Annotated in this window: 51 protein-coding genes (1 of these 51 running past the window's edge); 2 read left to right on the plus strand and 49 right to left on the minus strand. The window is 38.6% G+C overall.

Going from position 1 to position 57671, the window contains the following annotated elements; genetic code table 11:
• Nucleotides 1–466 precede the first annotated feature (466 nt).
• A complete protein-coding gene (locus CWC18_RS01185) occupies nucleotides 467–1144 on the plus strand; it encodes a hypothetical protein (RefSeq protein WP_138674534.1) in 678 nt (225 codons plus the stop codon).
• 557 nt (nucleotides 1145–1701) lie between these two features.
• Here the strand turns inward: CWC18_RS01185 and CWC18_RS01190 are convergent.
• A complete protein-coding gene (locus CWC18_RS01190) occupies nucleotides 1702–3294 on the minus strand; it encodes a hypothetical protein (RefSeq protein ID WP_138674535.1) in 1593 nt (530 codons plus the stop codon).
• Between the two features lie 489 nt (nucleotides 3295–3783).
• On the opposite strand from CWC18_RS01190, the gene CWC18_RS01195 reads away from it, so the two are divergent.
• Nucleotides 3784–5898, plus strand: coding sequence for a YjbH domain-containing protein (locus tag CWC18_RS01195; protein WP_249930058.1), 2115 nt, complete (start codon nucleotides 3784–3786; stop codon nucleotides 5896–5898).
• 174 nt (nucleotides 5899–6072) lie between these two features.
• Here the strand turns inward: CWC18_RS01195 and wecA are convergent, their stop codons facing one another.
• The 48 genes from wecA to CWC18_RS01435 form a co-directional block, all read right to left on the minus strand.
• Nucleotides 6073–7152 (minus strand): UDP-N-acetylglucosamine--undecaprenyl-phosphate N-acetylglucosaminephosphotransferase, encoded by a 1080-nt coding sequence (wecA, locus tag CWC18_RS01200; RefSeq protein WP_138674536.1) that lies wholly within the window; start codon nucleotides 7150–7152, stop codon nucleotides 6073–6075.
• Nucleotides 7153–7340: 188 nt separating this feature from the next.
• Nucleotides 7341–8345, minus strand: coding sequence for an NAD-dependent epimerase (locus CWC18_RS01205; protein ID WP_138674537.1), 1005 nt, complete (start codon nucleotides 8343–8345; stop codon nucleotides 7341–7343).
• Nucleotides 8346–8355: 10 nt separating this feature from the next.
• A complete protein-coding gene (locus CWC18_RS01210) occupies nucleotides 8356–9522 on the minus strand; it encodes a nucleotide sugar dehydrogenase (RefSeq protein WP_138674538.1) in 1167 nt (388 codons plus the stop codon).
• 68 nt (nucleotides 9523–9590) lie between these two features.
• Nucleotides 9591–10169: a DapH/DapD/GlmU-related protein gene (locus tag CWC18_RS21685; RefSeq protein WP_138674539.1), complete on the minus strand. Its 579-nt coding sequence runs from the start codon at nucleotides 10167–10169 to the stop codon at nucleotides 9591–9593.
• Nucleotides 10156–11322 carry a glycosyltransferase family 4 protein gene (locus CWC18_RS01220; protein WP_138674540.1) on the minus strand — a complete coding sequence of 389 codons (1167 nt, stop codon included), beginning with the start codon at nucleotides 11320–11322 and terminating at the stop codon, nucleotides 10156–10158. Before CWC18_RS01220 ends, CWC18_RS21685 begins: the two co-directional genes overlap by 14 nt.
• Entirely contained in the window at nucleotides 11322–12113 is a 792-nt protein-coding gene (locus CWC18_RS01225; RefSeq protein ID WP_138674541.1) for a glycosyltransferase family 2 protein, read from the minus strand. Before CWC18_RS01225 ends, CWC18_RS01220 begins: the two co-directional genes overlap by 1 nt.
• 14 nt (nucleotides 12114–12127) lie before the next feature.
• On the minus strand, nucleotides 12128–13273 hold the full coding sequence (locus CWC18_RS01230) for an oligosaccharide repeat unit polymerase (RefSeq protein WP_138674542.1): 1146 nt from the start codon (nucleotides 13271–13273) through the stop codon (nucleotides 12128–12130).
• A gap of 77 nt (nucleotides 13274–13350) precedes the next feature.
• Nucleotides 13351–14280, minus strand: coding sequence for a glycosyltransferase family 2 protein (locus tag CWC18_RS01235; RefSeq protein WP_138674543.1), 930 nt, complete (start codon nucleotides 14278–14280; stop codon nucleotides 13351–13353).
• A gap of 2 nt (nucleotides 14281–14282) precedes the next feature.
• On the minus strand, nucleotides 14283–14753 hold the full coding sequence (locus tag CWC18_RS01240; RefSeq protein WP_138674544.1) for a serine O-acetyltransferase: 471 nt from the start codon (nucleotides 14751–14753) through the stop codon (nucleotides 14283–14285).
• Nucleotides 14750–16021, minus strand: a complete 1272-nt coding sequence (locus tag CWC18_RS01245) for a polysaccharide biosynthesis C-terminal domain-containing protein (RefSeq protein WP_138674545.1) — start codon at nucleotides 16019–16021, stop codon at nucleotides 14750–14752. The genes CWC18_RS01240 and CWC18_RS01245 overlap by 4 nt, the downstream gene beginning before the upstream one ends.
• Nucleotides 16018–16950 carry a UDP-N-acetylmuramate dehydrogenase gene (gene murB / locus CWC18_RS01250; RefSeq protein ID WP_138674546.1) on the minus strand — a complete coding sequence of 311 codons (933 nt, stop codon included), beginning with the start codon at nucleotides 16948–16950 and terminating at the stop codon, nucleotides 16018–16020. The genes CWC18_RS01245 and murB overlap by 4 nt, the downstream gene beginning before the upstream one ends.
• A gap of 3 nt (nucleotides 16951–16953) precedes the next feature.
• Nucleotides 16954–18237 carry a UDP-N-acetylglucosamine 1-carboxyvinyltransferase gene (locus CWC18_RS01255; protein ID WP_249930060.1) on the minus strand — a complete coding sequence of 428 codons (1284 nt, stop codon included), beginning with the start codon at nucleotides 18235–18237 and terminating at the stop codon, nucleotides 16954–16956.
• Nucleotides 18212–18748, minus strand: coding sequence for a dTDP-4-dehydrorhamnose 3,5-epimerase (rfbC, locus tag CWC18_RS01260; RefSeq protein ID WP_138674547.1), 537 nt, complete (start codon nucleotides 18746–18748; stop codon nucleotides 18212–18214). Before rfbC ends, CWC18_RS01255 begins: the two co-directional genes overlap by 26 nt.
• A gap of 4 nt (nucleotides 18749–18752) precedes the next feature.
• Nucleotides 18753–19634, minus strand: coding sequence for a dTDP-4-dehydrorhamnose reductase (rfbD, locus tag CWC18_RS01265; RefSeq protein WP_138674548.1), 882 nt, complete (start codon nucleotides 19632–19634; stop codon nucleotides 18753–18755).
• Complete coding sequence (gene rfbA / locus CWC18_RS01270; protein ID WP_138674549.1) at nucleotides 19634–20527, minus strand: glucose-1-phosphate thymidylyltransferase RfbA; 894 nt, start codon at nucleotides 20525–20527, stop codon at nucleotides 19634–19636. Before rfbA (CWC18_RS01270) ends, rfbD begins: the two co-directional genes overlap by 1 nt.
• Nucleotides 20527–21624: a dTDP-glucose 4,6-dehydratase gene (gene rfbB, locus CWC18_RS01275; RefSeq protein ID WP_138674550.1), complete on the minus strand. Its 1098-nt coding sequence runs from the start codon at nucleotides 21622–21624 to the stop codon at nucleotides 20527–20529. The genes rfbA (CWC18_RS01270) and rfbB (CWC18_RS01275) overlap by 1 nt, the downstream gene beginning before the upstream one ends.
• Nucleotides 21625–22304: 680 nt before the next feature.
• Nucleotides 22305–22820: a transcription/translation regulatory transformer protein RfaH gene (gene rfaH, locus CWC18_RS01280; RefSeq protein WP_138674551.1), complete on the minus strand. Its 516-nt coding sequence runs from the start codon at nucleotides 22818–22820 to the stop codon at nucleotides 22305–22307.
• A 112-nt stretch (nucleotides 22821–22932) separates the two neighbouring features.
• Complete coding sequence (locus CWC18_RS01285) at nucleotides 22933–25182, minus strand: polysaccharide biosynthesis tyrosine autokinase (RefSeq protein ID WP_138674552.1); 2250 nt, start codon at nucleotides 25180–25182, stop codon at nucleotides 22933–22935.
• A gap of 17 nt (nucleotides 25183–25199) precedes the next feature.
• A complete protein-coding gene (locus tag CWC18_RS01290; protein WP_138674553.1) occupies nucleotides 25200–25634 on the minus strand; it encodes a low molecular weight protein-tyrosine-phosphatase in 435 nt (144 codons plus the stop codon).
• Nucleotides 25635–25643: 9 nt separating this feature from the next.
• Complete coding sequence (locus tag CWC18_RS01295; protein WP_138674554.1) at nucleotides 25644–26768, minus strand: polysaccharide export protein; 1125 nt, start codon at nucleotides 26766–26768, stop codon at nucleotides 25644–25646.
• 1195 nt (nucleotides 26769–27963) lie between these two features.
• Entirely contained in the window at nucleotides 27964–29586 is a 1623-nt protein-coding gene (locus CWC18_RS01300; protein ID WP_138674555.1) for a phosphomannomutase, read from the minus strand.
• 5 nt (nucleotides 29587–29591) lie between these two features.
• Nucleotides 29592–31010 carry a mannose-1-phosphate guanylyltransferase/mannose-6-phosphate isomerase gene (locus tag CWC18_RS01305; RefSeq protein ID WP_138674556.1) on the minus strand — a complete coding sequence of 473 codons (1419 nt, stop codon included), beginning with the start codon at nucleotides 31008–31010 and terminating at the stop codon, nucleotides 29592–29594.
• Nucleotides 31011–31061: 51 nt separating this feature from the next.
• Nucleotides 31062–32228, minus strand: a complete 1167-nt coding sequence (locus tag CWC18_RS01310; protein WP_138674598.1) for a nucleotide sugar dehydrogenase — start codon at nucleotides 32226–32228, stop codon at nucleotides 31062–31064.
• Between the two features lie 2 nt (nucleotides 32229–32230).
• On the minus strand, nucleotides 32231–33361 hold the full coding sequence (gene wecB / locus CWC18_RS01315) for a non-hydrolyzing UDP-N-acetylglucosamine 2-epimerase (RefSeq protein ID WP_138674557.1): 1131 nt from the start codon (nucleotides 33359–33361) through the stop codon (nucleotides 32231–32233).
• A 15-nt stretch (nucleotides 33362–33376) separates the two neighbouring features.
• Nucleotides 33377–34615: a UDP-N-acetyl-D-mannosamine dehydrogenase gene (gene wecC / locus CWC18_RS01320; RefSeq protein ID WP_138674558.1), complete on the minus strand. Its 1239-nt coding sequence runs from the start codon at nucleotides 34613–34615 to the stop codon at nucleotides 33377–33379.
• A gap of 82 nt (nucleotides 34616–34697) precedes the next feature.
• Nucleotides 34698–35420 carry a WecB/TagA/CpsF family glycosyltransferase gene (locus CWC18_RS01325; protein WP_212747710.1) on the minus strand — a complete coding sequence of 241 codons (723 nt, stop codon included), beginning with the start codon at nucleotides 35418–35420 and terminating at the stop codon, nucleotides 34698–34700.
• A 12-nt stretch (nucleotides 35421–35432) separates the two neighbouring features.
• A complete protein-coding gene (locus CWC18_RS01330; protein ID WP_138674559.1) occupies nucleotides 35433–36461 on the minus strand; it encodes a glycosyltransferase family 4 protein in 1029 nt (342 codons plus the stop codon).
• Nucleotides 36458–37969, minus strand: coding sequence for a hypothetical protein (locus CWC18_RS01335; protein ID WP_138674560.1), 1512 nt, complete (start codon nucleotides 37967–37969; stop codon nucleotides 36458–36460). The genes CWC18_RS01330 and CWC18_RS01335 overlap by 4 nt, the downstream gene beginning before the upstream one ends.
• Before the next feature lie 4 nt (nucleotides 37970–37973).
• Nucleotides 37974–38915: a glycosyltransferase family 2 protein gene (locus CWC18_RS01340; RefSeq protein ID WP_138674561.1), complete on the minus strand. Its 942-nt coding sequence runs from the start codon at nucleotides 38913–38915 to the stop codon at nucleotides 37974–37976.
• A 9-nt stretch (nucleotides 38916–38924) separates the two neighbouring features.
• Nucleotides 38925–40214, minus strand: coding sequence for an EpsG family protein (locus CWC18_RS01345; RefSeq protein ID WP_138674562.1), 1290 nt, complete (start codon nucleotides 40212–40214; stop codon nucleotides 38925–38927).
• Between the two features lie 2 nt (nucleotides 40215–40216).
• Nucleotides 40217–41173, minus strand: coding sequence for a Wzz/FepE/Etk N-terminal domain-containing protein (locus tag CWC18_RS01350; protein ID WP_138674563.1), 957 nt, complete (start codon nucleotides 41171–41173; stop codon nucleotides 40217–40219).
• On the minus strand, nucleotides 41173–42045 hold the full coding sequence (gene rfbA, locus CWC18_RS01355) for a glucose-1-phosphate thymidylyltransferase RfbA (RefSeq protein WP_138674564.1): 873 nt from the start codon (nucleotides 42043–42045) through the stop codon (nucleotides 41173–41175). The genes CWC18_RS01350 and rfbA (CWC18_RS01355) overlap by 1 nt, the downstream gene beginning before the upstream one ends.
• Nucleotide 42046: 1 nt before the next feature.
• A complete protein-coding gene (gene rfbB / locus CWC18_RS01360; protein WP_138674565.1) occupies nucleotides 42047–43102 on the minus strand; it encodes a dTDP-glucose 4,6-dehydratase in 1056 nt (351 codons plus the stop codon).
• A gap of 58 nt (nucleotides 43103–43160) precedes the next feature.
• Nucleotides 43161–44897, minus strand: coding sequence for an asparagine synthase-related protein (locus CWC18_RS01365; protein ID WP_138674566.1), 1737 nt, complete (start codon nucleotides 44895–44897; stop codon nucleotides 43161–43163).
• Between the two features lie 2 nt (nucleotides 44898–44899).
• A complete protein-coding gene (locus tag CWC18_RS01370; protein ID WP_138674567.1) occupies nucleotides 44900–46315 on the minus strand; it encodes an MOP flippase family protein in 1416 nt (471 codons plus the stop codon).
• 3 nt (nucleotides 46316–46318) lie between these two features.
• Nucleotides 46319–47359: a TDP-N-acetylfucosamine:lipid II N-acetylfucosaminyltransferase gene (locus tag CWC18_RS01375; RefSeq protein WP_138674568.1), complete on the minus strand. Its 1041-nt coding sequence runs from the start codon at nucleotides 47357–47359 to the stop codon at nucleotides 46319–46321.
• On the minus strand, nucleotides 47356–47928 hold the full coding sequence (locus CWC18_RS01380; RefSeq protein WP_138674569.1) for an acyltransferase: 573 nt from the start codon (nucleotides 47926–47928) through the stop codon (nucleotides 47356–47358). The genes CWC18_RS01375 and CWC18_RS01380 overlap by 4 nt, the downstream gene beginning before the upstream one ends.
• 2 nt (nucleotides 47929–47930) lie before the next feature.
• Nucleotides 47931–49025, minus strand: coding sequence for a DegT/DnrJ/EryC1/StrS family aminotransferase (locus CWC18_RS01385; RefSeq protein ID WP_138674570.1), 1095 nt, complete (start codon nucleotides 49023–49025; stop codon nucleotides 47931–47933).
• A 139-nt stretch (nucleotides 49026–49164) separates the two neighbouring features.
• The gene (locus CWC18_RS01390; RefSeq protein WP_138674571.1) at nucleotides 49165–50499 is read right to left on the minus strand and encodes a hypothetical protein; all 1335 of its coding nucleotides are present in this window, start codon (nucleotides 50497–50499) and stop codon (nucleotides 49165–49167) included.
• A 297-nt stretch (nucleotides 50500–50796) separates the two neighbouring features.
• Nucleotides 50797–52839, minus strand: a complete 2043-nt coding sequence (locus CWC18_RS01395) for a type II secretion system protein GspD (protein WP_138674572.1) — start codon at nucleotides 52837–52839, stop codon at nucleotides 50797–50799.
• Entirely contained in the window at nucleotides 52836–53366 is a 531-nt protein-coding gene (locus CWC18_RS01400) for a hypothetical protein (protein WP_138674573.1), read from the minus strand. Before CWC18_RS01400 ends, CWC18_RS01395 begins: the two co-directional genes overlap by 4 nt.
• Nucleotides 53359–53925: a hypothetical protein gene (locus CWC18_RS01405; RefSeq protein WP_138674574.1), complete on the minus strand. Its 567-nt coding sequence runs from the start codon at nucleotides 53923–53925 to the stop codon at nucleotides 53359–53361. Before CWC18_RS01405 ends, CWC18_RS01400 begins: the two co-directional genes overlap by 8 nt.
• Nucleotides 53918–55027, minus strand: a complete 1110-nt coding sequence (locus tag CWC18_RS01410) for a hypothetical protein (protein WP_138674575.1) — start codon at nucleotides 55025–55027, stop codon at nucleotides 53918–53920. Before CWC18_RS01410 ends, CWC18_RS01405 begins: the two co-directional genes overlap by 8 nt.
• On the minus strand, nucleotides 55020–55889 hold the full coding sequence (locus CWC18_RS01415) for a type II secretion system protein GspK (protein WP_138674576.1): 870 nt from the start codon (nucleotides 55887–55889) through the stop codon (nucleotides 55020–55022). The genes CWC18_RS01410 and CWC18_RS01415 overlap by 8 nt, the downstream gene beginning before the upstream one ends.
• The gene (locus CWC18_RS01420; protein ID WP_138674577.1) at nucleotides 55889–56560 is read right to left on the minus strand and encodes a prepilin-type N-terminal cleavage/methylation domain-containing protein; all 672 of its coding nucleotides are present in this window, start codon (nucleotides 56558–56560) and stop codon (nucleotides 55889–55891) included. The genes CWC18_RS01415 and CWC18_RS01420 overlap by 1 nt, the downstream gene beginning before the upstream one ends.
• Nucleotides 56553–56969 carry a prepilin-type N-terminal cleavage/methylation domain-containing protein gene (locus CWC18_RS01425; RefSeq protein WP_138674578.1) on the minus strand — a complete coding sequence of 139 codons (417 nt, stop codon included), beginning with the start codon at nucleotides 56967–56969 and terminating at the stop codon, nucleotides 56553–56555. Before CWC18_RS01425 ends, CWC18_RS01420 begins: the two co-directional genes overlap by 8 nt.
• Nucleotides 56959–57372, minus strand: coding sequence for a type II secretion system protein (locus CWC18_RS01430; RefSeq protein ID WP_138674579.1), 414 nt, complete (start codon nucleotides 57370–57372; stop codon nucleotides 56959–56961). Before CWC18_RS01430 ends, CWC18_RS01425 begins: the two co-directional genes overlap by 11 nt.
• Nucleotides 57356–57671, minus strand: the 3' end of a protein-coding gene (locus tag CWC18_RS01435; protein ID WP_138674580.1) for a type II secretion system F family protein. 884 nt of this gene lie beyond the right edge of the window; 316 of the gene's 1200 nt are visible here — the last part of the coding sequence; the start codon falls outside the window, past its right edge; its stop codon occupies nucleotides 57356–57358. The genes CWC18_RS01430 and CWC18_RS01435 overlap by 17 nt, the downstream gene beginning before the upstream one ends.

Raw genomic sequence — 57671 nt, forward strand, 5'->3', positions numbered from 1 at the left:
GCGAACGTTTACCGCTCGCTTAAACCCCCAATAAAAAAAGCGCGGCATAAAGCCCCGCCAACGTCCGAATTAAAACCACCGTAGGCGAACGTTTATCGCTCGCTTTAAACCCTCAATAAAAAGCGCGGCATAAAGCCCCGCCAACGTCCGAATTAAAACCAAACCATCGTAGGCGAACGTTCATCGTTCGCTAAACCCCCAATAAAAAGCGCGGCGTAAAGCCCCGCCAACGTCCGAAATAAAACCAACCCATCGTAGGCGAGCGTTTACCGCTCGCTCAAACCCTCAATTCAAAAAAGCGCGGCATAAAGCCCCGCCAATGTCCAAATAAAACCACCCCACCGTAGGCGAACGTTTACCGCTCGCAAAAACGACCTTTTAACCCCATAAACACAACATCTCTTTTCCACACTCCAAATACAATATAAACTAGGCACTTAAGTATAAAGTAGGTATTTAGTTCACCATGAAGTCGCATTTAGGTCGTCGAGCATTTTCAGCCATGGAGCTGCACACTTTGTTTAATGGCTATATTTATGGCGATGAACGGCAAAAGCGTGAACAACCGAAACATTGGCATTTTTGGCTCCCCCTCATTGCTTACTACACAGGTGCTTATAGCGATGAAATTGGCAGCCTCAACCTCACAGACATAATAAAAAAAGACGGAGTGCACTGCTTTAGCTTTACAACACACGGAAAAATACGTCACCGACTTATTCCGATTCATACCGCATTATGGCAAGCTGGTTTAGAAGGCTATATTGAACACGTAAAAAAAGCACAACATTCACGTTTACTTTATGACTTACCGAGTAAGTCAGGGCGTTATAGCGAAAAAGTGAGAATATGGTTTTCTGGTGAAGGTGAACGTTTAGGGTATTTACAAAAGTGTGATTTACCTTCTATTGACCAGCAAGGTCACAAAACAGCCATCAGTAGCTTACGTTTAAACTTTGAACAACAAATTCGCATTGCTGCATTACAACGCGCCAACAAAGCGGCATTTTACTATTTGTTAGGATTAAAAGATGAGACAACTGCCGATCCTCTTCCGTTGAGTGCATTAAAGCAAGTGATAGCACCACTGCGCGTGATCAATAACAATGTACACTGGGTGAGGTTTTTGGATAGGCATAATTAATATCTATGCCTAGTTCGCCTTCAAAGCGCGGCGTAAAGCCCAGTCAACGTCCGAATTAAAACTAACCCACCGTAGGCGAGCGTTTATCGTTCGCTAAAACCCTCAAAAAAAAGCGCGGCATAAAGCCCCGCCAACGTCCGAATTAAAACCACTCCACCGTAGGCGAACGTTTATCGTTCGCTTAAACCCTAAATTCAAAAAAGCGCGGCATAAAGCCCCGCCAACGTCCGAATTAAAACCACTCCACCGTAGGCGAACGTTTACCGTTCGCTTAAACCCTAAATTCAAAAAAGCGCGGCATAAAGCCCCGCCAACGTCCAAATAAAACTACCCTACCGTAGACGAACGTTTATCGTTCGCTTTAAACCTCAAAAGCGCGGCATAAAGCTCCGCCAACGTCCGAATTAAAACCAACCCCCGTAGGCGAACGTTTATCGTTCGCTTATTCATATTAATCTATTTATTCGTCTATAACTTTATATCTATCAATTTTCGATCGCGCACAAAAAAGCCGCTTTACAGCGGCTTTTTTTGTAACCAATATCTAACTAATTAGATTAGTTACCACCAGTTAAGTCACCACAATCAGCTCTTAAGTCAATTTGCTGTGCAGTACCATCAGCTAATATTTCTGTAGTACCAATAGTTGTATCACCGGCTAACGGAGTACGTGCATCAACTGTAATTTGATATGTTCTCTGTGAAATAAGATCTGCCAGTGCAAATGAACCGCCACCAGAACTTGCTGCAACAGATTTTGCCTTACCTTCCAAGCCATAAGTAACAACTGCATTACTCATGTCAACTGTTTGGCCATCACCACATGCTGCTATTACAGTAAAACCTTCGCTAACTAGCTCTACAGGGTTTACCAGTGTTGCTGTAACAGCACCACATACAGCTACTTCACCGTCTGAGCTAAACCACTCATTACCATTAGCATCAACAATTGACACTGACGCTGTAGCATCTGCTGAGATACCAGAACGTTTTGCATTATCTGCTGAGATTAATGTCGTTGACGTTGAACCTGCAGCTATGAAGCTGTTTGCAGATGCATCACTTGACGCAAACTGAACATATAGTCCACCAGCCGGAACTGCATCACCAGACAAGTTTACTGAAATGTCTGAAGTACATGCTTCAATTTCAACCGTAGATGAAAAGAACGTTAAATGGTTTGTTTGAAATGTACCAGTGAAGGTATTTGATTCAGCATCCAAGTCACCGATTGTCACTACATTCTCTTCGTCAGACCAAACACCTGTGTCTTCATTATGCGACTTCAACTTAAGTGTATCACCCGTTTTAATTGCAACGCCATTTATCATGGTAGTAGCAGGAACCGCCATCGTTACAGTGATCTCACTGTCACCAAAGCTTTTTACTTTATTCCCGTTAGCATCAGCCATAAGAATATTTGCCACACCGGCAGATTTAGCCGTGCTTGCAGCGTCCGCAGCATTTAAGCCAGCCGGAACAATTGCCGCGGCCGCGCTTGATGAACTATCAGCACCACTTACGCTTAATGCCAGCTCACCTGAAATTGCATTTCCAGCGGCATCTAATAACTGAGTGCCCGCAGGAATATTTGCACCAGCGCCTGACTTACCAGTTGACGCAGCTTCTACAGCCGTAGACGTAGCACCGCCAACAGCACCAACAGTTTCTGCGACCGTCGTAACACCCTCGCCATTCGCCGACACTAATGCTAACTGCGCAGCGACAGATGAAACACCTTCAGCAGCCGTTAAATCAATTATAAAGCTTTTACCAATGTAACCGTCAGCAGTTACACTCACTGTCACTTCAGTAATCTCAGAGTCTGCTTTTTTAGTAAATACAACGTTACCATCAGCGGCGTCTACAACCTTTAATTCGTTACCATTAGCATCTACAATATTATTTGCTTCTTCACCATTTTCTAAAAATGACAACTTAGCATTTAAAACGTTAGTTGTTACTGAATCAACAACGTTTGCATTAATAACTAAACCCAATTCAACAGGTGCATCAGGCGCAACAACAACCGGATCAGTTGGTTCTACAGGTGGTACAGTTACATTATTGTCGTCGTCACTGAAACAACCTGTCAAGGTTAGCGCAGAAGCAACAGATAGAGCGAGAAGTGATTTTTTATTAGCAAGCATGGTTAGTCCTTGTGTTCCTTTCAAAATTAACAACTACTTTTAAGTGCGCTGTTAACAATACATTAAATTCAACCATCACTATATGCATAGCAACAGTTAATGGCAATTTAGACATTAAAATTTAATAAAGTTAAACAGGGACTTCTTTCACTCCCTGAACTTCTGCTAATTTAAGTTTACCTAAAGTTCATACAAACCAAGGCCTAGCTTTAACTTTTAGCGTTACAAATGTAGCATATGCAGCGCAAACATCCAACAGAATAATACCTATGTACGACACGAGATCATATTAAATGGTACTAATATGATAAACACTTGCTATTAATCATAAATTTTGTTGCTACTTTACTATTAAACTCATATTTTTCTCATCTCAACAGTAATCCGTTGGTATTTTTTATTAACCTCGATACAATCGTATTTTAACGCATTTAAACTCTCTATTGTGAGTTGTTGCGACACAAAATAACACTACAACACGGTTGACTCATGCGCAAAAAAACCAACACTTTAATGTGGTCTTGCTTGATGGCAAGCACCCCACTTATGGCTGCAACAAAAGATAATCAGTCTTTTTACGGCTATACAGGGCTAATTAACATCCCAAATGCTTATGTGGCCGACTTCGGCAGCTTACACACACAATATAATAATCAACTTGAATATAGAACTGATGTTGTTGATGGGCATAACTTCACAATTAACACCGGTGTGTTTGAAGGATTAGAAGTCGGTGGTAAAATTGCCAGTGATAGCATGCACAACAACATGTTTCATGATCGAGAAAAAGGTATTTATGAAATTCGCGACCTTTCTTTCAATGCTAAATATCAGTTGCCGTTTATTCCTAACGATTGGTTTTCATTGGCAGTGGGCGCACAAGACATAGGCGGCGCTGCTAACAACTATAAAGCCTATTATGCAGTTGCAACCAAACGCTTAGGGGACTTTGATTTAACGCTTGGTGCAGGCACGACAGATAACCTAACAAACCGACTAGATGGCGCATTCGCGGGTGTACAATGGCATGCAACAAACTGGTTAAGTATAACTGCTGAACACGATGGTGAAGCAACCAGCTCAGGCCTCAAACTACATGTACCAAGCAAGTGGTTAAGCAATCAACTAGCCATTAGCTTAGCTGCAAACTATTACGACCATAAACAAAGTGAAGACGATGTCTATTTTGGTATTAACTTTAAATACCAATTAAATAAACCTGAACATAAAAGCTTTAGGCCAGTAAAGCCGGCACCACAGCTTTCACTTCAATCAACGACCCACATAGTACCAAACACTGCTAATTCAAACAGTTCTGGGCCAAAAGCACCCCAACTAAAAAACAAGCCGACTTTACTGAAATCAAAGCAAGTAAAGCACGCTGCGACGGATTCAGAACTAGAGCAAACAGCCATGGCCTTTAAAGCCGCGCTGCTTGACGATGGATTTGAAAACATTCATGTTGGTTATAGTCTTACCAGTGTACACGTTATTATTGAAAACCATGTATTTAACCAAAATGAATTAGACGCAATAGGGTTAATACTTGGTCGCTTACAAGCACACTTCAATCACCCGGGTATGAACTTCAACTTAGTACTACAAAAGCTAGAAATACCGCAAATACAAATATCTGGCCAGTTAGATGATTACAGAGGCTTTATACAATCAGGCAGTGCGCCTAACTTAGCCATCACCAACCGAGTGAACATACGGCATGGCGGCCTAACTTGGGTTAATTTTGGCTCGACGAATAGCCCTTATTACACACCCCGCTTAACATTAAGCCCTGATATAGTAAAAGGTGTAGCGACTGAACTTGGTGTACTTGACTATTCACTTGCATTAAAAGCGCAGTTAGAGGTGCCAATTTGGCAAGGTGGCTCTATTAACGTTACCGGTACGCAAGGTATTGCCACGTCAGATGACTTTAAAGACAACAAACCTTTTACAAGGTTTCGGCATAAAGATGGCCTTACCAGCTTAACCTACAAACAAAATTGGCAGTTACCGTTTAACATTAATAACCAAACACAAATTGGTTATTACTACGACTTTACCGATTACTTAGGCTTTAAACATCAAAGTATGTGGATGAGCGAAAGCGGCCGCCATCAAGTCAGTGCGAAGCTTGGCTACTTTGATTACCAAGATTTTGATGGTGACAAAACCATTTACAACACCAGCTACCAATACAACTTATCAGAATACGATATCAGCCTATCAGCAAGCGTTGGTAAGTTTTTCAATAAAGACAGCGGCTATAAGCTCACGAGTAAGTTTTGGTTTGGCGACACATCACTCGATGTTTATTACCTCGACACCAAAGGCCGATTTGTCGGTATTGGCTTAACTGTGCCATTAACCCCTCGTAAAGACTATGCAACCCCATACGGTGTAATAAAAGGTAAAAACAATTGGAGAGAGCGTATACAAACCCGTGTAGGTGAATCACATAACAACGTCGCATTTGGGTTGGGTAAATTGCCGTTTGACGACACCTCAATTGAAACCGAGCTGTTTAATCAAAGCCGCTTGTCTGAAAGCTATATTCAGCATCACCTGCCTAGGTTACGCGAGGCTTATAAAACCTACGCTAAGTAACCTCTAAACCACCACGCCAAATAAAAAGCGAGCTGCTTTTAAAAAGCAGCTCGCTAAATATAATTCACTTAATTGTAACTACTCACCATAAAAATAAGTAACAGCAGCTCAGTTTATAAGTTAAACAATGCAGTACAAAATGGATAAGTTGCTCGTCAATAATATAACGCCATATCACTTCGCATTTTCAACCACAAGGTTAACACCAAATATGTTATTCACTACTTTACCTAAAGTATAAACATTAGATAGCGCTGAATGATATAACCAGAATAGCAGCACAAAACCATAAAACATCAATGGCTCTGGTATAGAAAATACCTCCCCTAAAACTCCCACTAATGCAAGCGACGTAGATATCAACACAATAATCACGAGTGTTTGCCTAGAAGAAAAGCCAAGCTTTTGAAATATGTGATGAAGGTGTTCACGATCGGGTTTAAAGGGTGAGTCTCCGCGTTTTACTCTTCGGATCATAATTGCCGCCATATCCATCAGTGGAATAGCAATCAACCAAAGTGCGGTAACAGGTCGAATCGAGTGCGCGCCAGCTTCGGTCACTTGACTCACCGACAACAGTAACCATACAACGGCAAACCCTATCATCATACTGCCTGCATCTCCCATAAACACCTTTCTTTTACGGCCGAGTAAACCAAGGTTCATACAAACATAGGGAATAATCGCGAATACGAAAATAAAGCAGATAGACGTCGTTAAGCCATCACCAAAAATAACACCTAGCAGCGCTAAGCTTGAAAAGGTAACAATAGACAACCCACCTAGTAATCCATCTATACCATCAACCATATTAAACGCATTAATTGCCGCTATCACGGCAAAAACGGTCATAACATAGCCGATTAACGGTAAGTCGATTGACCCAAAACCAAATGGGTTACCCAATGAGGTTAATCGATAGTCTGTAAAGTGCATCATTAAAACAGCAACACAGGCCTGCAACGCTAATCGTAACTTAACACTTAAATCAAACTTATCGTCAAGTGCACCTAATATGGTGAGAAATACTAAACTTGCTAAAAGTACAAATAACTGAGGCGCAACCTCAACATGTTGATATAAAAAATATGACACAGAGATACAAACTGAAATACCACCAGCTAACGGCACAACACCTTCGTGATGCTTTCTAGCATTTGGTTTATCAACCAACCCTATCTTTTTAGCCACTTTTCTCATTACAAACAACGTGGTGAATGAAAAGAAAAAAACATAGGCGAGCTCGACTAACATTTACACATCCTTATTAAAAATATGAGCGAGATTTATTAAAAAACTAGTTTAGTTCATTATTCGCGAAATGAGAAGAGTGTGAGCCTATCTGTATCGATGCTCTCTATCTATTGGGTGAATTAAATACAAGTAGAGAAAAAGTGCTTTAAATAAAAAAGCACATATTACTCAAATATCATAAGTAAACATTATTGATTATAAAATAACTTGTACCACTCAACAAACTCAGCAACCCCTTCTTTAACAGTGACCTTAGGTGTATAGCCCGTTGCTGCAAACAAGTCTTGGGTATCTGCATAGGTTTGGTAAACATCGCCAGGTTGCATTTCACGAAAATTTTTCTTCGCTTCAATACCCAGTTCATCTTCAATCGCTTTGACAAAATCCATCAAGTTAATTGGAGAGCCGTGACCAATGTTATACACAGCATAAGGTGCAGAGCTTGTTGCTGGAGAGCCAGCTTCGACCGTCCAGTCGTTATCACGCGTTGGTACTACATCCGCAATACGTACCACACCTTCAACAATATCGTTTACGTGAGTGAAATCACGCCACATGTCACCATTATTATTGATATCAATGGTATCACCGTCTAAAATCTTCTTAGTGAAGATAAACGGTGCCATATCTGGACGGCCCCACGAACCATACACGGTAAAGAAGCGTAAGCCAGTGGTTGGAATATCGTACAGATGAGAGTAGCTGTGTGCCATCAGCTCATTCGACTTCTTAGTCGCTGCATACAATGAAACGGGGTGATCCACCGAATCTGACGTTGCAAACGGTGTTTTAGCATTCAACCCGTACACAGAGCTTGAAGAGGCATACACTAAGTGCTGCACTTTATTGTGACGGCACCCTTCCAGAATGTTCAAATGACCGACTAAGTTTGAATCCGCATACGCATGTGGGTTTTCAATAGAGTAGCGAACCCCCGCTTGCGCTGCTAAGTGAATCACTTGATCAAACTGCTCAGCTTCAAACAGGTGAGCTACACCATCGCGTTCGGCAATATCTAACTGAACCAATTTAAAGTTGGCATGTTGAACTCGCGCTAGACGCGCCTCTTTCAAGGCTACATCGTAGTAATTATTTAGGTTATCAACACCAACCACTTGATGACCTTTCGCCGTGAGCTGCTCTACGACAGCACTGCCAATAAAACCCGCTGCGCCTGTTACTAAATACTTCATAGTTTTATCCTTAATCTGAACCGAATAGATCGCGTGTGTACACTTTGTCTTGTACATCCGCCAGCTCTTGCGCCATGCGGTTAGACACAATCACATCACAGCTTGACTTAAACTGCTCGAAATCCGTTAACACCAATGAGCGGAAGAACTCTTTCTCTTTCAGCTCTGGCTCAAACACCACCACTTCAATGCCTTTTGCTTTAAGGCGTTTCATAATGCCTTGAATACTCGAAGCGCGGAAATTATCAGAGCCTGACTTCATCACTAGACGGTAAATTCCGACACGCGTTGGATTACGTTTGATGATAGAGTCGGCAATAAAATCTTTACGTGTGGTGTTCGAATCCACAATCGCACCAATAATGTTATTCGGTACATCTGAGTAGTTGGCTCGCAGTTGTTTGGTGTCTTTCGGCAAACAGTAACCGCCGTAACCAAATGAAGGGTTGTTGTAATGTGAGCCAATACGTGGGTCTAAACACACACCATCAATGATTTGGCGCGTATCTAAGCCATGCGATTCTGCGTAAGTATCCAGTTCATTAAAGTAAGCAACACGCAGGGCCAAGTAAGTATTTGAGAACAGTTTTACCGCTTCCGCTTCAGTCGAATCGGTAAACAGGATTTCAACATCTTTCTTCACCGCGCCTTCTAACAGTAGGTTTGCGAATACCTGAGCACGTTCCGAACGCTCACCTACCACAATACGAGATGGGTGCAGGTTGTCGTATAAAGCTTTGCCTTCACGCAAAAACTCTGGCGAGAACATCAGGTTTTCACAACCCAGTTTTTCTTTGATACGCGCGGTATAGCCCACAGGGATGGTAGACTTAATCACCATTACTGCATTTGGGTTAATCACCATCACGTCCTTAATTACAGCTTCAACGGAAGAGGTATTGAAGTAGTTGGTCTCTACGTCATAATCTGTAGGGGTAGCAATAACCACATAATCAGCATTTGAATACGCCAATTCTTTATCGAGTGTCGCGGCGAAGTTTAATGACTTATTCGCCAGGAAATCTTCAATTTCTGCGTCGACGATTGGCGATATTCTATCATTCAGTAGTTTTACTTTCTCTTCGATAATATCGACCGCGATAACATTATGATGCTGTGATAATAGCATCGCATTTGATAAGCCTACATAGCCGGTACCGGCAATTGCAATTTTCATAAATAAGCCAACTGTTTAACTAAATAATAAATAACTTCTGATTCTCGAAAGGGCTATCTTTACATTTTTCATAAAGATCGCCAGGTCTGTGAACGCTCATCAAACTCTTTGATAACCTTTACCGGATTACCACAAGCAATAACATTTTTAGGTAATGATTTAGTAACAACTGAGTTAGCCCCAATAATGCTATTATCACCAATACTAACACCAGGAAGAATGCAAACTCCTTCACCTACCCATACATTATTTCCTAAGGTAACGGGCTTAGATGACAATCGTCTTTGGGAGGCTAGCTCTTCAGGGAAGCTAATATTATTGCCGGAATAGCAACCATGCTGATGATCTGTAATAAAAACGCGACTTGCTATAAGTACATTATCTCCAATATTGATACTATCTATAGCTGCAATATGAACTGAGTCATTAATCTGACAATTATTTCCAAAAGATATTTGCCTATTTTTCTTAGAAAGAGCATCGATTCTACAGTATCTTCCAGAGACTAATCCTTCGCCTAAATCTATGTTTTCCGATCCTCTAATTGATACAGGCAGACGAATCAATCTAGCTTTTCTGTGGCAAATTTTTGTGTAAATTAAAGAAGTTAAGACATTGTAAAGACCAATTATATTATACCCTTTCATTAGATTCGCCCTTAATTTTCTTGTAAAATTCAACTCGTCTTTGAGCTAATACATCATTTAGATATGAACTGGCCACTATAATATTTCGCTCTGAATTTTTTATATATACTTCTTTTTCAAAGAGGTTTTTTTCTATTTTATGAAATAAACTCAATGGATCTGAAGTAGGAACAAGACATTCACTAGGTAGAATCTCCTTAAAACCGGGGAGCTCTGTTGCCACAACAGGCAAACCATAAGACATCGCCTCCAAGGTTGCTCGTGGTATTCCCTCTGACAAACTTGGTTGAACATATATATCAGAGCACCTATAGAGAGCATCTAAACCTGAAAAATCTAGGATACCGTGGAAAAAGACCATATCTGATATACAAAGCTTCTCTGAAACTAGCTCATAGTCAATATCACTATGGCCTCCTGCCACATGTAACTCGAAAAAATCACCCAAATTTCGCTTCAGTAGTACCATTGTGTTAAGTAATGTCTCGAAACCTTTTCTTTTATTCAAGCCACCAACAAAAAGTAGCTTAGCTTTACGCTTAGAAGAAAATTTAACTAGTTGCGAGCGAGGAGCTTGAACCTTATCTATATAGACATTACTAGCTATTTCAATATTAGGGTGAGGATACGTTGAAGCAAGATATTTGGAGACTGTTATATAACCAAGGGAGCGTCTAATGATCCTAGGGAAAATAAATCCATGCAAGCAAGAAACTAGACTACCCAATCTTTTTCCTTTGAACTGCTCTTTACCTGCAGCCAGCTCAATAGTATAATTTTTTCTATAAAAAAAATTTATAAAATAAAAAAACGTCCCGATTACACTTGGGAAATTTATAACTGTAAGTTCATATTGCTTTACATTATTGTGTAATTTTTTTAGAAAAGCAGGACTAAAAAGTGATACATACGTCTTAATATCACATAAAAGAATAATATTTTTATTTTCTATTTTTGTAAACCCAGATTTAACTATTTCATCCTTTGACAATGTTATACTTCTCGACAATATAATTACATTCTTATAACCAGAATCAAAAAATCGATCAAAGTAACGCTCTGGCATTCCAACTGCTGTATATACATTACCTTGATGATCTCTAATAAATCGAAAGTCATGAATATACAAAACTGAATTTGTTTTTTTGCCCATTACTTTATCTCACCAACACTAGATTTAACTGAAACTTTAAATTTAGTTGATACCAAAAACCTAAATATACTTTTTACATGCCAATAGAAATGCTTAGAGAAAATATTTCTACTACCATGCTTGCCATAATGGATAGCCTTAACACTTGGTATAAAAATCAGATCAGAACCACTATTTTTTAATCGATAGCAAAGATCTAAGTCTTCACAGTACATGAAGTATTTCTCATCGAACCCTCTAAGACTCGAATACAAATCTGCACGAATAAGAATAAACGAACCAGCACACCAATCGATCACAGTGTTTTTACTTATAGATGACTTATCTAGAATAGTTGGATTACCAAAGCCCAGAAAAGAGGATATAAAGTCAAAAAGTTTAGGATATTTTCTAACGGCAGGATCATAGTCAGTAAATTCATCATCTCGAAAGAGATTTACTGTAGCAGCTTTATATTTATTTAATATAACCAACTCTAGTAGTTTTGTCACTTCATCCACTGAAATATTAACATCGGGATTCAGCAACAATATATAATCATCCCTATCAATATTGTGTTCTTGAGTAAGGTAATTAAATATTTGGTTATTATTCTCCCCAAAACCTTGGTAATAATTTTCATCTATGTAACTAATAGAGTTTGATTCCAAATATTCTCTAAACCCAAACTCACCTTTGTTTAACTTAACTACAGTAGTAAATGAGCCAGACAGAGCTTCAAGACTACCAATTTTTTCTATTAATCTTCCATGTCCATGTGATACGACCGAAACAAATATTCTATTACTCATAGGTTCCTATCTAATTATCTGTAAAATGTTATTGATGACAATGCTCTTTTGGTGGATAAAAATAACATAATAAAAAAAATGTAATATATTAATCTGAAAGCACCTCTTAGTTGATATTGTGTCGACATTAATGCAAACATGGCCATAAAGACAAATGCTATAAAAACAAATATACCTGACTTTTTCTTAAAATACATTTCAGATTTATTAAGAAAGCAACCCAGACCAAATGATATTACTAAAAATAAAAAGTATCCTGATAAATATAATTCTCCGATAGCGGAATATGGAATGTTAGCTCTAACTTTAGCATCACTTATAATATTACTAATATCATATATAAAACTAGGTAAAGGTGATAACGCAGCAAAGAAAAGAGAAAGATCATAATCTACAGTTTGAATCATATATCCAAGAAGTATTACTGAATATGATAGTGTGTAGTTTAGTCCATACACTACAATGGAAAAATCAACACCATCTCGGAATATACTTTCTACATTTGGTAGTATACCCTGTTGAAGGTTAAACCTATAATCCAAGGATAATGCTAATGAAAATACTGAAACAAAAATACAAATAATAGTTCGCTTAAAGCCAAATTTCTCACTAATTAAAAAACATCCCAACAAATAAAAGAAAGGGACAAACACCATAGCACGAGATGTTATTCCAAATAACATGATATAATTGATAAATAATAGTGAATAACGAAAAATATTTCCTTTTACAAATGCTATACATATACACGATATAGGGAGCAAAATTCTCGACAATGTCATTCCAATCATGACTCTCGAATCAGATGTATATCCAGTTCTTGAAAATACTTCTTCAGTTCCAAATGAAAGCAATAATAATATAGGAGCAGATAATGCAATGAAAATCATTAAAGACTGAGGTACTCTATCTTTAAAAACAGCAATAGAGTTTAATAAATTTTGATTATTGCTAGCTACTAAGCCTTTATTAAAAAAAACATGAGAAAATAAACATCCTAGTAGATAGAAAAATACAAAAATTAAAAAAACATTAGAGGCTTCTAAAATATATCTATTAGATGTCAATTCATACAAGTTTGCAGGAACCACTTTTGCAAAGTTGAAATAAAAAACACCTAAGTAAGTATAGGTGGCCGTAATAATATAAAAAACTGGCACGACCAAACTACTTGTATACTTCTTACTCTTAAGGTAAATGGTTAAGATGACATTAACTATCAGTAAAATAAAAAAAATCACTTTATTAGCCTAGATACAAAATAATGAAAAATACTAATAAATGAAGCTTGATAAAAAGGACATTCTTTTTTTATTTGACGAAGTAAAAAAATTGAGGGTGCGAGTTTATTATTTTTAATAGAAATAAAATAGTGTTTAATAAGTTCTCTTCTAATGTCTCCTCTAGAAGAAAACATTAATGCATCTACTGAATCAATATCCAAATAATCATAACATTCGTTGGAAATAGCAACTTTGTGAAGATATAATGCAAAAGAAGAGTAATACCGTTGTTCTATTATTTTAATAACGTCATTTGATACATTATTCTCCATATTGGCAGATCGCGTGTACAGGTGTTTATCTACTGATACAAAATTCCCAACCGTAGACAACCGACACCACAAATCTCGATCTTGAGCATATTTAAAGAAAGTTCTGTAACCACCTACTTGATTATATGCATCACGACAAAACATAACTTCACCATGAGAAAATGGGTTACTCTTAATAATTTTCTTGGAGTAGTTAACATTTGCTATTTTTTTTCCATACAGCTTTGTTGAATTGGAGTTGTTAAAACGACAGCCACAAACGACAGATTTAGTAGACTCCAAAAGTTCTAACTGTAAATTAAATCGATTTGGTAATGAAATATCCCCAGCGCCATGGATAGCAATATAATTACTATCCCTAGCTGATATAGCTAACTTTATAGAAGTGACAAAACCAGAGTTCGGTTTATCTACAATCTCCACATTGGAGTATTTTGAAAACTTTTGCAACTCAGCTAAAGTACCATCAGTTGATCCATCATCCACTAAGGTAAGGATCATATCAGTAGTAAGTTGTTCAACGACTGAAGAAATAGATTCAGCAACGTAGTTTTCTCTATTGTACCAGACCGAAACTATTTGTAACTTAGCTTTTCTTTTTAAAATAGTCATAATCAACCACTAATTATCTTTCCTGGACTACCAACTACCGTAGTACTTTCTGGAATAGAAAAATCCACAAAAGAATTAGCACCAACGATAGAATTAGAACCAATAGAAATACCTCCAACAATGACAGCACTAGCATATATTACGGTACCAGTTCCGATTTTAGGATAAGTAGACTCTCTATTGGATGGGTCAATGAACCTTTTTTTTGCTCCCAAAGTAACATTCTGATAAATAGTACAGTCAGCACAAACAACACCATCACCAATAACAATACCCGTTGGATGAGGGAACTTTATATTTGGGTCTAAAACAGCATGTGGTGATATATAACTACTATATCTGTTCCTCATTATATTTTTATACCATCTACTGATATATCTAAAAGCACGGTATTTCGAAAGACATAGTTCTTTATAACAGTGGTGTACATCTACAATACTTCCAAATCCACATATAACTTTAAGGAAAATCACCTTATCAACTCCTTATAATTACCTTTTATTTCTTTCATACTAATCATAATTATCTTTCCAACAGGAACATTACGTATTCGGCTGTATAAAAACACACTAATAATACCAGAAACACTATAGCTAATACTCGAAGATATTGCAGCTCCTATAGCACCGTAACCGGGAATCAAAAAATAATTCATTAATATATTAATCATAACTGCTGGCCCCATGATGTACAGACCAACATGAGCTTTTCCATTACCCGCAAAATCAGCGTTTAAGGTTTTAAAGAGAGTCATAAGGATAACCCCTGGTAATAGATAACACATAACATTATATGAGTATGCATACTCTACGCCGAAGATAATATTTACAAAAAAACCGCCAAAAACAACAAAAACAAAAGATAGTAAGCAAGTAATATATAAGTTTATTTTGGTTAGGAAAACAACTTTACAATACCAGTTGTCATTCTCGACACTTCTCGAAGCATTCGACATTATTACAACTACGAATGCAGCAGGAAGCTGCCAAAGCATATCAGCAATTTGAGTCGATATAGTATAAATACCAACTTGTTCTAAAGTAGACCAAGAGGTTAGGAAAATAATATCTATCTTATAGTTAGACAGAATAAGGAAAAATACTAGCGCATACATCCAGCTTTTTTTAAGCATTATTATCATTGTTGAAAAGTCTAGACTTAATATTACTGTTGTATTTCTTACCAAGTAATATAAATTTAATACGAAACTTACAATTAAACCAATGATTAGAGAAAATAAAGTATTTTCAAGGGTAAGTTCCTCGTAAAAATAAAGCAACAATACAATAGACATATATATAGTCTGCTGTATATGAACTGCAGAATTGTACTTTTTTATTTTACCCAGCCCTAAATAAACACCTTTAATTAAATTTAAAGACAAATTCAAGAAATATATCAAAAGAAGAGGAAATAAATATTCTTTGCCTAATTCAAAAGAATTAAAATCAAGAGAGAAATATATTAGAAAACTTCCAAAAATAGAGGCAATAGAAAGAAATAGAATTAAAGCTCCAAGCACCTTACTTTCACTTATTTCTCTTTTTCCTATAAAGTAAGTACCCGCCTGTCTCATCCCTCCTTCAGTTAAAGCTATAACTAGTTGAGGAACAACAAGTAAAGCCGAAAATATTCCTCTATTTTCAGCTCCAAGCCCTCTAGCTAGTATAACCATTACAACAAATGAACTAGCTATAGTAAATACTTTAATGAAAAATACAGACATTGTGTCTTTTATCATATTAAACTATTCTCATCTGATAAGTCGTCTAGACGTATCAACTCCCCTTTAGATGATACAAAGACGCCTTCAGATTTTAAAGTAAAGCCATGTTCGCTATGAATACGCTCATTAATTTGATTGACTAATTTAACAACATCAGATGCAACTGCCCCTCCAAAGTTAACAATAAAATTTGCGTGTATCGGAGATACCATAGCTCCACCAATTTTAGAACCTTTAAACCCTAAGCTTTCTATTATTTTACCTGGAGGACCAAATTCATTATACATTGATGGTTCGCTAACGAAAAGCGAACCACAACTAGGTAGTTTTCTTGGAAATTTTTTCCTACGATCTCTTAAAATCGATAGGCATTCCCTTCTTATTTTTGATGAGCTTCCTTTAGAAAGTGACAACTTAACTGAAGTTATTAACTCTTTCTTCTCTTGAAATATACTCTTCCGATATTCAAATGAGCATTCATTAGCTTCCCTTACAATTTCCTGGCCATTACTGTCCACCGAGGTTACTGATATAATGCTAGAGCTAATAGTAGTACGTTTACTTCCTCCGTTCATATAGACTAACCCTCCAAGCGTAGCAGGAATGCCAACTATATGTTCTAGACCTTTCAATCCATTAACTTGTGCCAATCTAGATAGACGATGACATTCAATATTAGATCCAACTGTAATCTGGTTATCATCTATACGTATTGAACTGAATCTGTCCGTCAACTTTAGAAGCGCTATATCTAAATAGCCATTATCAAATAGTAAATTAGTAGTGTTACCTACAATTACTGGACTGAGTTTATATTTTTCACAAAAAAATACAGCTTTTTTATAATCATCAACATCATTGATGTAAATTAGTTTTTTTGCAACCCCTCCAATTTTCCAATTAGAATACTTAGAAAGGTCTACATTATCTATAACCTTGAACATATATTAATCTATCTCTACAATATTAGCGCCCAATAGATGTAACTTGCTTAGGATATTGTTGTAACCACGTTTAATCTGCCAAGAATCAGAAATAACCGTTTTACCTTCAGCTACCATGCCTAACATCAGCAATGCAATACCAGCTCGTAAATCAAGAGCTTTTACATCTGCACCTTTAATATTATCGGTACCATTAATGATAAATAGATCACCATTGATTTCAGTATTAATATTCATCTTATTCATCTCTTCGCCATATGCATAACGACCAGGGAATCGCAAGTCAATAATATGACTAGTACCATTGCACATTGATGCAAATGCCGCAAATAAAGGTTGCATATCAGAATTAATTCCAGGATAAGGCCCAGTGCTAATTTCAACTGGATAGCACTCACCTTCTGCAACAATAGCGCTATCATTACATCTGTATAAGTTAACTCCGCTCTCTCGAAGATGAATTAATGGTATTTCAAGGTCTTTAAAAGGGAAGTTTTCAATTTTAATTTCACTTTTCGTCATTGTTGCCAAAATAACCCATGTTAATGCTTCCATATTGTCTGGCATTACACAATGACGAATCGAAGATAGGGACTTAACCCCATTAATCTCAATTCTTTCTTGACCAAAAGCTTTAATATTTGCTCCTGATTTATTCAAAAAATCAATTAAGTCGATAATTTCAGGACGAATATGGGGATTATATATTCGTGTAATACCACTTGCTAAACAACCAGCGAGAATAGCATTTTCCGTAGCACCAGTAGATCGCATTCGAAGGTGAATATCACAACCTTTTAGCCTTTCTTTTGATTCAGCTACTAAATAATCCCCATCTTCAGATATTTTTGCACCGAGCGATTCAAGTACATGAACATGAATATCATATTTACGCTCTCCTAATTTACACCCGCCAGGCAGCGGTACACGACCGTAACCATACTTAGCAACTGAAGCACCTAGGATCAATAGGGTGTTTCGGATTGAGCGATCATGCCATTCGAGGTTCGTACTAATATCACTATCTTGTGAAATGACAACACTATCACCATCAACGACAACTGACTTCCCCAAGTACCGCAACATATCCTCATGAATCTGTACATCTAAAAGGTTGCTTGGATAATTTGTCAATTCAACATTTTTATCGAATAGAATAGATGCTGCAAGCAAACGTAAAACACTATTTTTTGCACCACTAACTGTAACACTGCCTTTCAATTGACTTTTTTCGATTACAAATTTCTTATCGTACATACTTTTAAAACTCACTAAATTTAATTGCATTTAAATCTTTATTTGATAGTAGTGGTTCACACTCAATAGGCCACATGACGGCAAGTGCTGAATCATCCCATCTAATCGAAATTTCGGCACTAGGATTATAATAATCTGTGCATTTATAAACAAACTCCGCCTCATCACTCGTCACATAGAAACCATGAGCAAAGCCTTCCGGTACCCACAGCTGACGCTTGTTTTCAGCAGATAGATACTCACCAACCCATTGACCAAACGTTGGCGAACCTTTGCGAATATCAACGGCCACATCAAACACTTCACCAGAAACAACGCGAACTAACTTACCTTGGGTATTTTCAGTTTGGTAATGCAGTCCTCTTAAAATACCTTTTTTGGACTTTGAGTGATTATCTTGTACAAAGGGGGTCGGCTTACCCGTCACTAATTCTTCAAACTGTTTTTGATTCCAGGTTTCCATAAAGAAACCACGCTCATCACCAAATACACTGGGTTCTATGATTTTTACATCAGGAATGCGAGTATCGATTACTTTCATTTTGTTATTCCGTATACGCTTGAATATTGTTTAACGCGGCCTTCCAATCACTCGCTTTAACCGACAAACCTAGCGTGATTTTTTCAGTACTTAAACGAGAATTACTTGGACGCTGAGCGGGGGTTGGGTATTGGTCAGTGGTGATACTCGTTAATCTCGGTTTTTTCTCAAGAACGCCTTGTACAACCGCAACATCAAAAATGGCATCAGCAAAGTCAAACCAACTGACGTGAGGCAAACCCGAGTAATGGTAAACACCGTACTCAACAGCATCACCTTGATTAATTCGCTTCGCTATTTGAATCAATGCACACGCAATATCACCCGCATAAGTTGGCCCGCCAAACTGGTCGCCGACAATACTCAATGCGACTCTGTTATCACCTAAACGCAGCATGGTTTTCACGAAGTTATTGCCGCTCTCACCAAATACCCATGCTGTACGAAGGATAATGTGTTTTTCACATGCTTCAGCAACAGCGATTTCACCGGCGAGCTTACTTTTACCGTAAACCCCTTGCGGGTTTGTCGCATCCGTTTCTACATACTCGCCCGCTTTATTGCCTTCAAAGACATAATCGGTCGAGATATGCAGCATTGCAGCACCAACGCTCTGCGCTGCTTGTGCGAGGTATTTGGGACCATCACGGTTTATCGCGTAAGAAAGGTCGACTTCCTCTTCAGCCTTATCAACCGCGGTATGTGCCGCTGCATTAATAATGATGGTAGGCTCAAATTCAGCCACCGTAGCATTGACGGCATCTTGACTGGTGATATCAAGATGCACTCTATCAAGCGCTAGCACTTCCGTATTCTCATGCTTCGCTAACTGTTCAGTTAGACTCGAGCCAACTTGGCCATGACTGCCTGTAATTAAGATACGCATCAGCTTACTGCCTTTTTCTGAGCTTCAGTCACTAGGCGTGTCAAATACTGACCGTATTCGTTTTTCATCATCGGCTTAGCCAGTGTCAATACTTGCTCATCACTCAGCCAACCGTTGCGCCATGCGATTTCTTCTAAACAAGCGACTTTCAAGCCTTGAACATTCTCAATCGTTTGTACGAAAGATGAGGCTTCATGAAGGCTTTCGTGAGTCCCTGTATCTAACCACGCAAAGCCACGACCCAATAATTCAACGTTCAACGAGCCGTCATTGAGGTACATTTCATTGAGTGTGGTAATTTCTAATTCACCACGATGAGATGGCTTCACTTGCTTGGCCATTTCCACCACGCGGTTATCATAGAAATACAAGCCAGTTACTGCATAGTTGGATTTTGGTACTTTTGGTTTTTCTTCGATCGAAACGACTTTCATCTCTTCATTAAATTCAACCACTCCAAAACGCTCTGGGTCTTTCACTTGGTAACCGAACACCGTTGATAAACCTTGCGATGTTAACTCTCTCGCCTTTGTTAATTGGCGACTAAAAGACTGACCGTAGAAGATGTTATCGCCTAGCACTAAACACACACTGTCATCACCAATAAACTCTTCACCAATAATAAATGCTTGCGCTAGACCATCTGGGCTTGGCTGAATCGCGTACTCAAGGTTAATACCGAAATCCGAGCCATCACCAAGTAAACGCTGAAAGCCAGCATTGTCTTCTGGTGTCGTGATGATCAAAATATCTTTAATACCAGCAAGCATTAATGTAGAAATCGGGTAAAACACCATAGGCTTGTCATAAATCGGCAAGAGTTGTTTTGATACGCCGCGCGTTAATGGGTATAAACGTGTGCCAGAACCACCAGCTAGAACAATACCTTTCATTACTTCTTCACCTTCGATTCAGTTGTTTCTACACCCAAGCGTTCACGTTGGTAACTGCCATCTTGTACATTTTGACACCACTTAGCGTTATCTAAGTACCATTGCACTGTTTTTCGAAGACCTGTTTCAAACGTCTCTTCTGGCGTCCAATCTAGTTCACGTTGCATTTTACTCGAATCAATAGCGTAGCGGCGGTCGTGACCAGGACGATCTTGAACATAGGTGATCTGCTCTGCATACGCTGACTCTTTCGGTACTAACGTATCTAAGATTTCACAAATTGTGTTTACGACTTCGAGGTTTTTCTTCTCGTTGTGACCACCGATATTGTAGGTCTCTCCCACTTTCCCTTCCTTCACCACTTTGTAGAGCGCGCGGGCGTGGTCTTCGACAAATAGCCAGTCACGGATTTGGTCGCCTTTACCGTAGATAGGTAACTCTTTACCTTCTAGCGCATTAAGGATAACCAGTGGAATCAGCTTCTCGGGAAAGTGATACGGGCCGTAGTTATTCGAGCAGTTGGTTACGATAGTTGGTAGGCCGTAGGTGCGTAACCATGCACGAACAAGGTGATCGCTCGATGCTTTTGATGCCGAGTATGGGCTGGATGGCTCATAAGATGTCGTTTCCAGGAACATTGGTAGCTCTGCACCTTCTGGAACCTCATCTGGGTGCGGGAGGTCACCATACACCTCATCAGTCGAGATGTGATGAAAACGGAACTCTGCTTTCGCTCGTTCTTCAAGCGTGTTCCAGTATTCGCGTGTCGCTTCTAGTAGCGTATATGTACCAACAATGTTGGTTTCGATAAACGCCGCTGGGCCAGTGATTGAACGGTCAACATGTGATTCAGCCGCAAGGTGCATCACCGCATCCGGTTGGTGCACTTTAAACACGCGGTCTAGTTCTGCTCGATTACAAATATCGACTTGCTCAAAGACATAACGATCACTTGAATCCACTTCGATAAGAGATTCCAAATTACCTGCGTAAGTAAGCTTATCAACGTTAACCACGCTGTCAGATGTATTATTTATGATATGACGAATGACTGCAGAGCCGATAAAGCCAGCACCACCAGTGACGAGGATCTTCATAGTTTTCTCTTGTAATATATCATTTAGAACAACTCACGAGTGTGAAGATGTATAGAATTTTTGAGGTTTAATCTAACGAGAATATCCCAGCCAATGCTGAGACACTTTTTATTCATTTTGAGACCGTCTATTTTAAACAATTCCTTATAAAACCTAGATTTTACTGTCTTTTTAAAAACCGCCCTAATAGGCAACCAAACCGTCTTTTGCGCTTTTGGCTGGCTATTACTTGCTAACAAGCTGCATTTGGACACGCTACCGCCCTTAGGTTTGGCTCCTAAAAGCAATCAGTTAAGACTTTTCACTTTTATACTGTTTTCTCTTTAAAAAAAGTACCAAAAAAGGAACTTTAAATTAACAAACATGTAATTAAGGCGTTGTATAACAGGCATTTGTCCAACAGGTGTATGTACGCCTTTTTATAAACAATGCTCTGATATTCTACCTACTTTCTTGTACAGCGTTGCAGCAACACTTTTCTAATAAATAATTTTGACGTTTCAATAAAACGAGGCAAAGTTCGAGTTATTGCTCACAGTCTACGGTAATTTAATTTCAGATACGGTTAGTACCTTATGTCTAACGGCTAACGGCTAACGGCTAACGGCTAACCAGCAATTTAAAAGAATATATGATTTACCTGAACACTTTTGCTTTATTTTAAACAAAACGGATTAATTCTAAATTAAGGCGACGCTGGTATTATCTAAGCGAAGTTTGCAAGATTGATTAAGCAGTTCAATTAATATAGAACAACGCCTATCTCCTTCTGCCTGCATGAAAATACCTTCGATATTTTTATACACACCATCACAAACCACAACTTTAGCGCCAATCTGAATTGACTCATCAATTATAAGTTTACTTTTTTCTTTCAATTCAACTATTAAAGAATCCGGGACAACCTGTGGTCGCCCTGCATAAGTAACATAACCATAAACTCCTAAAGTATTTTTCACTTTGGATGCAAGGTGTGATGACGGATCTAAATATACAAAAATGTACCCAGGAAAAAGCGCTTCATTTTTAACTGCTCTTTTGCCTTTTCTTATTTTGGCCACTTCAACATTTGGATAGTAAGATACAATGCATTGATTCGTAAAATTTAAATGTGCTCTCGATTCTTGTTTAGATTTACACCTAACTAAAAACCACTTCTTGCTAGCCATTTCATCCATGTTTTCTTGTAATTGCATCTTTTGAACCTCTAAGCAGAAATAGGCTAATTCTAAAAATTGAATATTAGGTTAAATTAATCAATAAGCTATTTTTTTACAGTTAAAGCTGATTGAGTTCTATACTATTTGCCTACTTATCACTATTGTATTCATAGTTATAATATCCATAGTACCCATAAGCATTACTTGCTTTTTTAACCACACCATTAAATACAACGCCTTTTACATCAATACCATTTTGCTCGAAACGATTACGCGTTATTTCAAGCTCTTTAACATGGTTTAAACCAAAGCGCGTTACTAGTAGTGTACTGCCTGCATGTGCACTGACAATAGCAGGGTCTGTTACCGCAAGAATGGGCGGGGTATCTATAATGACCAAATCATATTTACTACTTACTTCTTCAACTAACTTGCTAAAGTTGCTATGCATTAAAAGCTCTGAAGGGTTTGGTGGTATTTGGCCTCTGGTTATTACGTCTAAATTAGCGACTTGGCTAGGCTTAGTCACATCAGTCAAACTTAACCGGCCTGATAAGTAGTCACTCAAGCCGTTATCCCATTTCATACCGAACTGTGTTTGCAGGTAGCCTTTTCGCATATCAGCATCAATAATCAGTACCTTTTTATCACTTTGCGCTAAAACAGTTGCTAAGTTAACTGAAATAAATGATTTACCCACACCAGGGCTTGGGCCTGAAATGGCAATTATGTTATTTTTAGCCTCCATCATGGCAAAGTGCAGGCTCGTTCTGAGGCTTCGCAATGCTTCAATAGAGAGGTCCGCAGGGTTATCTACTGCGAGTATTGACTTAGCTTTTTGGGTTTTACCCTTACGCGCCCTTGCAAAACCAGTCAGTTTAACCTGGTATTCTGAGTAAGGTACACTGGCATATACTGGTAGGCCTAACGCCTCAATTTCACTTGGGTCCTCAATACCTTTGTGCATTGCTTTTTGCACCAATACAATCGCAACAGCAAGCATACCGCCTAACATAGTTGCTATAACCACGATCAATGCTTTTTTAGGTTTAACGGGTTTAGAGCGGTTCACTTCTGCATAATCAATGATACGTACATTACCTACGGTGCCTGCGCGTACTATGTCAAGCTCTTGGGTTTTGGCAAGTAATAATGTGTAAATTTCGTTATTGACTTCAACATCTCGTGTTAAACGCAGCAGCTCTTGTTGCGTTTCAGGCAAAACTTGTACTTCGCCTGCCAACTTACGCTTTTGCTCTTTAACTACATCAATTTGCTCAATAACCCCAAGGTACGATGGGTGTTCTCTTTTAAACTTACGACTAAGCTCTAACCTTTTTAAATCAAGCTCTTGGAGCTTTGTATCAAGTTTTACTATTTGCTCAAGTACCGCTTGGGTTTCTAACGAAATATTAACTGACTCGCGTTTTACTTGGTATTCATTAAATAACTGTTCAGCTTCTTCCAGTTGCTTTTTGACTTCTGGTAATTGGACATTTAAAAACTCTAATGACTTTTGCGCTTCAGCACTATTGCGCTCAACGTTTCTGCGTACATAAACACTCGCTACTTTATCAAGTACTTGTTCAGCATACGCCGAATATGCATGCTGCAAGCTTAAATTTATAATGCCTGAATCTTTGCCTTTTTCACTTGCACTAATATCGGCTTGTAAATCAAGCACCGTATTTAATCTATCTCTTTTAGTAATAAAGAACTCGGTATTAGCTCTTGCGACTAACGTTTTAACTATTAGCGTAAACATGCCATTAGTTAACTCGCTACCGACTGCACCACTTAAAATCACGTTACCATTCGCATCGAGTAGCTCAAGTTGATTTTGCCCTTTAGCGACTAATGTAAATTGCTGACCAATCGCATTCGCAGGTACGTCGAATCGAAAGATATCTAACTGTTCACCGCCCCAAGCATAACTATCGGCACCAAAACTTGGCGCTGCGAGCTCATCAGGTTGACTGGGTGAAAACGAGCGAAACATCTTCCCGCCAATAAGCGGGAAGTGGTTATAGCCAATCGCAATATCAAGTTTTAAAGCATCAACTGCTTCACCAATAATACTACGTGATTTAAGCAGTTCTATTTCAGTCACTGCGGCAGAGGTGCTTTCAAACATGCCAGCCATGTCATCAAAACCAGGGACTGATCCGCCCTTTTCTTCTACTTGGATCATGGCCGTTGCTTGGTATATTGGCGTGCTTAACAGTGCATACGCAATACCGACCAGCATAAATAGCGCAGTCACTGAGATAATAAAAAGCTTTCTATCGAGCAGCGCACCAAACAGCGCCATTAAATCTATTTCTTGCGAGTCTTGTTGAGCTGTTTCTCTAACTTGTTTTGTTTGTTGGTTTGCAACAAAATTAGGCTGAGCATTCATAAACGCACCTTTAATCCCTATAAATACTTTTGCCAAGCGCCACACGCGCGCTCAATTAACTCGTACACATGCTCAAACGCTTCTCGCGATTGGCGATATGGATCGGGTATTTCTTTATCATCAAGCCACTTGCCTAACAAAAAAGTTTTACCTCGTGCTTGTGGGTAACGATGACATAAGTCAGATAAATGCCGCTGTTCCATCACTAAAATCACACTGTTTTCGGCAACGAGGGATGAATTTAACTGCCTGCCTTTATGAGCTAACATATCTATATTTTGCTGCTGTGCTAGTTCCACAGCGGTTGCATCGGCACTTTTACCTTCAAGCGCGGTCAGCCCTGCTGATGAAACTCGAATAGCTTTATTTTGTAACTTGTCTTTTAAAATATACTCTGCGGTGGGGCTGCGGCATATGTTACCAGCGCAGACCACTAAAATACTATCAAACATATTGTGCCCTTACTGGTTTTCGATATCTTGTAATGCATCGACGGTAGAAAGCGATGGTAACAATAAGCTAATTACACGGTTCCAACGAGCCAGTGGTGCACTGGTTACATACACGATGTCGCTAGGCTGTAATTCAAACTGCTCGGCCATTACAAGTGCAGCAATGCTTTTAGCATCTAGCTGGTATACATCAGCAAGCACACCATCGCGCTCAAAATTACGCTTGCGTAATACAAACACACCACTAGCGTTTGCCGTGGTTTCGTTTAAGCCACCCGTTTCACTAAGTGCTTGCGCTAAATTCAAACCATAACGGGTTACTTGCACGGTACCAGCGCGCTTAACATCGCCTAGTACAAATACATTTTGTTTGTCATTACGCGATATATGAATAATATCACCATGTTGTAATAAGCGATTTTGTGAAATGTCGCCCGCAGCATAAAACGCGTTTAATTCGATATTTTCGGTTACATCACCACGCGTGAAGCTCACTTGCTGCCAGTCGGCGTTATCTGTCAAGCCACCAGCCTGACTTACCGCATCAATAAGTGTTAACGGTGTCTCTGTAATGGCGTATACGCCTGGTTTATTTACTTCGCCTGTCACATAAGTACGCTGACTTTTAAAGCCAACTACTTTTACATCAACTTGCGGATCTTCTATTACGCGACTTAGGCGCTTGACTAATTCTGTGCGTACTTGATTAACCGTTTGGCCTGCGGCCTTAATACCAGGCGCATAAGCAAAGTTCAGGCTACCATCGGCTTGTACTCTAAAACCATCAAATTCAGCAGTTCTTTGCACTGCGGCAGGAATAGTTAGTTCAGGGTGATCCCACACCCCCACACTCAGCACATCGCCAATGCCCAATTTATATTCATAACCAGTAACATCAACACCTTGAGAGGGTAATTTTTGAGTTGTTAAAGCACTCTGTTGTAAGTTTTCTTTTTGTTTGCTTATAAGGTGGGAGTCAATCATTTTAACATTGACGTGCTCTAATTCTTGTTGGGCATTATTATAGTCTTGCCCACCACTTAGCCCTTCAAAGTGGCTACCAGGAATAATATTACAACCAGAAAGTGAAATAATTGCGAGTGATGAAAGAAGTTTAATACAACATTTAGCCATTTTTATTCCATATAGCTTTTTAAAGACAGTTATCTACCGAATTAAAACACGAGCACCAACAGACCGCAAGCACTACCCGCACACATGTTAATTAAACATTAAAATAACTTTATCTACCCGCTACTTTTTATTTAGTAAATTAAAACAATAAAATATGGAAGAAATATGGAATTTAAAGCAACCTTGCTTTAAATGGCGTAAAACTAAGCCTAGCACGTAGTAAAAGGTTTAGAGTATTGCAGCAATCCATAGCCTGCCAAAAAGAACACAATTTATTTGTCGCACATTATAGTTCGCTAAATTGAGTTGTAAAGAGCTAGTGTGCATAAAATTAAAATAATGATATGTGATTTGATTAGAGTTCGGGTTGTTTGTTGGGGTTATGTGGCGTTTTAAGTGGATTTAGATGTTGGCTGGAATGCGTTGTAGGCAGAGCCTGAAATATTGCGGGGTGTGAAGCCTGAAGATATGCGAGACGTTTAAAAATACGAGGCGTAAAGCCTTAAAACATGCGAAGCATAAAGCCTTAAAACATGCGAGGCGTAAAGCCTTAAACATGCGAGGCATAAAGCCTCGCCTACGGCGGCGCCGGGTGATGTGATTGTAGTAATTAGTGTATTTTGCGGTAGGCGAGCATTTATTGCTCGCTCGTGTTGTAAGCGTGGTTGGTTGATTTTTGTAAATTCTATAGCAGCGGTTTTGCCTTTAAATATAGGGAGTATTGAGTTTTGGGTAATGCCTGAAGGGATAGTTAAAAACCTAAGCCGGCGAGGCGTATGGCCAAAGGTAAGGTGTCACCTGAATAAATGCAAAGCCTGAAGATATATGAGGTATGAGCCTTAAGACATACGAGGTACAAAACCTTAAGACATGCGAGGCATAAAGCCTCGCCTACGGCGGCGCCGGGTGGTGGTGATTTTGGTAATTTTTAAATTTTGCGGTAGGCGAGCATTTATTACTCGCTTGTGTTAAAAGGCTTTTTGTAAATTATATGACGGTGGTTTGACCTTTAAATATAGGGTATTGATAAGGAGTGATATTGCGTTTTGGGGTAGTGCCTGTAGAAATAGGTAAAAACCTACACCAGCGAGGCGCATGGCCAAAGGTGAGTTGTGACACCTGAAAAAATGCAATGAATAAAGCCTTAATATATGCAAGACATGAGCCTTAGAACATGCGAGGCGTTAAGCCTCGCCTACGGCGATAGGGTCTTTTTTAAGCTTTTTATGACTGTTGAAAGCAGGTTTTGTGCTCGTTGTTTTGAGCTGGCTTCAACATAGCATCGGAGTTCTGGGGCATTGCCTGATGCTCTAATGTGTACATAGTCATCATTATTGAAATGCATTCTGAGGCCATCAAGTGTATTTATTTTTATGCTATTTAGTTCTGCGCTATTTACCTCTTCGTTAATCGAAGTATTTGTATGTTCTTTTATACCCACTAAAAGCTTTTTTAAAAATGCCTGTGGGTTTTGTTTTGCATCTTCTAACAACTGCTCACTCAGTAAAGCAGATATGTTTTGCAGTCGGTCACTGCAGGTGTAACGTTTGGGTAATGCTGCGACGAGTGCCGATAACGGTAAACGTTTGGCCTTTGCATCAGCTAAAACTATCAAAGCAGGCAGCAAAGCATCGCGTGTTGGTAAAGCTTCGAGTAGTTTTCCGTTGTAATGCAAAGTCGAGCCTAGTAAAAAGCCACCATTTGCTTCAAAACCAGCAATATTAGCTTGAGCGGCTCCCTTTTTATCGCAAACTGTACCCTCAAGCATACCTTGCCTACAATGCAAAGCTGAGCTTGCCGATTGAGCTTCGCTTAAGCTGTCAGTATTCAAACTTTTATTGGCTTCGTCTTTTCCTATGCCATTGAATACCTCTATGACATAGGGTGAACCGATTTTTGTTCGAATAACGTTATTAAACGCACCGCTGAGCTCAATAGCGGTGTTACAGTTAATGGGCACAGCTAACGCGTCGATATGTAACGCTTTGGCACACAACAAGCCTAATATATCACCTCGTAACCATTCGCCTTGCTCATCTGCGAGTAATGGCCTGTCGCCGTCACCATCAGTAGAGAATAGCGCATCAAGCTGATATTCATTAACCCAGTCAAGGGCTCGGCGTGTATCACCCGCTGATACCGCCTCAGTATCAATCGGTACAAACTCATTGCTTCTACCCAGTGATATAACCGTAGCACCTAGCTGCTTAAATATTTGTCGGTAAATATCTCGGCCTGCACTTGAATGCTCATAAATACCAATGCGCCTACCCGCTAAAATTAGCGAGTCAGGGTTTGCTGAGTTATTTTCTTCAAATAAACCCGTATAGCGTAAAATGTATCGCTCAGTTGCAACTTTACTCGTTGTAAGTTCAGGTAAGCGCGTAACCGGCTCAAATAGGGTATTGAATGTGACTATACTCAGCTCGTCTTGCTTGGTTATTTCACCGTCAGGCCGATAAAACTTGAGCCCATTTCTATCAAATGGAATATGGCTGCCCGTTACCATAATTGCAGGAGTTTTGTCTTGCATCGCACTATAAGCCATTGCTGGAGTGGGTATTACACCATAGTAAATAACCCGAATGTTCAACTGCGCGCATATTTGTGCACAAGCTTGCGCAATTGCGTAACTACTGGGTCTGTTATCAATCGCGATTGCTAGTTGATCAAATTCAAAAAACTCGCGCATTACAGTAATAAAATTAGCTGTAAAAGCGCCACATACATTAGCCGTTAACTTACTCACTAAACCTCGGGCACCACTGGTACCAAATACAACAGTACTCTTTTTTATTACCTCAGCACTTGCAAGCATACGCTTTATGACCTGTTATATTTATCTTCATAACGTATTATGTCATCTTCCCCTAAATAGCCCCCAGACTGCACCTCTATAAGTTCTAGTGCCACTTTGCCTGGGTTCTCAAGAGAGTGCACTGCCGTAATGGGAATATACACTGACTCATTTTCGGTTAAATACTGCGTAACATCATCAATTATCACTTTAGCAGTGCCCGATACCACCACCCAATGCTCGGCTCGATGATGATGCATTTGCTTACTCAACTTGGCACCGGGTTTCACTGTGATGCGTTTTACTTGAAAACGTTCGCCAACATCAATTAAATCGTACTTACCCCACGGGCGATACACTTCTCTGTGATCAGTGACTTCTTGGCGCCCCTGTTGCTTTAAGCGCTCAACAATATTTTTTACATTACTTGCATACTGTTTATCTGCCACTAATACCGCGTCTTGCGTCGCGACCACCACCAGGTCCTTAACACCAATAGTTGTTACCAATACACCGTCTGACTGTATTAAAGAGCCTGAGGTATTATTAACAATCACATCACCCAGTAATGCATTGTTATTGCGATCTTTGTCAGCGTCTTGCCAAAGGGCTTCAAAACTCCCTAAATCACTCCAACCAGCATCCATGGGGATCACCACCGCATTGTCAGCCTTTTCCATCACCGCATAATCAATAGAGTCCGGCGGGCATGACAAAAACGCGGATTGGTCAACCCGAATAAAGTCTAAATCATGGTTGTGAATGTACATTGCTTTTTCACAAGCATCGTAAATATCGGGTCGGTAATTCTTTAATGCATTTAAATAACAGCTTGCTCTGAATAAAAACATGCCACTATTCCAACAATAATCGCCTGATGATATGAGCTGTTCAGCCAATGATTTATTCGGCTTTTCAATAAATTGTTCAATCACAAAGCCACCATCAATAGGCGCGCCTTGCTTGATATAGCCAAAACCGGTTTTGGGTTTATCAGCGACAATACCAAAGGTCACTAACTTATCACGCGCTGCGTGCTTTAAAGCACTTTTCACGACAGTTTGAAAGGCGCAAACATTTTTAATGGCATGATCGGCAGCAAGTACTAACAATAACGGATCGCTCCCTTTTTGCATGGCTGTAAACGCCGCTAAAGCAATGGCTGGCGCGGTGTTTTTACCTTCGGGTTCAAGTAAAATACCACTATGGGGAGTATTTAATTGCCGTACCTGCTCTGCTGCAATAAAGCGATGAGCTTCATTGCAGATGATAAGCGGGGGCTGATGTTCAATACCTTGCAAACGCAATAAAGTCTGCTGGAGCATGGTATGCTCATTGCCCGTCAGTGATAAAAACTGTTTGGGGTAATGCGCCCTAGAAAGCGGCCATAAGCGCTCGCCTGAACCACCCGCCATAATAATAGGAAGAACTTTTTCGTGTGTCATTGCCAACATCTGATTTTATATAAGTTAGTTGGCACTCAACCAACCTATCAATCAGTCGCTGCCAAATATATCGCGAGTATATACTTTTTCTTTTACATCAAGTAGCTCATCGACCATTCTGTTTGACACAATAATATCGCTACTGCGTTTAAGCTCAGCTAAATCATGCACCACTTTAGAATTAAAAAAGTGTGGGTCGTTGTAGCTAGGTTCATACACAATGACCGTCACCCCTTTGGCTTTTAAGCGCTTCATGATCCCTTGAATAGCCGAGGCTCTAAAATTGTCAGAGCCTGTTTTCATCACAAGTCGGTAAATGCCCACAGTGTTGGGCTTTTTCGCCAAAATTGCATTCGCGATAAAGTCTTTGCGCGTTGAATTGGCATCAACAATAGCACCAATGAGGTTATTCGGGACATCTTCATAATTTGCTAAAAGCTGCTTAGTATCTTTTGGTAGGCAATACCCACCATAACCAAATGACGGGTTGTTATAATGGTCACCAATACGTGGGTCAAGCCCTACCCCTTCGATGATCTGCCGGCTATCAAGGTTATGAGCTTCTGCGTAGCTATCAAGTTCGTTAAAATACGCAACTCGCATCGCCAAATAAGTATTTGAAAAGAGCTTAATCGCTTCAGCTTCAGTTGAGTCGGTGAGTAAAATGGCGACATCTGGCGTTTTAGCACCTTGTTTTAATAGCTGAGCAAATTGCTCAGCCTGCGCTGATTTACCACCCACTACAATACGTGAAGGGTACAAATTATCATGTAATGCACGCCCTTCACGTAAAAATTCAGGTGAAAAATATATCGTTAATTCAGGGTATCGTTGTTGTATATCTGCCGTAAAACCAACCGGCACCGTTGACTTTATGACCACCACACTATTGGGTGATATTGCTTTAATGTCGGTCAGTACTGACTCTACCGATGAGGTATCGAAGTAGTTCGTTTCAGGATCGTAGTCAGTTGGTGTTGATATAATAATAAAATCACTGTCTGTGTATGCAGCGACTTTATCCGTGGTAGCCTCAAACTGTATGTCATCTTTGGCTAAAAACGCACTGATTTCACTATCAACAATAGGTGATTGCTTATCATTTAATAGCTGTACTTTTTTATCATCAATATCACATGCTACTACACGATTGTGCTGCGCCAATAAAAGTGCATTTGATAACCCAACATACCCTGTTCCTGCTACTGAGATTTTAATCACTATCTATTCCTTTTTCCCTGCTCTAGTAATGCATTAATAATGCGTTCACATGCTAAACCATCCCCATACGGGTTATGCGCAACACTCATCAATTGATAAGCATCACTATCATCAATTAATTCAGAAACTGATGAAACTATTTTATCTATGTCAGTTCCTACTAACTTTACAGTACCAGCTTCAACTGCTTCGGGGCGCTCCGTTGTATCCCGCATAACCAATACAGGTTTACCAAGCGATGGGGCTTCTTCTTGGACCCCTCCTGAATCAGTTAGGATCAGTTCAGATTTATCCATCAAATAAACAAATGGTAAGTAATCTTGAGGGGTTACTAATATCACATTATCCAACCCTGACAGTAGCCTATTTACAGGCTCCTTCACATTTGGATTTAGGTGCACCGGGTATACAAAGTTATAATTTGGATATTTTAATGCCAAATCATGTATTGCTTTACAGATCCGCTCAAAACCGCAGCCAAAACTTTCTCGCCTATGCCCTGTGATCAACACAAAAGGGTCATTAATAAAGCTTTTAAACTGACTACTTAGCTGTTGTTGAATTAAATCATTAGCCAAAACACCGTCTTTTACATCAAGTAACGCATCTATCACAGTATTTCCAGTGATAACAACGTTACTCTCTGCAACACCTTCTGCTAATAAATTGCTTTTTGATGCTTTCGTCGGTGCAAAGTGTAAATTAGCAAGCTTACCCGTCAACGTACGATTAGCCTCTTCGGGCCAAGGGCTTTGTAAATCACCGGTTCGAAGCCCAGCTTCAACATGGCCAATTTTTACCTTTCCATAAAAAGCCGCCATTGACGCAGCGATTGTCGTTGTTGTATCGCCATGCACGAATATCCAATCAGGTTTAAAGTCTTCAATAACCTCCCTTAACCCTAATAAAATTTTCGCGGTGATATCATAAAGGTCCTGACCCGCTTTCATGATGTTGAGATCGTAGTCTGGCTTAATCTCAAACAACTCTAATACTTGGTCTAACATTTCTCTGTGCTGAGCCGTAACACAGACTCTATCTTCAATCTCACTATGAGCACGCAGTTTTTTCACCAACGGTGCCATTTTTATCGCTTCAGGGCGAGTGCCAAATACAGTTAATACTTTCAAAAAACACCTTTACTACTAAAAAATACCGCGACTATCGATAATCACTTTTTTCGCAATCAAATCAGCTGGAATTTCTTTAAATTCAGCATGATCAACCAAGACAGCCAGCGTGTTAGCCTCTTCTAAAGCAACTTCAATGCTACAAAGCTCAACATTATCTTTGCGTAAAGAGTCTGGCAACTGTTCAATATTCGGTTCAACAACTAAAATCCGATAATCTGGATAGGCGCAAAGTAACTGCGTAATATCAAGCGCGGGGCTTTCTCTCAAGTCATCAATATCCGCTTTAAAAGCAATGCCTAAACATGCAATGACTGGCTTCTTAAATTGATCAGCCGCTTCAACGATTTGCTCTAATACATAGCGAGGCTTACTGTCATTGACTTCTCTAGCTTGTCGAATTAACTTCGCTTTTTCAGGTGCGCTGCTCACAATAAACCATGGGTCAACTGCAATACAGTGACCACCAACACCTGGCCCAGGGTTCAAAATATTGACCCTAGGATGACGATTTGCAAGCTTTATAAGCTCCCAAACATCAATACTTAATTCATCACAAATCATAGACAGTTCATTGGCAAAAGCGATGTTTACATCTCTAAACGAATTTTCTGTGAGCTTAGCCATTTCTGCCGTTCTTGCATTGGTAACTAAGCAATCTCCTACCACAAATGTCTTATACAATGCTTTTGCTTTTTGAGAGCAGGTAGATGACATACCACCAATAACTCTATCGTTTTCGACAAGCTCGCGTAATACATGTCCCGGTAATACTCGCTCAGGGCAATGCGCAATATTAATGTCAGCATCATCCCCCGCACTTTGAGGAAACGTTAAATCTGGGCGCAATTCAGCCAACCACTCAGCCATTTGCTCAGTGGCACCAACGGGAGATGTTGACTCAAGAATAACTAAATCGCCTTTTTTTAGGACAACGGAGATTGATTGAGCCGCTTGTTTTATAAAGCTTAAGTCGGCTTTATAGTCGTCTTTAAATGGAGTTGGTACTGCTACCATAAAAGCATCAGCACCAGCCACTTCAGTTGTCGCCTGCAGCTTTTTTGCTTGGACTGTACTGCGCACAACAATGTCTAAATCAGGCTCGACAATATGAACATCACCATTATTAATCGTATTTACAGTATCTGGGTTTACATCTACACCGATCACATTTATACCTCTTGATGCAATAACTGCAGCTGTTGGCAACCCAATATAACCTAACCCGATAACTGAAACCGTCTCTATTGACATTACTGTACTCTTATATAAATTATTAAAATATTACTTAAACTTGGATACTCACAATTACTTCAAAATACAACTGCTATTAATATCAAATTTTTCCTACCAAATAATAATAGATAAACTTTAATAATTTACCTTGTCTAAAAAGTCTACTTGGCTGGCTGAGTAGCCGATAGAGCCACTCTAAATTAAGCTTTATCCACATCTGGGGGGCACGATTAACATTGCCTATAAATACATCATATGTCCCACCGACTCCCATAAAAAAAGCTGTTGGAAGTACCTCTCTGCATTTAAAAATAAACTTTTCTTGTTTTGGTGAGCCCAAAGCAACTGTAACTATTTTTGCACCAGATTTAGCGATCTCATTAATTACAGTGCCCTCATCTTTAAAGTAACCATCTTGAGCCCCAACCACATTGACCCCAAGTTCCTCAAGTGCAAGTCTGGTTTTGGTAACAACTTCAGGAGAGGCACCTAAAAGATATACAGGCAGGTAGTGTTCAACTGACGCCTTCATTAATTTTAACCACAATTCACACCCGGGGATGCGAGCAACATCTTCACCTAACTTTTTAGACATAGCGTAACTTATACCAATACCATCAGCATAACGTAACGTAGATTTAAGTAATACTTTTTTAGTTTCCGAGTCACTTTCTGCTATCATTATTTTTTCAGGGTTAATCGCAACAGCAACACCAGGAACAACCTCTCCGTTTTCGATAATAGCATTTTCTATTAACTCTTCGATTGAAGCAAAGGCCGATACCGGGATTTCACGAATAGTTGCTTGTTTATTAATTAACAATTAAAGTACCTTTCAAGTATGTAGTTTGTAAATTTTTTCGACTTCGCAGGCTATGCTGTCTAGTTTATATTTTTGTGCTGATTCTATCGCTGAAAAGCTTAATCTTCTATAATCTGAATCAGACAATAGCAAACACTCTTGTAGTTTCTGAGCCCCGTGTGCATTAAGCCAATTGTCATCATTACACAACAAAAAGCCATTATGATCATGTTTAACTTGCTCTCTTGCACCATCGGTATCTGTAGCAATAACAGGTAAGCCACAACTCATTGCCTCAGCAATAACAAGACCAAAAGACTCATTACGCGATAAGTTAATAAAGAATTTGGATTGGTTATAAACTTCAGTTAATGCTGATGGTTCTAATACGCCTAAAAAATCGAACGCTATATTACCATCCCGTAGTATCGGCTGTGAAGTATCCTGCTCTCCGACAATCGCTATTTTCAGCTGTTTATTTGTTATTTTTTGTAATCTATCTACACCTTTGTTGAAGTTCATATGACCGACAAATACAAAGTCATACTTTTTCACTACTTCCCTATTCATCATGAAAATAGGTAAAATTCCAGCACTTAATATAGACGTAGAACCCGTAAACTCTATATTTTCCACAAATCTATTCTTCAAGCTTTTACTGACGAATATCGCGTGATTAACAAAACGACAAGCGAAACGGTAACTCCAGTTTGGAGGGCTATAGTGATAAACATCACTGCCATGGAATGTTGAAATAATCGCTACTCGTGGGTTTCTAAATAGCTTATAAGCAATCGCTAAGAACACCGTAGGAAAGAAAAAGTGCACATGTATGATGTCAATTTTTTTCCCAAATACATATTTTAATAAAAATCTAATTGCAAAAAGAGGGTACCTTAATAATTTAAGTAAGCCTCGTTTTACATCTTGAGACAAATAAAAATACTCAATCTCATAATTACCTTTTTCCTGTAAAAAATCATATTGGTTTTTTACAAACCGCCCTGAGTTAGGTTTTTCTTTTGATGGGCCCATATTAGATAAAAACAAGACCCGCTTCATGATTTCCCTTTTTTCCTATTTGCTCGTGATACTTTAACGCCATAATTAGCTCGCGATGGGATCAAATGGAATAATATCCGATAAATAAGCTGCATAGGCGGTATTAATATGGGATTACACATTGGTGAATAACCAGATTCCACTTTTGTATTTTTAAAAAGTTTGTCCGCTCGCTGCCAAACTTTTTTCAACAATTTGTACTCAACTGCGTCTGCATAGTTTTGCTTAATATAACTCGCAAACACCCTTCGACTTGCGAAAGGAGAAACAACCGAAAATACTTGCGCTGCTAAAATATTACTGCCAAATATGGCATAACGACCACCACGACCATATAAAAACTCATAATAGGTTACTTTTTGGTAATCATCTAAGTTTAGTCCTTCGGTTTTCTCATGATAATCAGCGATTAATCGTTGTAATGCTTCATTATTGATACCATTATAGCGAGCCTTTAGCAAAGTATCAGATGAAAACGAAGTTATCGAGTACATCATAGGGAATAACTTCAGTAATTCACCTTTAAGTCCTTTAAATGTCAAAAAGGTGGCTCTTTGAAAAACGTCTCCCAAATACCCATCAAAAAAGGCAGTCGCACAGGTAAACTTATTCGCAACATAGACGTAATTATTGAGTAAATTAGGAATTGGGACAAGTGTGCCAAATGCCATTTCATCTATAATGGCTTGCTCATTCTCTAGCGTTGGAATTTGATCGAATTCGTAGGACTCATAGTGTTTAAAGCAACGTTTAAATTTATCCGTAATCAAAATTTCAGGACTTGATTCAGGCCCATATGTAAAACCATTATTATATTTGCCAAACGCCAATATTAACCTTGAATCCAGTCCACTACTGATAGGTAGTAGTTTTTCGTCTGGGTGCCAGCGACTAGATAGTCTTTCGATACAACTTCCAACTTCTCCTAAATCATTCTCGCCATAGTGTTCTAGTAGGTTTGTATATTTATGCTTATCCTTTCCCTTCAAAATGGATGCAGGAGGTACACGTTCAATACCTTTAAACAGTGTGAAGTTGCCGAATAAATGCTGCTTAGCTTTTAAAACACCAGCCATTACTTCATCCCTTTCATGCAACTTTGTAACTAGGGTTGCCACTGAAGGCGATATACGAAGTTTTGACGCTTTCAAATCAACAAAGTGGGTAGATAAGCCAAATGGGTCATTAATAACAGTGAGAGTTTGACTATCATCCCATAATAATACAAAAGAACCGGCTTCAATTTCTTTTAAAACGTCGGTGCCGTTACTTACCAGTGCAAGTAACAAAGATGATAAATTGTTTTTTTCGCCTCTAAATATAAACCAACCAGCAACTAACAACCTATGATGCTCTAATTGACAGGAAGGACCATTTGGCCAAGTTTTAGGACAGTACACAATCTCAACATTATGATGCTTACACACATATCGTTCACTGTGTATTTCACTAAACTTAACACTCTTCGGAATAGCCGATAAATCCGTGTTTAAATAAAGCCCTCGCACGATATTACTCCACTGTGTTATTAAGTGACGACGAGGTTTTCCTCTGTCTCGCTTGCAAAAATGTTTCTAAAGGCCATTTACCTAATAAAAGCCCAAGAAGACATTTTACATACACTCTCATGTTAAATTTCTTATACTGAAGCGCTTTTGTATAAATTCGCACACTAATTAAGCGATTCCCTCTTCTCAACTCAAAATCTGCCAAGCTTTCATACTGACGAGATAATCCATCAAAAAGCTTCAAAGATAAAAACGCCGATTTATGTTTTTCAATTATGCCCCTATGACCCAGTGCTTTCGATTTGGGGTTACAAGAGATCCCATCATCTGCGAGTTGATATGTCAGTAAAGGCTCTTCGAGAAGAATCCCTGCATGGCACTTCGCTACACGAAGTAAAAGGTCATAATCTTGCATGCTAGGTAAAGAATCATCAAACCCATTTACTTTTTCAATCGCTTCTCTCGTAAACAATAAGGCGGACGTACACACTCCAAACCCTTGTTTTAGTAAACCTTTATATATCTCTTTATCACTCAGGCATTTGAATTCTTTTATACGACCTTGGTAGCTTAAATACATATTTGTATAACAAAAAGCTGCATTATGGAGCTCTAATGCCTGCACTTGCTTTTCTAGTTTAGTTTCATCCCACACATCATCATCATCTAAGAATGCGATATATTGGCCTTGAGCATATTGCCACCCTGTATTTCTTGCTTTACAAGCACCTTGGTTCGTAATATGCTGGATATAATCGATCTGTGAATCTGACTCATACTGTGCCATGATCTGAGCAGTGCTTGCTCTGAACTCATCATCATGATTATCGTCCACGACAATTACTTTCCAGTTTTTGAACGTTTGCTTTCTCACACTATCAATCGCCGAAAGCAATTGTTCAGCTCGGCGATATGTAGGAATAATAATACTGATAGCTTCGCTCAAAATCGCACCTTATTTATTTCTATAACCATTATAATATTCAATATCTTCACTAAAATACTTTTTAAATGAGCTTAAGTAATCAATCCCCTTAAGCTCTATAGGGTGCCTTTTACTATCTAATTTATAAAAAAATTCACTCTCATTAATATAAATAACGTAAGAAAATGATAGCAAGACAAAAGACTTTATTGTTAACAAAAACATAAATGGTACTGACGAGGGAGAAAAAACACCTAAAGACATTATTAACAATGGAGCATAGATAATATACATAGGCAAAATTATTCTATGTAGCTCCTCTCCAATAAAGAATATCGCCAAACACCCTATTACGTTAAAATAGAGACCTATGTTAAATAGCATTCTCTGACTCTCATTGCCATCTCTAATATAAGCACCTATGGAAAAAATCGAAACAAAAATAAAGAAAACTAAAGATGGTAGCTTAGAAAAGTTAGGTTCAATAACTAAACGAGTCAACACTTTATTTATCATGTAATTATCAACAAACCCACTCAGCAAAAAAACAAATAATATAAATAAAAAAAGTCCAACTATAAAAGCAATTAAAGACTGAGAAAATTGAATGAAGCTAAACCTATTTGATAATTTATTATTAAAAAGAAATAATGGTAATAACAAAATAAAGGTCGAGAAATGAAACAACGCACCAATAATAAAAACAAGCAAACCAACTTTAAAGTTTTCTTTCGCTTTCCAAATACCACAGAGTAAAATTGGTATTGCTATTGCAGCTCGAATTAGATGCCATTGCGCTTGAAACAATTTGTAAAATAAGACAATTAGTAAAAAACATAATAATGGGTATGGGGTACCAACAACTTTGCAAAACTTCCAAATAAACATATAGGATAAAAATATACATAAAAAGTAGTATATAAATAAATGCTGCTCAGAAAGCATCGCGATTACCCAGCTTAAAAAAGAGAATAAAAAATCAGCATGCTTGCCATACAACAATGATGTAACCATCATCGATGAAAAGCTATTATATCTCTCATATGCCATAAAATACGTTGGCATATCATCTGCGCCCCCCCATAAAAAGCCAACATATCGAGAAGCGACGAGCATAGACAAAGAAAACATAACCAACAGGCCAAGGGCACCATTGCCGTTGTCTTCTGTGCTCGTATTTGCATAAATTACGACCAGAGAAAGCCAAAGCAATACAGGAAGAAAAAGCCAGCTAAATAACAATAATATGAAAACCAAACGCATACTAAAGAGTAATTTATATGAACACTTAAACTCTGAAATTTGTTCGGCGATGGACATATTTAATCTTTATCAACTTTTGATAACTGGACAAAAAAGTACCGGAAAATAACTAAACCACATGCGAGCAACAATGAAAAAATGGCAGCTAAAATACAAATAACAGCTCGACGCGGGGATACTTTTCTTTCCGCAACGACTGGACTTTCGATAACTTTAAATGCGAAGTCATTTCTAACTTCGGCTAATAACATTTGTTTAGTTTGCTCTTCAATAATGCCATAAAAAACGGCTTTCATTTGTGCTACGTTAGTTTTTTCTAACTGAGTGTTTAAATAATTAATGCTTTTTGACCGTTCGGATAGTTCCCGCAATCTTAATAAGTCATTAATTTCATCGACCATACCACTGACCCAAACTTTAGCTTGCATAGGGTCTATACTATCAATACTCACAAGTACAAGGTCAGAGGTACGATTATGTTTAACATTAAATATTTTGATAAACCTTTCATAAACGTCAAAATCAGTCGGTTTAAATGACTTACCTGTTTCTGGGTTTTGTAACCACTTACCGTCATGGTATATTAAAGAGTCAACAATTTGTTTTCCCGTATTTTTATCATATTCTCTAACAGCAAATAACACTTTAGCGACATCATACTTTTCGAAAAACGGATACAGAAAGTCTTTCGACTTTAATACTTCAATATGAAGCGCAACATCGCTTCCAGAACCGCCCAAATTAACCCCTGCAAGACTCGCTATCCCGCCTAAATTACTACCCAACGCACCTAGTCCACTCGTATTTTGACTATCTTGTGGTGCCAACAAAGCGGATGAAGAATAAATATTTGGCAAGCTTAAAGAATATCCTAAACCTAGCCCAGAACCTGCTATTGAAAAAATAATAATGAACCATTTTCTTGCCCATAAAAGCAACCATAAATCAACCAAATCTATCGTTGTGGAGCTTTTCTCTGATGCAAGATCATGTGAATTTTTAATGAGCTCAGTCATTAATTATGCCCTTCTGCAACTTTTATCAAATATTGACCGTACTCTGTTTTATGTAAAGCCTTAGCTTGCTCTAACAAAAAGGGTTTATCAATCCAGCCATTGATATATGCAATTTCTTGTAAACAAGCAATCTTAAAACCTTGACGTTTCTCAATTGTGTGCACAAATTGCGATGCCTCCATCAAGCTGTCATGTGTCCCCGTATCTAACCAAGCAAAACCACGGCCTAATACTTCTACAGATAGCTGCTTTCTAGAAAGGTATACTTCGTTAATCGATGTGATCTCTAGCTCCCCTCTAGATGAAGGTTTGATATTTTTAGCTATATCCAAAACAGAGTTATCGTAAAAATACAGCCCAGTGACTGCATAGTTTGATTTTGGTTCGACAGGCTTTTCTTCGATAGATAAGGCATTAAAGTTATCATCAACTTCTACAACACCAAAACGTTCTGGATCATTAACCTGATAGGCAAAAACCTTAGCACCGGTCTCTAATTTAGCCGCATTCAACAACTTAGGTGAAAAGCTTGAACCATAAAATACATTATCACCCAAGATTAGACAGACATTATCTTTACCAACAAAATCAGCGCCAATGGTAAACGCCTGTGCTAACCCTTCAGGCTTAGCTTGTATTTCATACGAAAGTACCACACCAAAATTACTACCATCTCCCAATAGCTTTTTATACTGAGATTGATCTTCTGGTGTTGTAATAATTAAAATCTCTTTAATACCAGCCAACATCAACACTGAAATCGGGTAGTAAATCATAGGTTTGTCGTATACTGGTAAAAGCTGTTTAGATACCCCTTGGGTAATGGGGTGTAAACGCGTCCCACTACCACCGGCTAAAATAATTCCCTTCATTTTATGCTCCTAATCGCTCTCTTTGGTAAACGCCAGACTGCACACGTGAACACCAATCTAGGTTATCAAGGTACCATTGAATGGTTTTCTCAATACCTGTCTCAAATGTTTCTTGGGGTACCCAGCCTAAATCAGTTTCAATTTTTGTCGCGTCAATTGCATAGCGAACATCGTGCCCAGGTCGGTCTGCTACAAACTTTATTAGGTCTGAAAATTGAGATATACCTGATGGCTTGATAGATACTTTTCGGTCTAAAGTGGCACATATAAGTTTAACAACATCTAGATTAGTCATTTCGTTATGACCACCAATATTGTAAGTTGCCCCGTTCTGCCCCTTCATTGCAACTTCGACTAACGCTCTTGCGTGATCTTCAACATACAGCCAATCTCTAATTTGAGAACCGTCTCCATAAACAGGTAAATCTTTACCTTCTAATGCATTTAATATCACTAACGGAATCAGCTTTTCCGGAAAATGATAGGGCCCGTAGTTATTTGAACAATTTGTAATTACAATCGGTAGATTATAAGTGCGACCCCATGCGCGTACTAAATGATCAGAGCTTGCTTTACTGGCTGAATAAGGTGAACTAGGGTCATAACTTGAACTTTCAGTAAACATTGCACCAGAATCCCCCAGATCACCATAAACCTCATCTGTTGAGATGTGATGAAACTTGAAAGATGCACCCTCAGGAAGCGAATTGTAATAAGCCCTAGCACACTGCAGTAAATTGTAAGTCCCAATAATGTTAGTCTGAATAAAGTCTTCAGGACCATCTATAGAACGGTCAACATGTGATTCAGCGGCCAAGTGCATAATAATATCAGGCTGATATTCTGAGAAAATTTTTGAAACTTTCTCTTGATCACAGATGTCACCATGTTCAAAAATATAGTTTTCATGCTGCTCTACTGATACTAATGAGTCTAAGTTCCCAGCGTAGGTTAATTTATCTAAGTTAATTACTCTCAGGTTTTTTTCATTAATTAGGTAGCGTACAACCGCACTCCCTATAAAACCCGCCCCGCCAGTTACTACAACCGTTTTCATACCTTTAGATCCACACTATTTGACAACGTAATAAGTCATTATCTCAAACTTTACCCTCTCAACCAAGCGACGAATGCTCTAACTGCCGTAAAAATAGCTCGATGGTAATTAATGACCCTAACGTTTCTGGTTTTATTGAAGAACTGGAATTGTAATATTTGTCTACTAACTTGCTACAGTCCCCTGTTGGTAATGCCTTTGCCACGTGGCTATCTTCATTAAGTAATTGCTGTACATATAATTTGAATTTAGGTTCTTTCAGCCATGTATCATATGCAACATAGTGATGCTTTTTTGCAAGCTTCCGATAAACCTTTCGCGCTAAGCGCTCTATCGGTGAACCAACAAGTAGGTCCTTAATACGTGATTTCATATTTGGATGCTGAGCAGCGGATGCCACTTCTTTCGTTATTGGCTTGCCTGTTTGCTGCCATGGGATTGATTCAAAGTACTCTGGGTAATATTTCAATAACATATGGTGATACAATTTACCATTTTCACGAAACGTATCAGGCAAGCTATATAACAATTCAACTAAATCATTATCCATAAAAGGCTTAAATTGGTGCAATTCATGGCTTAACAAGTCACTACCAGCTGCGATAAAACGAGTCCCTCTATTGTAAATATTCACTTGTTCTTGATCACCTTCAGCGAAGTAATCAGAATCTGCTCCAGCTTGGTGCCAATATTGACCAAAGCGTTTTTCTAACTTCTGCTCGATTGAGTCATTACTTTTGGGGAAAATATAAGTGCCGCCAGCAGTAACATCCCCTAAAAACCCGTTAAGTAAATAGTTAGAGTAACCACTTATCACATTCACCGAACTCAATGCATGCATATGCAATACATTCTTCATTCCATCGGTTAACCACACCCCCTGCTCTCGACCATCAAACCAACCTTGTTCGTCTATTTCAACAATATGATGTGTTACGCCAACCGCTTCTGAAACCTGTTTCGCCAATTTGACATCAATACACCCGGGCTCCCCAAAAGTAAACGTATGAATTTCTCCGCTATAATGTACCTTAGCTGCAGCAAGTAACACTCGAGAATCTAAACCACCACTGAGCGTAATGGCTAACTTATCTTGTGTTATCGTCTTAACTGCCCGCTCTACCGCCTTATCAAACTTCACTGCAATAAGATCAACGGCATCATCAAAACTAATTTTATCTGTCTTTTCAATATTCTTCCAAGACCAAAACTGCGAATTACTTAGTATTACTCCACAGGCATCTAATTGCATTATTGTCGCAGGAGCAAGCCTTTTAACGCTAGAAAATAATGTCTTTTGACCCAAAAAGTGGCCCACATCCACAAAACAATTCAGCGCTTCATTATCTAAAGCACGGTCATGCTTAGTGTGTAAAAGAAGCTCTTTCTGTTCTGATGCGGCCCCCTTAACGCACTCACCTTGATACCAAAGGTACAATGGCTTCATACCATATCTATCAGAGATATAGGTAACGTGTTCTTGCTGCGTATCAACAATACTAATGACGAAGTAACCATTCACAGAGGACATAAAACTCGCTAATGTATCTTGACGGTACACTTGCGCTAAGCGGACTAAAAATGCATCAACGTCTATATCTAAGTTGGCTATAGAAAATACATCACCCCATATTGTAATTTTTAGGTCTAAATGTATAAGCTGCTTACAAGCGACATTGTCTGTTTGCGTTTTCAATAATTGACTATAAAACCCAAACTCATTAGTAAATGCAGTTTGACCAGCTGAGTGACAATATGATATTTCTTCATCAAAAAAACCAACGATGCCTGGCATCTCTACTTCCTTAAACTTTTGATATTACTTAACATTAATGGTGACATTAGAAGCAAGCACACAACTGAAGTGCCGATTAGTAAGAAAAGACTTCTTTCCAAAAGGCCATAACAAACCAAAAAAAACGCTGCACTTACAGCCACAGTAACCATCAAAAATGGTAACCATAGTACGGAGTAAACATCACGAAAACCGATATTCGCACAGGGTTTTAATAAAAACTGAACGTGTGAAATAAAGAACAAAACCTGTAAACAAAACAAGGTAAATGCAAGCCCGACAACCCCCGTTGACACAGTTGTAAATAAAACAGCTGGCCTGATAAACGCAACAATTATATTCCACCAAAATGCCCGCTTCACTTTACCCACTGCCCGCAATAAAACGCCCACTGGGTTGACCAATGAAATTACCAGCATATATAAGGCTAACCATTGCAGTACGGCGCTGTGCTCAATCCACTTTTCACCAAAGGTCATTTCTAAAATGATTTCAGGAAAAGCTGCCATCAAACCATAGAGTGGGATATTAATTAATGACAGCACTTTCAACATTGAAAGGTACATACCGTGTATTGCATTGCCCTCTTTAAAGTTAACCATCACAGGAAAAGCGACTTTATTTACAATGGGGTTTATTAATTGTAGAGCGGGTTTAAACACTAAGTCTTTGATGTAGGCATAAACACCTAACTTTTCTGGGCCAAGTAACTTTCCAACCAATACTTGGTCAACTTGGGCACTAGAGAAGTTAATCAGCGCTTCGCCACATTGATATAAACCGTATTTAACCGGATGTTTAATTTGAGACCAAACAATGCGCTTCGGACGGGTAATATATTGCGCCCCTACAATAAACAGCAACATGCTCGAGCTTACTACCAGCACAAATTGCCCAATAACAAGTGACCATATGCCTGCCTCATAGTTCACCGCCAATACTACCGCTAAAAACCCTGTTAACTGCGCAGAAATATCAACTTTTGCAATCATATCAAAATGCATTTTCTGCTGTAATCGGGCAAGTATTTGTTGCGATAAACTACGAATAAAAAACACAGATGCTAAAACATACAATAGTTCGCTCAGTAAAGGCATAGCGAAAAATACCGCGATTGGATCACTTAAGAGCGCTAATGAAATTGTTAAGATAAGTCCTAGCGTAACATTAATAACATAGAGTTGACCTAATTGATTATCGGTTAATTTAGTATGATAAATAACCGCATTAGAAAGCCCTGCATCACCAAAAACTTGTGTAAATCCAATAACCAAATTAAGTATCGCAGCCACACCGAGCTCAAATGGGGTCAAGTAACGCGCGAGGATAATTAGCTGAGCTAAATGTAGTCCGCCTTTGCTGAATGTCGATAAAGCAACCCTGGAAACGCCCTTAAGAGCAGAATGAAGCGCAGTCATAGATTAGTTGCACTCTAAAGATTCAAATAGCGCTGCCCATTTAGGAGCTAATGCATGTTCTGTAAAGTGTGACTGCATCAATTGTTGGTTTGCCTTAGAGCGAGAAAACGCTTTTTCAAAGAATGACTCAACACTTAATTGCGATAAAAATTCTGTTTTATCAATCTCAAAACCCAATTCGGTTAAGTTCGTAAAACTCGTTGTCGTACTCAACATAAACATAGGCTTACCCGTTAGAAACATGGTATAGGCCACATATAACCCCTGTTGTCGATGCTGCGAAAACACCGCCATATCGACGCTATTTAACAATGCGTCATACTCTTCTTTATTAAGCATATGCTTAATAGGTTTGAATTTCTCCCCAAATAACGTCTCACCATATGCAGTAACTTCATTCACATAGGATGCCTCACCAGCGTAATTGAGCGGCACAACAATTTCGATATCTAGCGCTTTAAATGGCAATAAAGACTCTAACGCTTCTTTATGCCTATTACTTGATGAAGCTGAATTACCCACCAAAACTCGGATGGTGTTAGACGTTCGTTGCTCAGGCTCAGGAGTTGCGACGCCTATAAGCGGATACGGTAATACAGATACACCCTTACGCTTCAGCGCCTTTGAAACAAGTTTTGCATCTCCCATATTCAAGGTTTGAACATGTTTAAATTTACGTAACATCAGCGCATGCAAAGCTTGTGCTATATACTCTTTGAACGACCTATCCTTTTTAAAGTGGCGATAAAGCTCTCCCCCCCAAATTACACAACTACAACGCCGAGAGACTGGATGAAAAAGCAGTTTTTTCCAAATATGTACATCAAATAAACCATGGAAAATAAAACTAGTGTCTGAGTCTGCCTGACCGATCAACGCAAATAACGCATCCACACTCTGGTATGTTATTAAGTCTGGGTCTAATAACGCTTGCTCTGATGATTTGACCCAAAATGCTTGTTTGTCTGTATAAGGAACACTTAACAAAAAGCGTTTCATTGGCTCATAGTGATGTGGCGTATCCGCAAAAATATGGACTATCATTGAGTACCCCAAGATTTTTCAAACTGCTCAGCACACACTAATAGATCTCGCTTTCGCGCTTTAATTTCTTTAACTGGTTGCCCTGCGTAAATCATAAATTCAGATAGACTTTTATTTACTAAACTTAATGCACCTACCGCAGCCCCTTGTTTTAAAACCACTCCAGGCAGCACCACACTTCCAGAACCGATGATCACATGCTCACACACTTTTACAGGCGCATGAAGAACATTCGTGTACTCACCATCTACCATCGGGTTAGTCATATAACTGCCACTATAGTCATCACTGCTACTATAGATTGAAACTCTCGAAGAGATATTTGCATAATCAGAAACAACTATCTTTTCGCTACCAATTAAAGAAGAAAAGACAGCGATGTGAATAAAGTTACCAAGCCATATTCCTTCAGAGCCAGCAGATAATACACAGAAATCATCAATTCTAACGTTATTACCTAGGGAAATATATCGACAGCCATAAAACGATGCTTTTTTTGAAATCATGCAGTGCTCACCGACATGTATAAAGCCCATTTCAAGCAACTCTTGTTTTGAATAATGTGACATGACTATTTCGTCCTATATCGACGAAGGCGATCAAGTAATATTTGAGTTATCTCGCCAACTCCTTCAAGTGATAGTTCTGTGTACATGGGTAAACACAGCACTCTTTGAGCTGTATCATTTGCGATTGGCGTACAGCCTGACATTCCATACGCAGGTACGGTATTTAAACTTGGATAAAAATAACGCCGTGTTTGTATGCCGTGTGCAGCTAATTGGCTAATTAAAAATAGCACCTCCGCTTCGTCATTCAGTAACACCGGAAAGTAGCAACCATTAGGCTTACTATTGTCAGACCACTTAATAGTCGTTAAATCATTCTCCAAGGCATTTTGATAGGCAGTCCACAATGCCTGACGTTTGGTAAGAATATCAGGAAATAGAGGCAATAAAGATAACCCCATCGCCGCATGCACTTCGCTCATTTTTGCATTTATGCCGACAACACCCGGATATTGCTGGCTATCAAACCCAAAGTTAATTATTTGTTTAGCACGTAGATAGTCCTCCTTGTGCTTAAAAATAATAGCGCCTCCTTCAAGGCTGTGGAATATTTTAGTCGCATGTAAACTTAGCGTGGCTGCATCCCCATAAGATAGCAACGCCTTACCGTTATACGTTGCACCAAATGTATGCGCCGCATCATAGATCACTTTTAAATTATACTGAGCCGCTTGCTCTTTTATTTGCTCGTCATTACACGGGTTACCGTAAACATGAACTGCCACCACAGCGCTGGCTTTCTCAAGCTGGGCTTGCGATGCACTATTTATATCTAGGTTTAATGTCTGAGGGTCAATATCAATAAATTCTGGTTCTAGATCACCAGCCAACAAAGAGCTGGCCGTTGCGGCAAATGAATACGGCGTTGTGAGTACTTTACCGGATACTTCTAATGCCATATAAGCAACTGATAAAGCCAGTGTGCCATTTGCAACCAATAATACATGCTCAACACCTAAGTATTCTGCTAGCTTTTTTTCTAATTCTTGTACGCATGGGCCGTTATTCGTTAACCATCCACTGTTAAATATGTTTTCTATTTTATTTTGGTAATTTTCAAGAGGGGGGAGATATGGCTTCACTATTGGGTATTTCACATGCGGCTCTTAGAACAAAATTTTTGGCATAGTAACAAAAGTAAGCTGAGGGGTCTAGAACTCTGGAGCGAAAGAAATGTAGTGAATTGTTAATATAAAAAAAGCGAGCCTAAGCTCGCTTTTTTTCGCAGAAAACTAATTATTTAGTTTTAACACGATCAGCGTCAGCTTTGTGATAGTAAATAGCGTCAACAGAAATGTTACCTGATGGGGCATTTACCACAACGTTTACGTGTGCATTACCTGTAATACCTTTCTCAGCTGCAAATGCTTTAACTTCAGCACTGATGTTAGTAACTGCTTTAGCAGCTGCTGTTGCAGTTAAAGTTTTAGCATAAGTAGAACCATTAGCAGTCAAACTAACTGTAATAGCACCAACTACAGTACCAGTGTTAGTTACATTGATAGACTGAGCATACTGTGAATCAAACGGCATGAACGTAATGTCGTCGTTTGAACCATCAAGAGTGAATTTACCAGCGTCTTTTGCAGCAATCACTACAGAAGCAGTACTACCAGCATTAACAGCTGTAGAAGCTAGAGTAAATGACTGAGGAGCTGTAATTACAGAACCTTTAGCAGCTTCACCTTTAACGTTTGCTGTAAGCGTTACGTTATCAACTGTAGAATTTACAACTGTTTGAACAAGTGTTAGTTCAGTCAATGCATCATTAATTGATGCAGTGGCAGTATCATCAGCAGCCGTTATTGTAAATGCTTTACCTGCACCTAACAGCTCAGCAGCTGAAAGTTTACCACTCTTGTCTGCATCATAATCGATAGCGTAAGAGAAGTCGCCCTTCAGTACGTGTGTAACTTTAGAGAATGTAATCGCATCAACATCAGAAGAGTTATTTGTGAACGTTGTAACTAACGCATCTTTTAAAGTAGAGCCATTATTAGTGAACTCTTTACGACCTTTAGATGTAGATACTTCACCATCGAACTTAGTAAGCGCTGAGCTCAACTGAGTTTTAAATGTCGCAATTGTGGCATCTTTAGAAACATCATAATCACCAATTGATGGGTTAACTGATATCGCTTTTGAAGATACTTTAATTGTACCTTTGTCTGCAGCAGAGCCAGTTTTCAATTTGAATCCAGCTAATGTAATATTGCCATCAGCTGAATTTGGGTTGTTGCGCGTACTTACACGGAAACGAACAGTTGTTGCACTAGGGTAGTCAACAAATGCAAATGAAGCACCGTTCGCGACACTGCTAGGAGTCGCTGTAGCATTTACGGTTGTATCGAACTCAGCACCTGAAATTGTGAACTGTACTACATCATTTACAATGTACTCAGCACCCGTATCAACTACAACAGCATTTAGGTCACCAGTCTCGAGTACTGAAAGACCTAACAATTTGTTACCTTCAAGCGATACGTTTTTGCCAGCTGTACCAATTGTCGCTGCGTTAGACGCAACTGAAACACCTGCTAGGGCAAGCGCTAGTAGAGATTTTTTGAACATTATCCATTCTCCAAAGTTTCATGAAACAGGAACATTTTAATTGTTCCAAAATTTTAGTTTTTCTGACTTCACTTAGGCGGCCGCCTAATTGACTAACAGCCAAACAAGGACACAGTCTAAACAAAGACACCCTATTGTCAAGCAGTCAACACTGCTCAAAAATACTTTTTTTCACTAAAAACATATAAAAAGCACAAAAATCACACAAAAATCACACAAAAAAATGAAATTGAACAATATTGTGTTTGCTCAACGACGTTTTAATACAATTACTAACACTTATTAACTAAGGTTATATCAATTATTTACTTCTAGACGATTTAAAGTTTGTTTAAAGTCTTGAATAATTGTGTCCCAGTCATCTGCCGTATTGACTATTCGAGGTGTCACAAATACTACTAACTCTGTTTTTACCACATTATTGTCTTTGCCATCAAATAAACTGCCCAAAATTGGGATATCAGAAAACAAAGGGACTCGCCTATCGTTATAGGTTGACTTTTCATCTATCAAGCCGCCAAGCATGATTGTTTGCCCATCACCTGCAATGACCTCCGTTTTTAGGGCTCTATCTAGGATAATTGGATTACCTCCAGCACCAGACCCCCCCGATGACTGAGAGCTAATAGTTTGCTCTATTTCCATTAAAACGATCCCTTGTGCGTTCACAGTTGGTGTTACCGTTAAATCGATGCCAGTATCTAAATAATCTACAGATGTCTGACTTCCAACGTCTGGAGATGTAATTATCTCTCCAACAACTGGAATTTTATCACCCACTGTTATATTCGCCGATACCCCATCTCGAACAGCGAGGGTCGGCCTTGAAAGTACATTTACGTTGCTGTTTGTTTCCAAAAGATTTAATGCAATATTTCCCGATGCACCTTTTAAGGTATACGTAAGACCTGTTTTAGCTGCAGTTTCTAAGTTAAACCCCCCCGTTATATCAGCGCCTAGGTTCGTCAATGCCAATGTTACCCCCCTAGAAAATATATCAGTGAGTTTCACCTCAGCAATGAGTACTTCTAATACAACTTGCTTTGGCAACACATCAAGCCGCTTTATTAAAGGGTAAATTGTACGATATTTCTCACCGGTCGTTTCGAAAATAAGTGAATTTGAACGCTCGTCTACCACCATATTCAAATCATTCGTTTTAGCTGAAACATTTCTTTGTGTATTTTGAGCGACATCTTGATTATCAGCCTGCTGCTGCGACGCAGAAGTCGATGAACTTAAACTCGTACCAGATTGGCCAAAGAGTAGTTGTAAACTCTGCCCTAAATCAATAGCACGTGCAAATTCAGGCTCAAAAATAAAATACTGCGTTTCATTGCCATCCGCCGGCTTATCCAACTGTCTAGCCCAAAACGCAACTCTCTGCAAAAACTTTCGTTCGTTAGCAAAAAAAATCAACGTATTCGTTCTTTGTATGGGTACAATTGAGACTGCTTTTTCAGATGACCCAGAGACATTAACACTGATCCCATCTTGTTCCAGCAAACTTAATAAATTTTTACTAAGCTCTTCAGAAGATATAAACTCAGCTTTATATGTACCGACTTGCCTGTCTCTAAAGGTTGGCTGATCCAATAAAGCCATAAACTCCAGCGCTTTTATTATATCTCGTCTCTTACCTTTTATTAATAACGCCTTTTGTTCAAACAACTGCCTTACATCGATTCTTGTTAACTGTTTGATTGTTCCAGCTAAAGACACCTGAACCCCTGCATTAAACGGGGCGAGCTGAATAATGTCATTGTTCGTATTAGGCACATCTTTTAACTGATTTCCATAGCCATACACAAAGTTATTTGTCGTGCCCTGAGAGTCCTTATGGATATATAAAACATCATCATTAAAACGAAATGAAATACCTTTATCTTCAAGCAAGTCTCGACTGATTTCAAATAACTTTTTGTGGCTTAATTCCTGTTGAAAATTTAGAGTTATTTTATCGGTACTGGCACTTAACTCATCACCAATAATATAATTCACAGCCAACATTTCACCGAATACATAATGCAAGAAGTCTTTCACTAATAAGGTATCAAGCGCTAACTTAACGGTGGCAGTGTCACTAAACCTAGCAGAGAGATTATCATTGGAAATGCTAGTTTGACTATCTACGCCCATTCCAGTCAAGTAAACGAAGCCATTATTTTGCTTCGTGTTCTGTTCTACTTTTATCTCATTCAGGATATCATTCTTTGACGCATTCTGCGCAGCCCCTCCGACAAGAAAAGAGTCTTTAACAGTGACTTTTTTCGGCGCACTACTACACCCCGATAAGCAAACAATACTTCCTATTAAAATCAATTTCTTCAGTTGTTTCATTCTTTATCCGCTTTTGTTGCTGATGAGTTCTCTGCTGCATACATCACCAGCACGACTTTATGATTTTCATTACTGAAATGTACTTCGTTCGCGTTTGGGATACTCACTTGATATTCAAACTCGATTTGACCGTTTATGAATTTTTTCATTTCGACTGTATTTGTTTCTAAATTCTCAACTTGAACAAGTGCAAAAGGCTTATTTTTGGTATCAATGATAGCTTTCAATTGCAGTTTATTTTGCCCTACAAAAAAGCTAAATAATACCCCTTTTTGCTTTAATTGCTGCTCCTTAGACATCCCCTGTGCATTAATAGGGTTACTTTCGACTAATTGCTCATAAGCACTAAACTCGACTTTCAAAGCATTAAAAGTCGATGATCTCATTATCGGAAGTGAAACCACTGGAGGGATATAGTCTGTTTCCATACTCTCAGACAACTGTGAATCTAAATTAAAGCTCGACCTTGCATCAAAAAATAAGAACAGCATGAGTAATATTAATGTGATATAGAAAGTTTTACGCACCAGTGGCCTCCAGTTTATTCATATAAAAAGCCAAGAGTAAACTCAAGCGAGCCCGCCCTAAAGAGTCACTATCCTGATAACGAAGCGATACTTGAAATTGTCGGATTATTATATCATCTCTGTTGGACTCTAATTCGCTTACAAACTTTTGAACCTCTGTTGTTTTACCATCAACAACAACCCGCACCTGATGCCTAATCAAACCCGCGTCAGATATTTCCAACCGACTTAACCAGCCTATATTTTCTGTATCCATACCGTATTCATCTATCATATCAGATAAGAGTTTTTGGGTAACAAAACGAAACTCGGCCTCTTCTGCATATGGTAGTATCAGTCTATCCAAAGTATTCTGACGCACTTCAATTGCGCTTAGAGCATCATTTAACTTATCTTCATTTTCTATTACAGATGACGATTTGACTAACCGTGCATTTGCACTTTTTAGTTCGATAAGAGTACTGTCTTGCCAATCTATAACAGGATAAATAACAAATTTAACCAATGCTAGTAGAGCGAGTAGCACTAATAGCGGTTTCTTTTCCATTACGTTAGTCATTACCACCTCCCCCTTTGTACTCAAGGCGATCTTGGTCCGTATTTAAAATAAAACTTATAACAAAGCGCTCTCTTTGACCTGACTTACTAATTGGAAAATCAAACTGTGCCTCTCCTACCCTTTCAACTCCTTTAATAGCTTCCAATACTTCGATAGCTTCAATTGCAGTTCCTCTGAAGATATACCGACCCTCAATAAACTCCATACTATCTAATTCAGCCTTTTTGCTAATATTCTCAAAAACAAAAAAAACAGGGCTGACTATCATCGAGTTAGAAAAAATTGCATTTTGCGCATTAAATTTCGATTCTTTTACTTGAAATCGACTAAGGACATTAAGCGCCGCGTTAACTTCTGCTTTTTTTCCCTGTAAATCCTTAGTGGTACTATATGATGCGTATGTTAGGTAGGCACTTGTTACTATGAAATAAGTTAAACAGCATAATGTGAGCGCTATGACTACTTCTTTCATTTGTGCAGTGCATTGACGTAGATATTGCCAATTAATAAACTTAAATAAGTCCTGCCCTCTGCAATAAAAACCATGATATAAACGTTCGCCACTACATTCTGTCGTTAAAGCTTTTTGTCCACGACTCACATTGCAACCTACTGAATAGGCAAAACATTGACTGTCGGATATGATGGCTGTTTTTTTTACAGAGTATGTTAATCCATGAGTTTGGCTACAAAAACAAGAATTTAGTAAACAATATTCGAGTACATCACCATCATTGAGCTTTGACGTGAAAATATAGCTTTCTGGCAACATGAACCAATTAGCGGGAACTTCTTGCAAAAACGTCCAACAATTAAAGTATGTACTTTCTGTTTTTCTTTTCCCCAGAAGAAAAAACAAAACCTTAGGAAGGCTGGCATGTTTTTTTGTTTTTAATACGGCGGCAATAGCTCCGCGTTCTGACATCGGTACTTTATCTACGACTTCAGTATATTGCGCCCTTGCAAAGATTGTAATAAACCCTTTTTTAACGTCTACCTTTTTAAGCTCATACCCACTTTCCACTCTGACAAACTTATAATAGCCATCAGCGTAATAGTTAACATATTTGGAAAAAAACCACTCTTTTATTTTTTCAATCATTATATTCTTTCGCTTCTACAGAAACCAGCTCTACAGGACCTGCCTTTCTTGGATGTAATACATAAATTAAAGTACGGCTATACTTCACTCCATTCACAACATTACTGAGTGTTAGTCGAAATCTATTGGATGGATATAAAGTCGTCTGCTCACTTTCAGTTACACCTGTCATATCTGTGAAAATTTTTGGAGTAAGGACATGAGAGTCCCTCATGGTAATAAGTATCCGAGCAACTTCATTACCATATAACATTTTTAATAGCGCATCAGGTGCTGTCATTGGATTAAAGCGACTGGCTTTATAAATCGATGTATTCTTATCCAAAAAATCTAAAAACATAGGTTTATAACCAAGTACTTTAAGTTCAAAGACACTTTGTAGCACACCATTTTTATATTCACGCTCATCATCTAGCATTTTAGTGATTTTGTCATTGTCTTGATAATCAACTAACTGCTCATAATAACGCTTTGCTTCGTATTTAGAAAAACCGTAATTTTCTAAAACCTGGCTTAATCTCTGACGATTCGGATAATTTAAATTTATAAGCCCCCTTAAATCTTGTAAAGTGGCAGTAGTGCTTTCATCAATTTTAAAAGGCCTGCTATGAAAGTTCCAAAGGCTTTCAAACTTAAGATCTGGTAAGCTTACTTTATGCAAAGGGTCTTTCGAAACGGTTAGTAAATTGAAAAGTATCAAAGATTCTGAAGAGTAGTTATCGACCATCGCCTGAGCTTTATCATTAAAGCTATTTGCAAAGTTAACCTGTTGATTCGCACTTGACGTAAAGAAGACTGCCATCATCGATAATATTGCAGTTAAAATTAATACCTGAATAAGTGCTATGCCTGAATTACGCATTAAATGTTGCTCGAGTTAAAATAGTGTCGAAACCACGCATTCGATTCTGTTGTTAAATTAGTATTTAACGTGAGTGAATTTGATAATGTGCTTATTTTAAGTTCAATGTTATGAGGTGTTAACCTTTGACTTATGCCTGAATACTTATCACTCCATATTGGTACTCCTTGTCGAGCTGATTTCAGCTCTAAGCTACGCCACCCATGGTACCTAAATTTAAACTCTTCGACATCTTGTAACAGAGTAATTGATGTTGAAAAAACAATCTCTTGAGTTGTTGAGTTTAATATAAGTGACGATAACGGGAGTGATTGATAAGTTAAGCTAATTCGGTCTTTCTCAACCTTAGTTCCCAAGCGAAACACAACAGGTTCACGGTTGTGTATAATCCCTGTGGAGCTAACCGCCAAAAGCGTACTTTCATTACCTTCGAAAAAAAAAACAGGGATATCATCTGGGGTTCTAATTACAAATGGTTGAATGCCTGACATCAAACTATCCAGCTGCATTGATACCTTAGTAACCCGTGCCACTTCCTCAAAGTCACCTAACTGCTTATCCCAACGAGAATACAATTGATAATAAACGTAATTCCCAGTGTATAGTACTAAGGTAAGTAATGTAGTAACTATTAACATCTCAATTAAAGTAAAGCCGCTTGGTTTATTCATATTTCCAGCTCACCTCAAAAAACTGGTACTCTCTTTTTGCTGAATTGAAAGTCATCTCGAGCGTTACAACCCATAATTTGTATTCATTATAAGACTCGCTTCCTCCTGCAATGCCAACCACTTTGTCTTGTTCAACAACTTCTGACGTCCAATTATATTCAACCCGATTAGAGCTACCACTGCCTTCGGCATTATCAATAGAAAATTGCATATTTCTTAAATCAGCTCTAATTTCTTTCAAAATAGGAATCGTATGACCTGACATTACAACATAATCTGTCGCCTTGTCGCTACTAAGCAGCGCCCCTCTATAAATAACTGAGATAACCGAGATAACGCTAACTAGAATAACAACGGACACTAATAATTCAATGAGTGAAAAACCTTTATGGCGATAATTAATAAGCATTCAGATTCAAACGTTTTGTGGTATTTTTGAAGTTCACGGTGAATATTCCAGGTATTGCATATCCTTGCGTATTAAAAGTAATGACTAACGGAGTAAATGATAAATATTTAAACTCCTGAGTCCAAACAACATTCCCATTTAACTTACTTAATACGACTGAGTGACGCTTAGTAACTAACTTATACGCCTGCCCGTGTAGAAAAGCTTTATTACCAATGTTTTTAATCTGCTGTTTCAATTCTAGCATTTCGGATTTAGCTGATGCCCGCTCAATACTCTGAATTGAAAATGGCCCAATGACTGATAACGTTAATGCTATCAAACTTAACACTATCATTAGTTCAATCAAAGTATAACCTTTTGTTTTAGCCACCCTAGAATGTACCTTAAAATGACACATCATTTACTGAAATCATACTCATTAACATAACAACAACAACCCCGCCAACAAACACTCCCATAAATAATATCATTAAAGGTTCTAGTAGCGCTGTTACACGGCCAGTCCAAGATTCAAACTCTGTTCTTGAGCGTTGTGCTATTTCATCAAATACTCGACTGAGATCGCCTGACTCTTCACCGACTTCAAGTAAAGAAATATAAAATGGAGGGAATATTTCGGTCTGGCTTAATGTCGCTGACAACTTCTCTCCCTCTTTTACTTTCTTTCTAGCTATTGTTAACTCAGGCTTCAAATGGGTA

This window comes from Pseudoalteromonas aurantia, from assembly GCF_005886875.1.
Classification (GTDB): Bacteria; Pseudomonadota; Gammaproteobacteria; order Enterobacterales; family Alteromonadaceae; genus Pseudoalteromonas; species Pseudoalteromonas aurantia_A.

Excerpts from the sequence above, each read along its gene's own strand:
- CWC18_RS01415 (WP_138674576.1), bottom strand. The coding sequence starts at position 55,889 with ATGCGTAATTCAGGCATAGCACTTATTCAGGTATTAATTTTAACTGCA.
- CWC18_RS01300 (WP_138674555.1), bottom strand. The coding sequence starts at position 29,586 with ATGCTTGCAAGTGCTGAGGTAATAAAAAAGAGTACTGTTGTATTTGGT.
- CWC18_RS01390 (WP_138674571.1), bottom strand. The coding sequence starts at position 50,499 with ATGTTCAAAAAATCTCTACTAGCGCTTGCCCTAGCAGGTGTTTCAGTT.
- CWC18_RS01380 (WP_138674569.1), bottom strand. The coding sequence starts at position 47,928 with ATGTCACATTATTCAAAACAAGAGTTGCTTGAAATGGGCTTTATACAT.
- CWC18_RS01420 (WP_138674577.1), bottom strand. The coding sequence starts at position 56,560 with ATGAATAAACCAAGCGGCTTTACTTTAATTGAGATGTTAATAGTTACT.
- wecA (WP_138674536.1), bottom strand. The coding sequence starts at position 7,152 with ATGTTAGTCGAGCTCGCCTATGTTTTTTTCTTTTCATTCACCACGTTG.
- rfbC (WP_138674547.1), bottom strand. The coding sequence starts at position 18,748 with ATGAAAGTAATCGATACTCGCATTCCTGATGTAAAAATCATAGAACCC.
- CWC18_RS01210 (WP_138674538.1), bottom strand. The coding sequence starts at position 9,522 with ATGAAAATTGCAATTGCCGGTACCGGCTATGTAGGCTTATCAAATGCG.
- CWC18_RS01245 (WP_138674545.1), bottom strand. The coding sequence starts at position 16,021 with ATGATAAAAGACACAATGTCTGTATTTTTCATTAAAGTATTTACTATA.
- murB (WP_138674546.1), bottom strand. The coding sequence starts at position 16,950 with ATGTTCAAGGTTATAGATAATGTAGACCTTTCTAAGTATTCTAATTGG.
- CWC18_RS01235 (WP_138674543.1), bottom strand. The coding sequence starts at position 14,280 with ATGACTATTTTAAAAAGAAAAGCTAAGTTACAAATAGTTTCGGTCTGG.
- CWC18_RS01295 (WP_138674554.1), bottom strand. The coding sequence starts at position 26,768 with ATGGCTAAATGTTGTATTAAACTTCTTTCATCACTCGCAATTATTTCA.
- CWC18_RS01205 (WP_138674537.1), bottom strand. The coding sequence starts at position 8,345 with ATGAAGTATTTAGTAACAGGCGCAGCGGGTTTTATTGGCAGTGCTGTC.
- wecC (WP_138674558.1), bottom strand. The coding sequence starts at position 34,615 with ATGTCAATAGAGACGGTTTCAGTTATCGGGTTAGGTTATATTGGGTTG.
- CWC18_RS01405 (WP_138674574.1), bottom strand. The coding sequence starts at position 53,925 with ATGACTAACGTAATGGAAAAGAAACCGCTATTAGTGCTACTCGCTCTA.
- CWC18_RS01190 (WP_138674535.1), bottom strand. The coding sequence starts at position 3,294 with ATGCTTGCTAATAAAAAATCACTTCTCGCTCTATCTGTTGCTTCTGCG.
- CWC18_RS01225 (WP_138674541.1), bottom strand. The coding sequence starts at position 12,113 with ATGAGTAATAGAATATTTGTTTCGGTCGTATCACATGGACATGGAAGA.
- CWC18_RS01345 (WP_138674562.1), bottom strand. The coding sequence starts at position 40,214 with ATGTCCATCGCCGAACAAATTTCAGAGTTTAAGTGTTCATATAAATTA.
- CWC18_RS01330 (WP_138674559.1), bottom strand. The coding sequence starts at position 36,461 with ATGAAGCGGGTCTTGTTTTTATCTAATATGGGCCCATCAAAAGAAAAA.
- CWC18_RS01195 (WP_249930058.1), top strand. The coding sequence starts at position 3,784 with ATGCGCAAAAAAACCAACACTTTAATGTGGTCTTGCTTGATGGCAAGC.
- CWC18_RS01370 (WP_138674567.1), bottom strand. The coding sequence starts at position 46,315 with ATGACTGCGCTTCATTCTGCTCTTAAGGGCGTTTCCAGGGTTGCTTTA.
- rfaH (WP_138674551.1), bottom strand. The coding sequence starts at position 22,820 with ATGCAATTACAAGAAAACATGGATGAAATGGCTAGCAAGAAGTGGTTT.
- CWC18_RS01430 (WP_138674579.1), bottom strand. The coding sequence starts at position 57,372 with ATGATGTGTCATTTTAAGGTACATTCTAGGGTGGCTAAAACAAAAGGT.
- CWC18_RS01350 (WP_138674563.1), bottom strand. The coding sequence starts at position 41,173 with ATGACTGAGCTCATTAAAAATTCACATGATCTTGCATCAGAGAAAAGC.
- rfbB (WP_138674550.1), bottom strand. The coding sequence starts at position 21,624 with ATGAAGATCCTCGTCACTGGTGGTGCTGGCTTTATCGGCTCTGCAGTC.
- rfbD (WP_138674548.1), bottom strand. The coding sequence starts at position 19,634 with ATGCGTATCTTAATTACAGGCAGTCATGGCCAAGTTGGCTCGAGTCTA.
- CWC18_RS01395 (WP_138674572.1), bottom strand. The coding sequence starts at position 52,839 with ATGAAACAACTGAAGAAATTGATTTTAATAGGAAGTATTGTTTGCTTA.
- rfbA (WP_138674564.1), bottom strand. The coding sequence starts at position 42,045 with ATGAAGGGAATTATTTTAGCCGGTGGTAGTGGGACGCGTTTACACCCC.
- rfbB (WP_138674565.1), bottom strand. The coding sequence starts at position 43,102 with ATGAAAACGGTTGTAGTAACTGGCGGGGCGGGTTTTATAGGGAGTGCG.
- CWC18_RS01410 (WP_138674575.1), bottom strand. The coding sequence starts at position 55,027 with ATGATTGAAAAAATAAAAGAGTGGTTTTTTTCCAAATATGTTAACTAT.
- CWC18_RS01285 (WP_138674552.1), bottom strand. The coding sequence starts at position 25,182 with ATGAATGCTCAGCCTAATTTTGTTGCAAACCAACAAACAAAACAAGTT.
- CWC18_RS01425 (WP_138674578.1), bottom strand. The coding sequence starts at position 56,969 with ATGCTTATTAATTATCGCCATAAAGGTTTTTCACTCATTGAATTATTA.
- CWC18_RS01290 (WP_138674553.1), bottom strand. The coding sequence starts at position 25,634 with ATGTTTGATAGTATTTTAGTGGTCTGCGCTGGTAACATATGCCGCAGC.
- rfbA (WP_138674549.1), bottom strand. The coding sequence starts at position 20,527 with ATGAAAGGTATTGTTCTAGCTGGTGGTTCTGGCACACGTTTATACCCA.
- CWC18_RS01365 (WP_138674566.1), bottom strand. The coding sequence starts at position 44,897 with ATGCCAGGCATCGTTGGTTTTTTTGATGAAGAAATATCATATTGTCAC.
- CWC18_RS01255 (WP_249930060.1), bottom strand. The coding sequence starts at position 18,237 with ATGCAATTAAATTTAGTGAGTTTTAAAAGTATGTACGATAAGAAATTT.
- CWC18_RS01220 (WP_138674540.1), bottom strand. The coding sequence starts at position 11,322 with ATGGGCAAAAAAACAAATTCAGTTTTGTATATTCATGACTTTCGATTT.
- CWC18_RS01185 (WP_138674534.1), top strand. The coding sequence starts at position 467 with ATGAAGTCGCATTTAGGTCGTCGAGCATTTTCAGCCATGGAGCTGCAC.
- CWC18_RS01375 (WP_138674568.1), bottom strand. The coding sequence starts at position 47,359 with ATGATAGTCCATATTTTTGCGGATACGCCACATCACTATGAGCCAATG.
- CWC18_RS01305 (WP_138674556.1), bottom strand. The coding sequence starts at position 31,010 with ATGACACACGAAAAAGTTCTTCCTATTATTATGGCGGGTGGTTCAGGC.
- CWC18_RS21685 (WP_138674539.1), bottom strand. The coding sequence starts at position 10,169 with ATGAAAGGGTATAATATAATTGGTCTTTACAATGTCTTAACTTCTTTA.